The sequence below is a fragment of the Desulfurivibrio modestus genome (genome assembly GCF_044068625.1).
In the GTDB taxonomy this organism is placed as follows: domain Bacteria; phylum Desulfobacterota; class Desulfobulbia; order Desulfobulbales; family Desulfurivibrionaceae; genus Desulfurivibrio.
In genome coordinates this window covers 113,203-170,873 of record NZ_JBIPKH010000002.1, presented here as the reverse complement: position 1 = coordinate 170,873, position 57,671 = coordinate 113,203, and the positions used below count along the sequence as shown (strand labels likewise).

Annotated in this window: 43 protein-coding genes (2 of these 43 only partly in view); 13 read left to right on the top strand and 30 right to left on the bottom strand. The window is 60.4% G+C overall.

The genetic code is table 11. The features are described from left to right. Positions 1 to 640 carry the 3' portion of a pyruvate, water dikinase regulatory protein gene (locus ACHHRT_RS02380; protein ID WP_395497307.1) on the top strand. It extends 194 nt beyond the left edge of the window, so 640 of the gene's 834 nt are visible here — the last part of the coding sequence; its start codon lies off the left edge, out of view; it ends in the stop codon at positions 638 to 640. A gap of 8 nt (positions 641 to 648) precedes the next feature. On the opposite strand, the gene ACHHRT_RS02375 is transcribed toward ACHHRT_RS02380, so the two are convergent. Genes ACHHRT_RS02375 through ACHHRT_RS02365 form a run of 3 tightly spaced genes read right to left on the bottom strand, consistent with a single transcriptional unit; the run spans position 649 to position 4,437 of the window. Beyond that, entirely contained in the window at positions 649 to 1,482 is an 834-nt protein-coding gene (locus tag ACHHRT_RS02375) for a DUF362 domain-containing protein (protein WP_395497305.1), read from the bottom strand. Beyond that, positions 1,482 to 2,969, bottom strand: a complete 1,488-nt coding sequence (locus ACHHRT_RS02370) for a diguanylate cyclase (RefSeq protein WP_395497303.1) — start codon at positions 2,967 to 2,969, stop codon at positions 1,482 to 1,484. The genes ACHHRT_RS02375 and ACHHRT_RS02370 overlap by 1 nt, the downstream gene beginning before the upstream one ends. 25 nt (positions 2,970 to 2,994) lie before the next feature. Next, on the bottom strand, positions 2,995 to 4,437 hold the full coding sequence (locus ACHHRT_RS02365; RefSeq protein ID WP_395497301.1) for an HD-GYP domain-containing protein: 1,443 nt from the start codon (positions 4,435 to 4,437) through the stop codon (positions 2,995 to 2,997). A gap of 185 nt (positions 4,438 to 4,622) precedes the next feature. Between ACHHRT_RS02365 and ACHHRT_RS02360 the strand changes: the two genes are divergently transcribed. From ACHHRT_RS02360 to ACHHRT_RS02345, 4 genes are all read left to right on the top strand, one after another. Further along, the gene (locus ACHHRT_RS02360; protein WP_395497299.1) at positions 4,623 to 6,404 is read left to right on the top strand and encodes a sensor domain-containing diguanylate cyclase; all 1,782 of its coding nucleotides are present in this window, start codon (positions 4,623 to 4,625) and stop codon (positions 6,402 to 6,404) included. 77 nt (positions 6,405 to 6,481) lie between these two features. Next, entirely contained in the window at positions 6,482 to 8,485 is a 2,004-nt protein-coding gene (locus ACHHRT_RS02355; protein ID WP_395497297.1) for an ABC-F family ATP-binding cassette domain-containing protein, read from the top strand. 98 nt (positions 8,486 to 8,583) lie between these two features. Further along, on the top strand, positions 8,584 to 9,624 hold the full coding sequence (locus ACHHRT_RS02350; RefSeq protein WP_395497295.1) for a deoxyguanosinetriphosphate triphosphohydrolase: 1,041 nt from the start codon (positions 8,584 to 8,586) through the stop codon (positions 9,622 to 9,624). Between the two features lie 2 nt (positions 9,625 to 9,626). Then, a complete protein-coding gene (locus tag ACHHRT_RS02345; RefSeq protein ID WP_395497292.1) occupies positions 9,627 to 12,293 on the top strand; it encodes a valine--tRNA ligase in 2,667 nt (888 codons plus the stop codon). A gap of 6 nt (positions 12,294 to 12,299) precedes the next feature. Here the strand turns inward: ACHHRT_RS02345 and ACHHRT_RS02340 are convergent, their stop codons facing one another. Continuing rightward, positions 12,300 to 14,819 carry a pentapeptide repeat-containing protein gene (locus ACHHRT_RS02340; RefSeq protein ID WP_395497290.1) on the bottom strand — a complete coding sequence of 840 codons (2,520 nt, stop codon included), beginning with the start codon at positions 14,817 to 14,819 and terminating at the stop codon, positions 12,300 to 12,302. Between the two features lie 272 nt (positions 14,820 to 15,091). Between ACHHRT_RS02340 and ACHHRT_RS02335 the strand changes: the two genes are divergently transcribed. Further along, positions 15,092 to 17,899 (top strand): transglycosylase domain-containing protein, encoded by a 2,808-nt coding sequence (locus ACHHRT_RS02335; protein ID WP_395497288.1) that lies wholly within the window; start codon positions 15,092 to 15,094, stop codon positions 17,897 to 17,899. A 13-nt stretch (positions 17,900 to 17,912) separates the two neighbouring features. Further along, positions 17,913 to 18,425 (top strand): YecA family protein, encoded by a 513-nt coding sequence (locus tag ACHHRT_RS02330; RefSeq protein WP_395497286.1) that lies wholly within the window; start codon positions 17,913 to 17,915, stop codon positions 18,423 to 18,425. Here ACHHRT_RS02330 and ACHHRT_RS02325 read toward each other — a convergent pair. From ACHHRT_RS02325 to ACHHRT_RS02310, 4 genes are all read right to left on the bottom strand, one after another. Further along, positions 18,418 to 18,819, bottom strand: coding sequence for a DUF2914 domain-containing protein (locus tag ACHHRT_RS02325; protein WP_395497284.1), 402 nt, complete (start codon positions 18,817 to 18,819; stop codon positions 18,418 to 18,420). The two genes, ACHHRT_RS02330 and ACHHRT_RS02325, sit on opposite strands and share 8 nt — an antisense overlap. Before the next feature lie 85 nt (positions 18,820 to 18,904). Beyond that, positions 18,905 to 19,324: a ComEA family DNA-binding protein gene (locus tag ACHHRT_RS02320; protein WP_395497283.1), complete on the bottom strand. Its 420-nt coding sequence runs from the start codon at positions 19,322 to 19,324 to the stop codon at positions 18,905 to 18,907. Further along, on the bottom strand, positions 19,299 to 20,900 hold the full coding sequence (cimA, locus tag ACHHRT_RS02315; protein ID WP_395497282.1) for a citramalate synthase: 1,602 nt from the start codon (positions 20,898 to 20,900) through the stop codon (positions 19,299 to 19,301). Before cimA ends, ACHHRT_RS02320 begins: the two co-directional genes overlap by 26 nt. Before the next feature lie 20 nt (positions 20,901 to 20,920). Continuing rightward, on the bottom strand, positions 20,921 to 22,138 hold the full coding sequence (locus ACHHRT_RS02310; RefSeq protein WP_395497280.1) for an aspartate kinase: 1,218 nt from the start codon (positions 22,136 to 22,138) through the stop codon (positions 20,921 to 20,923). Between the two features lie 395 nt (positions 22,139 to 22,533). Between ACHHRT_RS02310 and ACHHRT_RS02305 the strand changes: the two genes are divergently transcribed. Then, complete coding sequence (locus tag ACHHRT_RS02305) at positions 22,534 to 23,958, top strand: M23 family metallopeptidase (protein WP_395497278.1); 1,425 nt, start codon at positions 22,534 to 22,536, stop codon at positions 23,956 to 23,958. A 12-nt stretch (positions 23,959 to 23,970) separates the two neighbouring features. Beyond that, a complete protein-coding gene (locus ACHHRT_RS02300; RefSeq protein ID WP_395497276.1) occupies positions 23,971 to 24,441 on the top strand; it encodes a tRNA (cytidine(34)-2'-O)-methyltransferase in 471 nt (156 codons plus the stop codon). An 8-nt stretch (positions 24,442 to 24,449) separates the two neighbouring features. Here ACHHRT_RS02300 and ACHHRT_RS02295 read toward each other — a convergent pair whose 3' ends face one another. From ACHHRT_RS02295 to ACHHRT_RS02265, 7 genes are all read right to left on the bottom strand, one after another. Continuing rightward, positions 24,450 to 25,619: an RtcB family protein gene (locus ACHHRT_RS02295; protein WP_395497274.1), complete on the bottom strand. Its 1,170-nt coding sequence runs from the start codon at positions 25,617 to 25,619 to the stop codon at positions 24,450 to 24,452. A 114-nt stretch (positions 25,620 to 25,733) separates the two neighbouring features. After that, positions 25,734 to 26,180: an acyl-CoA thioesterase gene (locus ACHHRT_RS02290; protein ID WP_395497272.1), complete on the bottom strand. Its 447-nt coding sequence runs from the start codon at positions 26,178 to 26,180 to the stop codon at positions 25,734 to 25,736. Continuing rightward, entirely contained in the window at positions 26,177 to 27,433 is a 1,257-nt protein-coding gene (locus tag ACHHRT_RS02285) for a cofactor-independent phosphoglycerate mutase (RefSeq protein WP_395497270.1), read from the bottom strand. The genes ACHHRT_RS02290 and ACHHRT_RS02285 overlap by 4 nt, the downstream gene beginning before the upstream one ends. A 22-nt stretch (positions 27,434 to 27,455) precedes the next feature. Further along, complete coding sequence (locus ACHHRT_RS02280) at positions 27,456 to 27,887, bottom strand: DUF2846 domain-containing protein (protein ID WP_395497268.1); 432 nt, start codon at positions 27,885 to 27,887, stop codon at positions 27,456 to 27,458. Positions 27,888 to 27,927: 40 nt separating this feature from the next. After that, positions 27,928 to 29,232 carry a homoserine dehydrogenase gene (locus tag ACHHRT_RS02275; protein ID WP_395497266.1) on the bottom strand — a complete coding sequence of 435 codons (1,305 nt, stop codon included), beginning with the start codon at positions 29,230 to 29,232 and terminating at the stop codon, positions 27,928 to 27,930. A gap of 228 nt (positions 29,233 to 29,460) precedes the next feature. Continuing rightward, on the bottom strand, positions 29,461 to 30,528 hold the full coding sequence (locus ACHHRT_RS02270; protein WP_395497264.1) for a polysaccharide deacetylase family protein: 1,068 nt from the start codon (positions 30,526 to 30,528) through the stop codon (positions 29,461 to 29,463). An 88-nt stretch (positions 30,529 to 30,616) separates the two neighbouring features. Beyond that, on the bottom strand, positions 30,617 to 31,597 hold the full coding sequence (locus tag ACHHRT_RS02265; protein WP_395497262.1) for a glucosaminidase domain-containing protein: 981 nt from the start codon (positions 31,595 to 31,597) through the stop codon (positions 30,617 to 30,619). A 152-nt stretch (positions 31,598 to 31,749) separates the two neighbouring features. On the opposite strand from ACHHRT_RS02265, the gene ACHHRT_RS02260 reads away from it, so the two are divergent. Then, positions 31,750 to 32,331 (top strand): peptidylprolyl isomerase, encoded by a 582-nt coding sequence (locus ACHHRT_RS02260; RefSeq protein ID WP_395497260.1) that lies wholly within the window; start codon positions 31,750 to 31,752, stop codon positions 32,329 to 32,331. A 261-nt stretch (positions 32,332 to 32,592) separates the two neighbouring features. Here ACHHRT_RS02260 and ACHHRT_RS02255 read toward each other — a convergent pair whose 3' ends face one another. The 3 genes from ACHHRT_RS02255 to ACHHRT_RS02245 all read right to left on the bottom strand — a co-directional run bounded on the left by ACHHRT_RS02255 (position 32,593) and on the right by ACHHRT_RS02245 (position 37,366). Continuing rightward, on the bottom strand, positions 32,593 to 33,267 hold the full coding sequence (locus tag ACHHRT_RS02255) for a PEP-CTERM sorting domain-containing protein (protein WP_395497258.1): 675 nt from the start codon (positions 33,265 to 33,267) through the stop codon (positions 32,593 to 32,595). Between the two features lie 233 nt (positions 33,268 to 33,500). Then, positions 33,501 to 35,507 carry a DNA topoisomerase IV subunit A gene (locus ACHHRT_RS02250; protein WP_395497257.1) on the bottom strand — a complete coding sequence of 669 codons (2,007 nt, stop codon included), beginning with the start codon at positions 35,505 to 35,507 and terminating at the stop codon, positions 33,501 to 33,503. Between the two features lie 20 nt (positions 35,508 to 35,527). After that, positions 35,528 to 37,366 carry a DNA topoisomerase IV subunit B gene (locus ACHHRT_RS02245; protein ID WP_395497255.1) on the bottom strand — a complete coding sequence of 613 codons (1,839 nt, stop codon included), beginning with the start codon at positions 37,364 to 37,366 and terminating at the stop codon, positions 35,528 to 35,530. 196 nt (positions 37,367 to 37,562) lie between these two features. On the opposite strand from ACHHRT_RS02245, the gene ACHHRT_RS02240 reads away from it, so the two are divergent. Next, positions 37,563 to 39,350, top strand: coding sequence for a M3 family oligoendopeptidase (locus ACHHRT_RS02240; protein WP_395497253.1), 1,788 nt, complete (start codon positions 37,563 to 37,565; stop codon positions 39,348 to 39,350). Positions 39,351 to 39,364: 14 nt separating this feature from the next. On the opposite strand, the gene ACHHRT_RS02235 is transcribed toward ACHHRT_RS02240, so the two are convergent. Genes ACHHRT_RS02235 through ACHHRT_RS02225 form a run of 3 tightly spaced genes read right to left on the bottom strand, consistent with a single transcriptional unit; the run spans position 39,365 to position 44,184 of the window. After that, positions 39,365 to 40,249, bottom strand: a complete 885-nt coding sequence (locus tag ACHHRT_RS02235; protein WP_395497251.1) for an HDOD domain-containing protein — start codon at positions 40,247 to 40,249, stop codon at positions 39,365 to 39,367. Positions 40,250 to 40,252: 3 nt separating this feature from the next. After that, positions 40,253 to 41,479 carry a MinD/ParA family protein gene (locus ACHHRT_RS02230; protein ID WP_395497249.1) on the bottom strand — a complete coding sequence of 409 codons (1,227 nt, stop codon included), beginning with the start codon at positions 41,477 to 41,479 and terminating at the stop codon, positions 40,253 to 40,255. Positions 41,480 to 41,529: 50 nt separating this feature from the next. Continuing rightward, positions 41,530 to 44,184 carry a type II/IV secretion system protein gene (locus tag ACHHRT_RS02225; protein ID WP_395497247.1) on the bottom strand — a complete coding sequence of 885 codons (2,655 nt, stop codon included), beginning with the start codon at positions 44,182 to 44,184 and terminating at the stop codon, positions 41,530 to 41,532. A 174-nt stretch (positions 44,185 to 44,358) separates the two neighbouring features. Between ACHHRT_RS02225 and ACHHRT_RS02220 the strand changes: the two genes are divergently transcribed. After that, positions 44,359 to 44,685: a hypothetical protein gene (locus tag ACHHRT_RS02220; RefSeq protein WP_395497245.1), complete on the top strand. Its 327-nt coding sequence runs from the start codon at positions 44,359 to 44,361 to the stop codon at positions 44,683 to 44,685. 13 nt (positions 44,686 to 44,698) lie between these two features. Next, entirely contained in the window at positions 44,699 to 46,657 is a 1,959-nt protein-coding gene (locus ACHHRT_RS02215; RefSeq protein WP_395497243.1) for an ATP-binding protein, read from the top strand. 13 nt (positions 46,658 to 46,670) lie between these two features. Here the strand turns inward: ACHHRT_RS02215 and ACHHRT_RS02210 are convergent, their stop codons facing one another. The 9 genes from ACHHRT_RS02210 to ACHHRT_RS02170 all read right to left on the bottom strand — a co-directional run. Further along, positions 46,671 to 47,123, bottom strand: coding sequence for a 4Fe-4S dicluster domain-containing protein (locus ACHHRT_RS02210; protein WP_395497241.1), 453 nt, complete (start codon positions 47,121 to 47,123; stop codon positions 46,671 to 46,673). Then, the gene (locus tag ACHHRT_RS02205; protein WP_395497239.1) at positions 47,120 to 49,243 is read right to left on the bottom strand and encodes a molybdopterin-containing oxidoreductase family protein; all 2,124 of its coding nucleotides are present in this window, start codon (positions 49,241 to 49,243) and stop codon (positions 47,120 to 47,122) included. Before ACHHRT_RS02205 ends, ACHHRT_RS02210 begins: the two co-directional genes overlap by 4 nt. 278 nt (positions 49,244 to 49,521) lie before the next feature. Then, the gene (locus tag ACHHRT_RS02200; protein WP_395497237.1) at positions 49,522 to 50,145 is read right to left on the bottom strand and encodes a hypothetical protein; all 624 of its coding nucleotides are present in this window, start codon (positions 50,143 to 50,145) and stop codon (positions 49,522 to 49,524) included. Positions 50,146 to 50,181: 36 nt separating this feature from the next. After that, positions 50,182 to 51,243 carry a protein-tyrosine phosphatase family protein gene (locus tag ACHHRT_RS02195; protein ID WP_395497235.1) on the bottom strand — a complete coding sequence of 354 codons (1,062 nt, stop codon included), beginning with the start codon at positions 51,241 to 51,243 and terminating at the stop codon, positions 50,182 to 50,184. Then, positions 51,240 to 53,714, bottom strand: a complete 2,475-nt coding sequence (locus ACHHRT_RS02190) for a PEP/pyruvate-binding domain-containing protein (protein WP_395497233.1) — start codon at positions 53,712 to 53,714, stop codon at positions 51,240 to 51,242. The genes ACHHRT_RS02195 and ACHHRT_RS02190 overlap by 4 nt, the downstream gene beginning before the upstream one ends. A 90-nt stretch (positions 53,715 to 53,804) precedes the next feature. Continuing rightward, complete coding sequence (locus ACHHRT_RS02185) at positions 53,805 to 54,176, bottom strand: response regulator (protein WP_395497231.1); 372 nt, start codon at positions 54,174 to 54,176, stop codon at positions 53,805 to 53,807. Between the two features lie 50 nt (positions 54,177 to 54,226). Then, entirely contained in the window at positions 54,227 to 56,317 is a 2,091-nt protein-coding gene (locus ACHHRT_RS02180; RefSeq protein ID WP_395497229.1) for an ATP-binding protein, read from the bottom strand. A gap of 16 nt (positions 56,318 to 56,333) precedes the next feature. Next, a complete protein-coding gene (locus ACHHRT_RS02175; RefSeq protein ID WP_395497228.1) occupies positions 56,334 to 57,170 on the bottom strand; it encodes a phosphate/phosphite/phosphonate ABC transporter substrate-binding protein in 837 nt (278 codons plus the stop codon). Between the two features lie 192 nt (positions 57,171 to 57,362). Beyond that, positions 57,363 to 57,671 carry the 3' portion of a sulfite exporter TauE/SafE family protein gene (locus tag ACHHRT_RS02170; protein WP_395497226.1) on the bottom strand. Its footprint extends 849 nt past the window's final position, so the window shows 309 of its 1,158 coding nt (coding positions 850-1,158); its start codon lies off the right edge, out of view — the gene reads right to left on this strand; it ends in the stop codon at positions 57,363 to 57,365.

Here is a 57,671-nt window from a genome sequence, read left to right as displayed (position 1 = left end):
TATTTTCAGCACCATCATGAATGAGGAGATCCGCCGGATCTTCGATCATCCGGAGGTGGAACTGTTCGACCCCTTCCGGGCCTTTCTCGAAGATCTGGAGGGCTGTCTGGAGGCCAAGGCCCTGCGGGTCCCCGGGTTTTCCCGCCATGTGGACAACATCACCATGGCCAAAAGGGTTGAGGCGATCCACTTCTGCCTGGAGCATGACGACGGGGTAAGAACCAACGAATTCGACGAGGCGGATGTCATCCTGTTGGGGGTTTCCCGCACCGGTAAAACCCCGGTCAGCGTCTACCTCGCCACCCAGATGGGGTTGAAGGCCGCCAACTTTCCCATGACCACGGAATACCTGCGCGAATACAAGCTGCCCGACGCTTTAAGGCGTAACGCCCGCCGGGCCGTGGGCCTGACCACCACTCCGGAGCTGCTCCATATCGTCAGGGAAAAACGCTATCAGGGGAGTAGCTACGCCAGATTGGCCACCTGCAGCGAAGAGATCAAGCAGGCTGAACAGATCTTAAACAATTATAAGATTCCGGTCATCTCCACCGCCGGTCGGTCCATTGAGGAGATCGCCACCCAGGTCACCCAGGAGCTGGGCATCAGCAAAAAGCCGGCGGAACTGAACAGTCAGTCCTGAGCCCCACCCTACTTGGGGAGTGGTTCCAGCTTGATCAGCTTGAGGGGATGGGCCCGGCCCAGTTCCCCGTCCAGGGAGCGGATATGACCGATGGTCTGCCAGTCATGACCCAGCAGGCCGGCCCCAAAGGCGTCGATGGCCACCGGATCGAATGAGGCGGCCAGCAAGCCGGGCGACGGCCGGCAGAGCGGGCCGCCCAGGTGGGACTTACTAAGGCCGATGGTGGCGTCAAGCAGAGTGAAGTCGGGGCAGCGATAACGGTTAAGGTCCGCCACCGCCGCCTGAATTTCCTGATGGAAGGCGGCCTTTTTCCAGTGCCCCCCCTGCTGGTAGCAGGCCGGGGGGGCGGCTCCCATCATGTTTTTCATGGTCAGGGTAACCTTGGCCAGGGTGTGGGCCTTGAGTACCGGCAGTGAGATCAGGAAGGCGTCCAGCAGCAGCGTGGGCAGGTGCATCTCCGGCCAGCGCCCGTATTGGGGGCGGGAGAGGCGGGTCAAGGGGGCCTGGTTGAGATCGATCAGCTTTACCCCCCGCTCCATCGCCATTTGGGCATAACCCAGGGTGGTAAAACAGTGGTCGGTGTCGTACTCCTTGGCTCCGCAGCCCTCGGCCACAATGATCTCCGCCCCCGGCCGGGCCCGCTGGAGATAATCCACCAGAGCCGCCACCAGGGCCACCGGGGTGGTGATGGGCGGCGGGGCGGCCTTGACCAGGTTGGGTTTGAGCACAATGGGTCGCCGGTCATCCAATACCGCCGCCAGGCCGGCCCGGTCCAGCAGGCGACCGGTTGCCCCAACCCAGTCGCCGGCAAACGGGCAGTGATATACCACCCCCTTCTCCATCAGGCTTTTCCGGTCAGCAAGGCGTAAACCCTCTGCCACTCGCCGGCGTCACCGGTGCCAATCCTGACTCCTATAAGGAACCGCGTTTCAGCCAGCAGTTCAACGTGGCGAACCTGGACCGTGAAGTCAAGGAAACGGGGCTTCTTGGCGCCCGATAAAGCCCGGCAACGATATTGGGCCCCCACCTCCGGGGCAAAATCGACCATCCCGCTAAAGCCGTGGCTGCTGGCATTAAGCAGAGAGCAGGACTTCCACTCCCGGCCCTGCTGGATATCAACGGCTCGTACCGCCGCCGGCAGCACTGATTCGGGGTAATCTACCAAGGCCCTCAGAGCCGTGGGCCGCCGCGGGGCTTGGCGCCGGTTGGCGGCGGGCTGGATCGCGGGTTGCTCCTGCTGCCGTCCCACCACCCGGTTACGCCCCGCCGCCTTGCCCAGATAAAGGCGACGATCGGCCGCCGCCAGCAACTGGTCGAAATCTTGGCCATCCTCGGGCGAGGAGGCGACCCCCACCGTCATGGTAACCGTCCGGCAATTATCGCCATCCTTAAGCACCAGTTCGCCGGCCACGGTCGCCCGCAACTTTTCGGCCAGGCCATGGGCCCCGGTCCCCATGGTATCGGGCAAGAGGACCACAAACTCTTCGCCACCATAACGGGCCGCCACGTCACTCTGGCGCAGATTTTTAGTCAGCAGGGCCGCCAGTCCGGTCAGCACCTCATCCCCCCGGGCATGACCCCAGAGGTCGTTGACCTCTTTAAAATTATCAAGATCGAGGAGCAGCAGCGCCATCGGCGCCTGGGCGCGCCGGGCCTTGAGCAGCTCCCGGGTGCCGCACTCCAGCAGGTAGCGGCGATTGTAAAGGCCGGTCAGTTCGTCACGCATCGCTTCCCGGCAGGCGTTTTCAAAGATCCGGGCCCGCTCCAGGGCCACCGCCAGATTATTGGCCACGGCACAGAAGAAATTTTTGTCATGCTCGCGAAAACTGTTGGGGCTGGCCTTGTGGATATTCAACACCCCGAAAACCCGGCCATTGTCATCAACCAGCGGCACCGAAAGGAATGAGCCGATATCGGGCAGCAGGCCATGGTAGTTGAGAAAGCGCGGTTCCTTAGTGACATCGGGCACCAGGATCGCCTCCCCGCTCTCCACCACCAAGCCGGAAATTCCTTCGCCGGGCCGGAAACTGCAATCACCGGCCCGGGCCATGACCCGGTCATCGGCGGTCCACATCTCGTACAGACCGCTGACCGGATCCCGCAACATCAGGCAGAACTCCTCCACCCGCAAGGTGTTTTTCAGCAGATCGACAATATTGACAAAAAGGGAGTTGGTCTGGACTGCGACACTGCAGGTCCGGCTGGTGGCGTAAAGCAGGTACAGTTCCAGCAGACGCTCCCTGAGGGCCTCGCTTTCCCGCTGGGCGGTGAGGAAGAAGTTGTCGTCAAGACCGGAAGATGAGTTTGGGAGCAAAATGTCTAACCTCATATTTTAGGATAAAAGAGTGATAGCATCAGGCCAGCACCGGTTTTTGCCGGCGGCCCGCCTCCAGGGCCCGGCGCAGATAATCGGGCAGGATCCGGTAGGCCTCCAAAGGGGAGATGGGCGGCTGTTGACGATCGATGGCCAGCGCGTTGCCGGTCTGCCCTCGGTCCATCACAATCACCTCGGGTTCTTTGGCCAGGGGAGTGCCCCCGGAATCGGTGAGCGGCAGCAGGAGGGGGCCGTCGCTGTCCAGGACATAGGCCAGTTGCCCGTTGGTGAGATAGACCACGCTGCCGGCCGGGTAGATCCCCACCGAACCGATGAACGAGTGGAGGACATACTGGAGGAAGGGATCTTTGCGGGCGTAGTGGTGGAAGATCTCAGAGACCACGCTCACCGGGTTGAGGGCGTTCTTGTAGCAGCGTATCGAGGTCATGGCATCGTAAATATCCGCCAGTTTGCAGACCTTGACGTAGGAGGGCACCAGGTGGTGATCCTGCTGGGGATAACAGCGCTCCTCGCCGGCATAGAGGGCGGCGTGGTGGTAGAGGCAGACATTGACGATATGCGGGTCGCTCAGCTTGTTTTTACGCAAAATCCGCTCCACCTTGTCGGTGACGTGGGACTTGACCACCTGGAACTCCTTTGCCGTCAATTTACCGGTTTTATTAAGGATCTCCGGGTCGATCATCACCTTGCCCAAGTCGTGCAGGAAGTAACCGATGGAGATGTTGCGCAGCTCGGAAGAGGTATAGTAAACAAAAGCCCCCGGATCCCGGGGGGCCGCGCCCGGCGGGCCCTGGGGATTATCGTTGAGAAAGGAATTGACTGCGGCACTGAACGCGTTGTTGAAGCGCTGCATGATCACCGTGCCGATGGTGCAGACATTGACGGAGTGGTTGTACAGGTAATCGTCGTAGGAGAAGATCTCCCGGGTCAGGTAGGCAAACGAGTTGTCGTTCAGGGTAACGAAATCGACCAGCTCGCCCACCGTTTTTGAAACCGGTTCCAGATCGAACTCGCCGCCGGCCTGGCGGATTGAATCCAGGGTTTTTTGGATGCACTCCTTGGCCAGTTCATACCTGCGGGCGGCAGCCAGCTTTATCTCGGTTATTTCGCTGATCTTAAGCTCCACATCCTTGGAAAGCTTTGGCCAGATCAAGGCTTTATCCGCGAAAAGAGCTTGAACCGGCTCTTCCTCGGGCAAGGGGATCTTGCGCCCCTCCTGATCCCAGAGTCCGCCCTCTCCCCCATCGGCTATGGGCACGGTCATGGTGCCCTGGGCTTTGACCTTGCGCAAAATTTTAGGGTCGGCCACCAGGACGCTTTTCTCCAGCAACAGCAACCCGCGCCCGTTAAAGACATCCACGCCGGTCCGCACCTTGCCTCCTTTTTCGACCACGGCGATCAGCCGGTCGATGGGCAGTTGCGGGCAGGCTTCGCTGTTGGTTGGATGCAGGCGGGCTCGCATGACTCTCTTCCCTCGAAATAACGACAAATAATCGCAATTGATTCCTGTTTGAATTGTTATGGATTCACTATTCATTGTCAACAAATAGTGTTGCTTTGCACTCATAGGGGTTGCCACCACCGACGAAGAACAGTAGGTTAATGGTTGTTTGCAGTCGCAAAATGAACCCAAGCGAGGAAGGCCCGATGGCGAGAGGTATCGGCGAGTTCACCCGCACCATCCGCTTCAGATTGCTGGCCACCCTGTTTCTGCTCCTGGGCCTTTCGATCCTGCTCTCCCTGGTCGGCATCCTCTCCCATGAGCGGGGACGTTACGTCGAGGCGGCCCAGGAGGAAGGGATGCGGGTGACCCTGACCGTGGAGCATCTTTTACGCCAGGCCATGCTGGAAAACGACTGGGAGGCGATCCGCCGCACCGTGGCCGGCGTCCACCAGATTGTCCAACCCTCCAATATCGGCATCCTCAGCAGTAACGGGACCCTGCTGGTTTCCGGCAACCCCCGCTCCGAAAGCCCCCGCTTTTCCGCCGACCACAACCCCGAGTGTGTTGCCTGCCACCAACTGACCGGGATGATGCCGACCCGCAAGAGTGTCCTGCTGGAGATCGGCGGTGAGCCGGTGCTGCGCAACGTGGTCAAGATCGCCAACGCCCCGGAATGCCACCCCTGCCATGATCCCGAAGAAAAAATTCTGGGGATCATGTTCTACGATGTCCCCTTCGCCAAGACCTTTGCCATGCTGCGCACCGTGATGTTCCGCACCCTGCTGGCCGGGCTGGTGACCTTCCTGCTGGTGGCCGCGGTGCTGTCGCTGATTATTCAGCGCTACCTCTACCGCCCCCTGCAGCAGCTGGAAACCGGCTTCATGCGGGCCGGGCGGGGTGATTTCTCCCACTGGGTCGAAGTGGAGGCCGAAGGCGAGATCCAGGACATGGCCGTGCAGTTCAATGTGATGAGCCAGGCGATCAAGCGGGCCATGGCCGAAATAAAAAGTAAAAACTGGGAAACCGAACACCTCTACTCCTTTGTCCGGGACCTGAACCGGGAGAACGAGTGGGGCAAGTTGTGCCGGGTAATCATCGATCTGCTGCAGCAAACCTTCAAAGCCGAGCGGGTGGCCCTGCTTTTAAGGCGGGAAAAGCAGGAAAGCGCCATCAGCGAAATCTGCTGGCGCGCAAACGGTGATCGCCGCTACCGGCATCATCAATATCAGGTGCCGCCGCCCGACGATCAATTGCCGGCCTGGCTGGCCCAGGCCCGGGAGTATTGGCACAACATCCCCGAGGGGGGAACCGCCTTCACCCAGGACAACACCACCGCCATGGCCAATCTGGCCACCCACCACGTCTCCCTGGGCTTGATCTATCTTCACCGCCGGGAAGGGGAGGCTTTCAACAAGATGGAGAAAAAACTGCTGGCGGCGGTCAGTGAGCAGATCGAGATCACCCTGGCCAACGCCAGACTTTACCGGATGGCGATCACCGACGGCCTGACCGGCCTTTACAGCAAACGCTACTGCGAAACCAAGATTCGGGAACTCCTCGATGTCCACACTTTTGAGCAGCGCCGCACCTTCAGCGTGCTGATGCTTGATCTGGACCACTTCAAGCTGGTTAACGACACCCATGGTCATCAGGTGGGCGATGAGGTGCTGACCCAACTGGCGGTCCTGATTCGTTCCCACATCCGGCGGGATGATGTCGCCTGCCGTTACGGCGGAGAGGAGTTTATCATTCTGGTGCCCGGTGAGCCGGGAGCTGCCGTGGAGGTCGCCGAACGCCTCTGCCGCTCGGTGGAAAAACATACCTTTGTTTGCCAAAATGGCCTGAAGCTGCAAAACACCATCAGCATCGGCATCGCCAGTTTCCCCCGCCATGGCCGGACCGCCGGGGAGGTGATAGGAGCCGCCGACGAGGCCCTCTACGGCGCCAAACACGCCGGCCGCAACCGCTGCATGGTCAACATCTGAGGGTTTTCCCCCTATTTCGCCTGGATTTATTGAGACTACTGTGCTAGGTTGTCTCTTTTTATTCAGGCGGCCCCACTATGCTCACCATTCAGAATCTTTCCATCCAGTTCGGCGAAAAACACCTCTTTAAAGATCTTTCAGCCAGGGTACATCCCCACGACCGCATCGGCCTGGTGGGGGTGAACGGAGCCGGGAAAAGCACCCTGATCAAAATCATGGCCGGCGTAAGGGCCATGGACGAAAAGGTGGTGGTCCGGGCCAAAAAGGCCACCGTGGGCTATCTGCCCCAGGAGATCGAGGCCTTTCCCCCCGGTCGCTCCCTGTACGAGGAGGCGGAGAGCGCCTTTGCCGAGGCCCTGGCCCTGCAGAAGGAACTGGAAGGTGTTAACCGGCAACTGGCGGCGGTTACCGAAGACAACGAGGAGTGCCGCGCCCTCCTGGCCCGCCAGGGTGAACTGCAAAACGCCCTGGAGAGCCACGATATTTTCCGAATCCGCTCGGAGGTGGAGAAGGTACTGACCGGCCTGGGTTTCAAGGAGGGCGAGTTCGGCAAGGATTGCCACGCCTTCTCCGGGGGCTGGCGAATGCGCTTGCTGCTGGCCAAACTGCTGCTGGCCCGGCCGGCCCTGTTGCTCCTCGATGAGCCCACCAACCATCTCGATCTGGAATCACTGACCTGGCTGGAGGATTTCCTCAAATCCTACGCCGGCGCCCTGGTGATGATCTCCCATGACCGGGTCTTCCTCGACAATATCTGCAGTTCGATCTGGGAATTGAGCCTGGGCAACCTCACGGTGTACAAGGGCAACTACAGCCGCTACCTGCTCCAGAAGGAGGAGCGGATGGAGATCCAGCGGGCCGCCTACGAGAACCAGCAGGCCAATATCCAGCAGACCATGCGTTTCGTGGAGCGCTTCCGGGCCAAATCCACCAAGGCCAGCCAGGTCCAGAGCCGACTCAAGCAACTGGAGAAGATCGATCGGATCGAGCTGGAGGAGAGCGAGGCCAGGGTGGATTTCCGTTTCCCTCCCGCCCCGCCCGGTGGCCGCCTGGCCGTGGAGGTGGAGGGCCTGGCCAAAAGTTACGGCAAACTCCAGGTTTTCAACGGCCTGAGCTTCCTCCTGCAACGGGGCGAGAAGATGGCGGTGGTGGGGGTCAATGGCGCCGGCAAATCAACCCTGGTGAAAATTCTCGCCGGGCTGATCAAGGCCGACGGCGGCAAAATCCGCTTCGGCCATAATGTCCGGGCCTCCTATTTCGGCCAGCATCAGGCCCAGGAACTGGACCAGCAACTGACGGTTTTCGATACCGTCTTCCAGGCCGCGGGCGAAATGACCGTTACCCAGGTCCGTTCCCTGCTGGGGGCCTTCCTCTTTCGCGGTGATGAGGTGGACAAAAAGGTGGCGGTGCTCTCGGGGGGGGAAAAAAGCCGGCTGGCCCTGGCCAAAATGATCGCCGTCCCCTCCAACCTGCTGATCCTGGACGAGCCCACCAACCATCTCGACATGACCTCCCAGGAGGTGCTCCAGGAGGCGATGCGTCGCTACGACGGTTCAATCATCGTGGTTTCCCACAATCGCCACTTCGTCAACACCTTTGCCGACAGGGTGCTGGAGATTCGCGATGGCCGGGGCACGGCCTACCAAGGGAATATCGACGACTATCTGGATAAGTTGCGCCGTGACCGGGAAACGGCGGTGGCGGCCTCGGCGGCGGCTGAGCAGCCCGCCAGGGTCGGCAAGGATCCCTCCCCGTCCTCCTCCGAAAAGGCGGGACAGGAGAAGAACCGGGGCAAGGACAAGGAGGTCCGGCGCGAACAGGCCCAGCAACGTCAGCGCCTCAATCAGGCCCTGGGACCGCTGCGCAAGAAGGCGGCCCAAGCGGAAGCCGAGGCGGAAAAGCTGGAGCGGCGCAAGGGAGAGCTGGAAAGGCTGCTGGCCGACCCGGAAACCTATAACCGGCAGGAGGAGTTCACCGAATTGAGCAAGGAGTACGCCGATCTTGAGCGCCGCCTGGAACGCCTTTACGAACAGTGGGACAAACTGCAGGCCGAAATCGAGCAGGCCGCCGCCGACAACTGAAAGCCCGGCCGGCGGTCCTCACCGGGGCCAGCCGTTGCCCAGCGGAGAGCGCACCTTATTCTTGACCAAGCGCCATTTTATCAGTATCTTCCCGCCCCATGACCCTGATACGTCAACAGATCGAAGAGCGTGAGGCCCTCAACCTGGCCCCGGTGGCGGCCCGCAGCCGGGACAGCCGGGGGCGCTTACGCCCCGAAGAGGAATGCTCCATCCGGGTGGCCTTTCAGCGCGATCGGGACCGGATCATCCACTGCAAAGCCTTCCGCCGCCTCAAACACAAAACCCAGGTCTTCCTGGCCCCGGCCGGCGACCACTATCGCACCCGGCTGACCCATGTCCTGGAGGTTTCCCAGATTGCCCGAACCATCTCGGTGGCCCTACGTCTGAACGGCCACCTCACCGAGGCGATCTCCCTGGGTCATGATCTGGGCCACACCCCGTTTGGCCATGCCGGGGAGGCGGTTCTCAACGAGCTTTATCCCGAGGGCTTCCATCACTACCAACAGAGTCTGCGGGTGGTTGACCTACTGGAGAACAAAGGCCAGGGGCTTAATCTGAGTTGGGAGGTCCGCGACGGCATCGCCCGCCACTCCAAGGGCCGTGGCCAGATTCTGCCGGCCAGTTCCCAAGGGCTGCCCGCCACCATGGAGGGGCAGGTGGTTCGGCTGGCCGATATCATCGCCTACGTCAACCACGACCTGGATGACGCGGTCCGGGCCGGGGTGCTGCAGGAGGGGCAGATCCCTCCCCGGTTGATCGCCCTGCTGGGGGCCACCTCTTCCAAGCGGATCGACACCATGGTCCGCGACCTGGTGGAACAGACCCTGGCCGGGGGTGGTGAACAGCTGGCCATGCGACCGGAAATCATCGCCGGGATCGAGGATTTACGCGCCTTTCTCTTTGACAACGTTTACGAGAACTACAAGGTGCACGCCGATTTCAGCAAGGCGATGAAGGTGGTCCGTGAACTGTATGAGTACTTCATGGCCAACGACCGCCATTGGGAAAAACCGTTCGCTTACCCCGAGGGCACCAGCCGGGCCCGGATGGTCTGTGACTATATCGCCGGAATGACCGACCGCTACGCCCTCTCTCTTTATGCCAATATCTTTCTGCCCAAACCCTGGAGTGTTTTCTGAAGATGAGTGATAACAAAGCCCTGCCCAAAGCCTATGAGTTCCGAGAGGTTGAAGAGCGCTGGTACCGGAACTGGCTGGCTCACAAAAATTTCCGGGCCACCCTGGACCAATCCCGCCCCAATTTTTCCATCGTCATTCCCCCGCCCAACGTCACCGGGGTTCTCCATGTGGGGCACGCCCTCAACAACACCATGCAGGATATCATGGTCCGCTACCGGCGGATGCAGGGTTACAACGTGCTCTGGCTGCCGGGCACCGATCACGCCGGGATCGCCACCCAGAACGTGGTGGAGCGCAAACTGGCCGCCGACGGGATCAGCCGCCATGATCTGGGCCGGGAAAAGTTCATCGAACGGGTCTGGCAGTGGAAGGAGGAATCGGGGGGGCAGATTATCAACCAGCTCAAGCGGCTGGGCTGCTCCTGCGACTGGGACCGGGAACGGTTCACCATGGATCAGGGGCTGTCGGCGGCGGTGCGCAAGGTTTTCGTCCAGCTTTACCAGGAAGGTTTGATCTACAAGGGCAACTACATCATTAACTGGTGCCCCCGCTGTCTCACCGCCCTGGCCGACATCGAAGTGGAGCACGAGGAGACCGCGGGCAAGCTTTACCATATCCGCTACCCCCTGGCCGACGGCAGCGGTCACCTGGTGGTGGCCACCACCAGGCCGGAGACCATGCTCGGGGATACGGCGGTGGCGGTTCATCCCGCCGATGAACGCTACCAGGGTCTGGGGAAGGCGGCAGTGATCCTCCCCCTCATCGGCCGCCGGATCCCTTTGGTTTTCGATACCCACGTGGAGAAAGATTTCGGCTCCGGGGCCTTGAAGGTGACCCCGGCCCACGATCTCAATGATTTTGAAATCGCCCGCCGCCACGATTTGCCCAGCCTCAAGGTGATGGACGAGCACGGCATCATGAATGCCGATGCCGGACCCTACGCCGGCCTTGATCGTTTCGAGTGCCGGAAAAGGGTTGTCGCCGATCTGGAGGCGGCGGGGCTGCTGGAGAAGATCGCCGAACACCAGCATGGCGTGGGCCACTGCTACCGCTGCCAGACCGTGGTGGAGCCGGCCCTCTCGCCCCAGTGGTTCGTGGCGGTCAAGCCCCTGGCCCAGCGGGCGGCGGCGGCGGTGCGCAACGAGGAGATCCGCCTGCTCCCCAAGATGTGGCACAACACCTTCTACGACTGGATGGACAATATCCGTGACTGGTGCATCTCCCGTCAGATCTGGTGGGGCCACCAGATCCCGGCCTGGACCTGCGAGGCCTGCGGCGAACTGATCGTCAGCGAGGAGGAGCCTGATCTCTGCCCCAAATGCGGTTCCACCGGTCTGCGGCGGGAAAGCGACGTCCTGGACACCTGGTTCTCGTCGGCCCTCTGGCCCTTCTCCACCCTGGGCTGGCCCGAAAAGACCAGAGAACTGCAAATGTTTTACCCCACAAGTGTGCTGATCACCAGTTTCGACATTCTCTTCTTCTGGGTGGCCCGGATGATGATGATGGGGCTTCACTTCATGAAGGAGGTCCCCTTCAAGGATGTCTACCTCCACGCCCTGATCCGGGACAAGTTCGGCAAGAAGATGAGCAAATCCACCGGCAACGTCCTGGATCCCCTCCAGTTGATGGACCAGTACGGCACCGACGCCCTCCGCTTTACCCTGGCCGCCTTTGCCGCCCAGGGTCGCGACATCAAGCTGGCCGAAGAGCGGATCGAGGGCTATCGCCACTTTATCAACAAGCTCTGGAACGCCGCCCGTTTCACCCTGATGCACGTGGGGGAAGAGCAAGGCCGGGAAAAAGAGCTACGGCTCGATCCCGCCGGGCTGCCTTTGCCCCACCAGTGGATCCTGAGCCGGTCCAACCGGGTGGCCGCCGAAGTTAGCCGGGCTCTCGACGACTATCGTTTCAACGATGCCGCCTCGGTGGCCTATCAGTTTGTCTGGAAGGAGTTTTGCGATTGGTACCTGGAGTGGATCAAACCGGAACTCTACGGCGAGGACCAGGCGGCCAAGGAGCAGGGCCGGCAGGTTTTGCTCACGGTGCTTGAGGAGATCCTCAAGATCCTCCACCCCATTATCCCCTTTGTCACCGAGGAGATCTGGCACGCCCTGCCGGGCGAGCGCGGCTCGATCATGGTGGAGCCTTTTCCCACCGCCGATCCGGCCCGGGAAAATCCGGCCGCGGAGGAGGCCGCCGAACTGCTGATGGAGGTGGTGGGGGGCATCCGCAATATCCGCAGTGAAAACATGCTCCACCCCTCAGCCACCATCAAGGTCAGCATCATCTGCCCCGACCCGGCCAAAGGGGCCGGTCTTAAACGGTTGAGCGAGGCGATCCGGGGTCTGACCAGGGCCGATGAGTTGACCATCCTGGCCAGCGGCGAACGCCCCAAGGGAGCCGCCTCCCAGATTATCCAGGAGCTGGAGATCTTCGTCCCCCTGGCCGGGCTGGTGGACGTGGAGGGGGAGAGCGCCAAGCTGGAAAAGGAGCGGGAAAAGCTGGGCAAGGAGCTGGCCAGAATCCAAGGCAAGCTCGGCAACGAAAAATTTCTGGCCAAGGCCCCGCCCGAGGTGGTGGCCAAGGAGCAGGGCAAGGAGGCGGAGCTCAACGCCACCCTGCGCGCCATCGAGGAAAATCTGGAGAAGCTGGCCGAACTCCGGGCTTGATTCGTCCTAAGCCTCGCGGCTGCGGCCGGGGATGACGGTGAGCTGCTGCTCGCCGATCAACCGCTCTTCATGGTAGAAGCGGATGGTCCAGATGCCGTTGAGGCTGGTGGCTTCGGGAGGGATGGTGAAGGTGGCCAACCGGCGGCGGGCGTTATGGGCGGTCTGCTGGGCCGTGGCCAATTGCCGGCCGTTGGGGCCGAACCACCTGATCTCCAAGGCCAGCGGCCGGTCCGCCGGGATAAAATTGACACTGTAAAGTACGCCGAAGGTGGCCCCGGGCCGGCCGGGGATATTCTCCAGCGAAGTTTCAAAAAGTTGGCGCCGCAAAAGGGCCGCCTCGATATTGGTCGATTCCTGCAGAACCCGATCAAGATCGCTCATCCCCAGATACTGTTCGGCGATCAGACCGCCCCCCTCCAGATCCACCCCCCAAATCTTCACCGGCCGCTGATCCTCCTGACCGGCCACGGTGCCGGCCACGGTGGCTTCCCCCCCCTCTCCGGCAACCAGAGCCCCTGCCCCGCCATCGGGATCATCTCCGGCGGCGGCATAACCGGTGGCCCGATCCAGCATCCTGGCCTTGCCCAGGTTCTTGATATTAAACAGGCTGGCCCGGGTCAAATTGGTTCCATCAAAGTTGGCCCGATTAAAGTCGGCATCATTGAGGCTGGCCCCGCTTAGAATTGCCCCGGTCAGATCGGCATCGGTGAGATTGGCCCAACGCAGATCGGAACGGCTCAGGTTGGCCCGCTGGAGGTTGGCATTGTTCAGATCGGCGTTGCTGAGATCGGCATCGGCCAGATCGGCATCCTGCAGGTTGGCGTTGCCCAGGTTGGCGTTACGCAGATCGTAGCGCACCAGGCGGCTCTCCCAGGAAACCGCCGAGCGCAGACTTTTGAGCACCGAGGCCCCCACCCCGAGATTGATTCCGCTTAAGTTGGCCTCCTTGAGGTCGGTGTTGCTCAGATCGGCATCGCTGATGTTGGCCCAGGAGAGATCGGCCCGGTTGAGGTAGGCGTGGCTTAAACGGCTGCGGGCCAGGGTGGCCTCCCGCAGATCGGCCCCGGTGAGGATGGCGTTGCTGAGGTCGGCCCCGGTGAGATCGGCCTGGCGCAGGGAGGCATTGGTCAGATTGGCCCGAATCAGGGAGGCGCTGGAACTCAAATCGGCCTGATCCAGGTTGGCCCCGGTGAGATTGGCCTCGGCCATCAAAGCGCCGGTGAGATTGGCCCCGGTGAGAATGGTGCCGGTGAGGTTGGCGCCGCTGAAATCCCCCCGGCTGAAATCTCCTCCCCGCGCCTCGGCCCGGGTCAGGGTCGCGGCCCGCAAGTCAACCTGGCGGGCGGAAACGGAGATCAAACGGGTTCCGTGCATGGTGCTGCCGGCCATGATGGTTTTGTGCAGTTTGGCCCCCGCCAGGTCGGCCCCGGAAAGATCGGCCTCAACCAGGCTGGCTTCGTTGAGGTCCGCTCCCCGCAGGTCGGCCCCGTAGAGGTTGGCCTTGCCCAGGTTGGCCTTCAGCAACCGGGCCCCCGGCAGGACCACCCGGCTTAAATCGCTACCCTGGAGGTCGGCCCCGGCCAAATTGGCCTCCTGCAGAATCGCTCCGGTGAGATCGGTGGCGGCCAGCTTGACCCGGGAGAGATCGGCCCCGGTGAAGTTGCCCCGCTGGAAGGTGGCCCCCCTAAAATCGGCCTGTTGGGCATCAACCTGACGGCAGTCGGTTTCATTGAACAGCACCCGCTGCATCACCGCCTTGCGCAACCGGGCTCCCCCTAGATTGGCTCGGGTGAGATCGGCCTCGGCGAGATCGGCCTCGGTAAGATCGGCCCCGGCCAGATTGACCCGAGCCAGATTGGCACCGATCAGCTTGGCCCCCCGCAGGTCGGCCCCGGCCAGATCGGCCCGCATCAGGTCGGCGCCGCTGAAGTTGGCCCCCCGCAGGTTGGCGTTCTGCAGACTGACCCCGTGCATCCTGCTGCCGCTGAAATCGACCTTTTGCAGGTCCATCTCCGCCAGGTTCAGGGTGCTGAGATCCTGGCCATGCAATTTACGATCACCGGCCAGGGCCTGATGCAGTCTGGCCAGGGCGGTCATCTCCCGGGCCTCCAGGTCGGCCAGGGCCTTGGGGGCGGGAGGCGGGGCGGGAATGGTCATGGCAGTGAAGGGGAGCCGGGAAGCCAATGGCTGTTGGCGCCCCTCCCCCAGCAGGTATCCGGCCAGGGTGGCACCGCCGGCCAACAGCACCACGGCCGCCACCATCAGGGCTTTGCCGGAGCGGGTCTGCAGCCACCCCCGTTGGGGGGGGACGGCCTGGCGGAGGTCAATGGTGGCCTTGACCCCACATTTGGGGCAGGGCACCAGCTTGCCGGCATGGCGGCCGGCCAGTTCCTTCTCAAAACCGCAGCCTGGGCAATGGAAAAAAGCCGGCGCGGGCGGAGGTGAGCCGGCAGCGACCGCTCCCGCCACCACCATTTTCTTGCACTTGGGACACGGGGCGGCTTTACCTTGATACTTGGCCGCCACCGTGGTGGTTAATCCGCAATTTTGACAATGATAAACGGTTGACGGTTTCTCTTCAGCAGACAAAGTCGTACCCCATTAACCTGGTTATCCGATCCAGCCGCCATGGGGAGCAGAGACCCCCGGCCAACCATCGAGACTCAACATTGTAACATATCGGCAGACCGGCCGCACACCTGAGCTTTTTTTCGCTCCTGACCCCGATGATTTACCACCCTCTTCTCCCCCTTGTTTCTCTTGTCATGCCGCTTGACGGTCGGTTATAAGGGTTGGTGATGTCCGATTCCACCAAACATAAAACCGCTCCTCCCCGGCCCCCCGGCGATTACCAGCCCCGTCAGGAAGACCTGCGGGAGAAGGCGATCCGTTACAAAGCCTTTCGCCACACCTTCTCCGAGCGAGAAATTAGGCGGGGCCTCAACGAAAAGACGGTGGAGAAGAAGCTGCGGCGCAGCAACAGCATGGTGGAGCGCTATCGCCAGTACCTGGCCCTGCGGGAAACCAGCGGCGGCCTGGCGGCGGCCTTCCCCTGGCGCAACCCCTTCAACCGCTTTCTCTTCGGGCTCTTTTTCTGGCTGCCCAAGGTGGTCCGCTGGGGATTGCTGGCAGCCGGGCTGTTACTGGTTCTCAACTATATCCCCGGCCCCACCCAACACATCGTCGAGATCGTGGTGGCCAGAACCGTTTACGACACCGCCCCCATCGCCCGCCTGCCCGGCACGCTGGAGAGTTATGCCCACTCGGCCAGAATCGTCGATCGCGGGGGCAGCGTCATCAAATCTTACGGCCGCCGTCAGGTAACCCTGGAGATGCCGGAGGCGGCCAAGAAGGCGGTGCTGGCCTGTGAGGACCGCTACTTTCTCCCCCACCCCAATCACCCCTGGTATGTCAATACCTTCATGGTCCATCCCGGGGTGAGCTGGTTCAACCTGGCCGGGGCGGTGCGCGATATTCTGGCCGGCCGTCCCCGGGGGGCCAGCACCGTGGTGATGCAGAACGCCAAAAAAATCATCGGCAACAGCGAGCGGACCATCACCAATAAACTGGAGGAGATCGTCCTGGCCTACATGATGGTCTCCCGCTTCGGCAAGGATAAAAACCTCGACTTCTACCTCAATACCGTGCCGGTGGGGGCCAACATCTACGGTTTTCCGGCGGCGGCGGAGAGTTATTTCCGCAAGGATCTGGCCGAACTCAACTATCAGCAGCTGGCGGCCATCGGTGCTTTTATCCCCAACCATTTCCGCCAGATCGCCATCTATCGTATCGTTCAGGGCCGCAGCCTGGCGGAGCTGGATCAATCCCTGGCCGCCCATGCCCGGGCCGCGATCAACAAGGTCAACTCGGCCCTCGGCCATCTTCACCGGCTGGGCGAGATCAGCGAGGATCAATACCGGGAGTGGTTGCTCCACGACGAGGAGTCGATCCGCCGGATCGGCTTCCGCGATTTTCGCTCTCCCCTGTACGGGGAGGAGGAGTGGACCTCCTGGAACGTTATCCGCGAGGTTACTTCCCGAAATTACCTGATCAACGGCCGGGAGGTCAGCGGCAGCCAACTGCTGTTGGATGAGCCCGGTGATGTGGTGATCGAAACCGCCATTGACCTGAGCCTGACTGAAATCAGCAAGAAGATCATCACCGATTTCCTGGCCTCCCCCTCCTACCGGGAGGTGTTGCGCCGCAGCAACCGCAATCTCTGGCAGCGGGAGCTGGCCCGTTACCAGGAGCTGCCCCGAGAGCCGCCCTTCCGTGACTTTGAGGGATTCATGCGCCTGCTGGAACAACACATCAACGCGGGGGTGATCGCGGTCAATCAGCGGGGAGAGATCGTCGCCTACGTGGGCGGAAAGGAGTTTTTAAGCAACAACGGGGCGTTAAACCTTATCGAGACCCAAAGGGGGGAAGCGGAAAACGGAAGCAGGCCGGTGGTTATCGACCTGATGAACCGCCAGGCCCAACTGGTGCCCTCTTCCACCATCAAGCCGGTGGTGGGATATTACGCCATGGTGGCGGCGGATGTTCGCCCGGAACACACCTTCGCCGATCAGCCGGTGGAGTTCAAATACCTGGAAGAGGAGGGGCGTCAGGTCTGGTTACCCCGCAACTGGTACAGCTACGATGAGCCGGGGCGGGGGCGCAACCGCCATCTGGGCCGCCACTACAGTCTGACCGAGGCCCAGGTCCTGTCGGTGAATACCATCTTTGCCCGCCTTTACACCAACCGCCTGGTCCAGAACGCGATGCTCAACGCCTTCGACCGGATCGGCCTGGAATATAACCGGGAGGATGCCCGTTACTGGCCCTTCGGGATCGGGGCCTCCAATCTCCAGGTCCAGCAGTGGCTGGCGGTCTATAATGCCTTTCTGGACGGTCAATATCGCGAACCCTCCTTTGTCCGCAGAATTACGGTCAATGATCGGGTGATCTATCAGCGCGACCAGGACCCCGCCCATCGCCCCCTGCCCCTTTTCGACGCCCGCCGGGAACGGGAAGCGACCATGAAAATTCTCTATGAGGTGAGCAACCGGGGCACGGGGGCGGCGATGAGGCCCAATTTCCCCTACCATTACAACCTGGTTTCCGGTAAAACCGGAACCGCCCCCCAAGCGCGCTCGGCGGTTTTTGTCAGCCATTTCAATCCCCACCGGGATCGACAGCGCCATGCCGAGGAGACCATCACCATGCTGGTACTGTTCACCACCAACACCGGGGGGTTTAAAAGCGTGGGTCTGGCCAGTGAAGGGCCGGTCAAGGTCGCCGGCGAGATTTACAACCACATCTTCCAGCAAAGCCTGCAGGAGATGATGGACAGCCGGATCGAAGCAACCAAACAGGAGAACACCCGGTTCCGCAACAACCACGTCTACTGGTCCAACGTCAACCGCTATATGGACACCCTGCTCAAGGGGAACTGCCCCGGCGGCCAGCCCATCCATGAGCATGTGCTCGGGGTGGACGGCCTGGCCGAGGCCTTGGCCCAGATACTAAGCAGTAACAATCAGATCTATACCGGCCGTGATAACATCTTCAACGAACTGGTCCGCTACTATTGCGATCAGGAAAAAGTAATCCGTATGGAATAAAGGAGAATTTAAGATGAGCAAAATAGGACGCAATGCCCTCTGCCCTTGCGGCAGTGGCCGCAAATTCAAAAAATGTTGCCTCAATCTCCAGCGGGAAACCGGGCGGGTTGCCAACCCGCCCGCCGTTCCCCCCTCCCTGACCCGGGAGATCCAGGCACTCCAGGAGATGGCCGCCCAGGGTCAGCCCCTCTTCAAGGTGATGGGAGTTTTTATCCTGTTTGCCACCGAGGAGGGTGATGCCTGGGTGCTGGAGGTAGGCGAGATGGACGCCCTGCAGGTGGCGGCGGCCGGGAAGGCCATGGAGGTGGAGATCGTCGAGGATCCTGAGACCCTGGAGATCAACTGGTCCCATCGGTTCCAGGTCAAAAATAAAAAGCTGCTCATGACCAGTTACGCCGAGCAGGCGGAAAGCTACCCCTCCGCCTGCCCGGTCCGGAAAATCCAGGCGGCAATCAGCGAGATTCGCCAGAAGATCTCACCGGAACTGCTGAAGTCGATCCATCTGCAGGAAGAAGCGGCTACCTGACCTGGAAGTCGAGGGCCTGCAAGGGTTGGCCCGCCTCGTCCAGTAGTTCCACCCGCCAGTCGCCGGTACGGTGATCCAGGAGTATCGAGGAAAAGGTGCGCCAGCGGGGCCCCTGGCGCAGCCCCAAAATTACCCGGGCAACCTCCTGGCCGTTACGGGACCAGACGAAGGTGACCTGGGTGTCCCGGCTGATCTGGCGGGCCTCGATAAAGGCATAGACCTTTTCCAGTTCGCCGGCAAAAAGATCGGCAACCCCCACCGGCTCCCGCTCCTCCACCGCGGCGGCCACCACCATCCTTTCCAGTCTGAAAAGCTGGCCCTCGGCCGCCTGGACCAGGCCGGGCCAGGTGGCAACCAAGGCCAGCACCACGTACGGCAATAACTTACGCGTCATAGAATCCTCCCGTCAGGTATGTCTTCTCCCCGTTTGAACAACAATGACATTGTGCCCCCACCGGCGGCGGGATGTCAAGGTGCTTTTACGGGGAAACCAGGGGGCGGAGGCGAGCCAGGGTTTTAGGGCCGATCCCGGGAACAGCCAACAGTTGCTCGCTGTTCAGGAAAGGGCCGTGGAGTTGGCGGTGTTCAATAATCCGCCCAGCCAGGGTGGGCCCGATGCCGGGCAGAAAAGTCAGGGTTTGCAGATCGGCCTGATTGAGGGAGATGGGGGCAAAGGTAAAGATGGCCAGGCGGGATGGCTCCACCTGGCCGGTCAAGCTTTGAAAATCGAGGGGGGAGTAACCGGAGGGGTTACTGGTGAAACCGGAAGCCAATCCGGGGCGCGGATTGCCCCAGGGAAGGGCGGTCAGCCAGAGGAGCAGCCCCAGACAAAGGAGCAGAACCAGCGGCAGCCGGTGACTTAACGGCCAGGGTTCAGGCTGTTTCCCGGTTTTGTTCATCCTTCATCAGTTTGTAGGTGATGCTGTCCACCAAGGCCTGCCAGCTGGCCTCGATGATGTCGTGGGAAACCCCCACCGTGCCCCAGGTGGAGGAATCATCCCGGGATTCGATCAGCACCCGTACCCGGGCGCCGGTGCCGTGTTCACTGGCCAGCACCCGCACCTTGTAGTCCTGCAGCTCCACGGCCCGCAACCGGGGATAAAAATCGTTTAAGGCCTTGCGCAGGGCGTTATCCAGGGCGTTGACCGGGCCGTTGCCCAGGGCGGCGGCATGTACGGTCTCCCCCCCCACCTCCAGCAGAATGGTGGCCTCTTCCATTTGGATTTCGCTCTTCTCGGCACCACCGGGCACCTTTTGACTCAAAACCCGGAAACCTTTCAGTTGAAAATACTCCTTGCGGGTGCCCAGGGCCTGGCGCATCAGGAGTTCAAAGGAGGCATCGGCCCCTTCATACTGATAGCCCTGGGTCTCCAGCTCCTTGAGTTTTTTGAGGATGGAGCTGACCAGGGGATCCTTGCTGTCCAGATCGATCCCGAACTTTTTCGCCTTGTGGAGGATATTGCTGCGACCGGCCTGGTCGGAGATCAGAATCCGGCGGATATTACCCACCCGCTCCGGGGCGATATGTTCGTAGGTCAGGGGGTTGCGTTTAACGGCGCTGACATGGATCCCCCCCTTATGGGCAAAGGCCGCCTGCCCGACATAAGGCTGATACTTATTGGGCGTCAAATTACCCAGTTCGGAGACAAACCTTGAAGTTTCCGTGAGCTTGGCCAGGTTCTCGGCGGCGGTGAAGTAGCCCTTCATTTTGAGGGCCAGACCGGGCATGATCGAAGTCAGGTTGGCGTTGCCGCACCTCTCGCCGATGCCGTTGATGGTGCCCTGGACCTGGGTCGCCCCCAGGGAGACGGCCACCAGGGAATTGGCCACCGCGCACTCGGCATCGTTATGGGCGTGGATCCCCAGCTCGGCCGAGGGCAGATGTTTGCGAACCTCGCTGACAATGGCGGCGATCTCGTTGGGCAGGGTCCCGCCGTTGGTGTCACAGAGAACCAGGCACTGAGCCCCCCCGGCCACCGCCTTCTCCAAAGTGGTCAGGGCGTACTCGGGGTTGGCCTTGTAGCCATCGAAGAAATGCTCGGCATCGTAGAAAAGAAACTCGACGTGGGGCCGAAGGTGGGCCAGGGAGTCCTCGATGATCTGCAGGTTATCGGCCAGTTCGATCCGCAGGGCGTCCCGAACATGGATATCCCAGCTTTTCCCGAAGATGGTGATCGCCCTGGTGCCGGCGGCCAGCAGGGCCGCCAGATTGGGGTCCTGCTCGGGCGGGTTGTTGAAATTACGGGTACTGCCAAAGGCAGCGACCACGGTGTGTTTCAGCTCATAGTTGCGAATCTCTTCAAAGTAGCGGGTGGAAGCCGGATTGGCCCCGGGCCAGCCGCCTTCGACGAAATCGATCCCCAGCTCATCAAGCTTGAGGGTGATCCGCAGCTTGTCCTCCACCGAAAGGTTGAAATTCTCGGCCTGGGTTCCATCCCGGAGGGTGGTATCGTAGATGACAAGTCTGGAAGTCATGGCCACCGCCTGAGCATCGCTCACTGTTGTTGCAGGTTGAAGGCGTCGTGCAGGGAACGCACCGCCAGTTCGGTGTATTTCTCGTCGATCACGCAGGAGATCTTGATCTCGGAGGTGCTGATCATCTGAATATTGATCCCCTCCCGGGAGAGTACGTCAAACATGGTGGTGGCGATCCCGGGATGGTTGCGCATCCCCATGCCGACGATGGAGACCTTGCAGATATTTTCCGATCCGCTGACCCCCTCGGCGCCGATCTCGGCCGCCACCTTTTCGATGATCCCCATCGCCTTCTTGTAGTCGGGCTTGGGCACCGTGAAGGTCAGGTCGGTGAGGTTGCCGTCGCGGGTGTTCTGGATGATCATATCCACCACGATCCCCTCCTTGGCGATGGGGGTGAAGATCCGGGAGGCGGTGCCGGGGGTGTCCGGCACCTTGCTCATGGTGATACGCGCTTCGTTACGGTTATAAGTGACCCCGGAGACCGGATTGGATTCCATGGCTTCTTCCTCCTCGACAACCCATGTACCTTCTGTATCGGTGAATGTGGAACGAACGTGAACCGGCACCTTGTGCCCCTTGGCAATGCTAACCGACCTGATATCCAGCACCTTGGCCCCCAGGCTGGCCAGCTCCAGCATCTCGTCGTAGGAGATGCGGTCGATCTTGCGGGCGGTGGTGCAGATATTGGGGTCGGTGGTATAAACCCCTTCAACGTCAGTAAAAATTTCACACTTATCGGCCTTGAGCGCCGCCGCCAGGGCCACCGCCGTGGTGTCGGAGCCGCCCCGGCCCAGGGTGGTGATATCACCCTGCTCGGTTATCCCCTGGAAACCGGCCACCACCACCACCTTGCCCTGGTCGAGCTGGGAGTTGATCAAGCCGTCGTCGATGGCGAGAATCCGGGCCCGGGTATGCATCCCATCGGTGTGAATCTTAACCTGACCCCCCAGCAGGGATACGGCATCTCCACCCAGGTCCTTGATCGCCATGGCCAGCAGGGAGATGGTTACCTGTTCGCCGGTGGCCAGGAGCATGTCCATCTCCCGGCGATCGGGCAGGTTCTGCATCTGCTGGGCCAGATCCACAAAACGGTTGGTTTCACCGGCCATGGCCGACAACACCACCACCATCCGATGGCCTGTCTGGTGCAGTTTGAACACCCGCTGGGCCACCGCCCTGATCTTGTCGGGGTTGGCCACCGAAGTGCCCCCGAATTTCTGAACTATTAATGCCATGGTCGTCAATCGCCTTTCTGGGGAGCTGCGCCGGCTTGCCCTTCACGATCCGCAGGCCGTCTGGGTTTAAGGGTGGTCACACAAAAGTTTAGCATCATACCCTTTAGTCCGGAAAAATCAAGTGGGTGCGGCTGGCAACCGATAAATTAAGATAGTGGGTCGCGACAATATTTATTTTGCCGGGCAGCTCTTTTTTGCCTTGTGTTAACTTGCGAATTTTGTTAGAAAATTGCAACCTGACTGTTCGCAAAGCCGCATCAGTAAAGGACACTAATAAAACCACCTTAATTCAAGCTGTAACGGTAAGCAAATTAAAGAATATTCTAAGATACTCCCCGTTTTGCCCCATTGGGTCGACCGGGCGGCTTCAGATAGCGTTGGAGGAAGAAAACAGGATGTCAACCCACATTAAAAATGCAATCCAACACTTTAAAAGAACGTGGAATTTTTTTGCCAACTCCAACCACTTCCCCACCCTCTTTGTTACCGTGGCGGTGGCTGGCGCCGCCCTCTTCTTTGCCAACATTACCCCGGCCTCCCTGCCCGAACCCATGACTCTCTCCACCCTGGAACAGGCAACCGATCGTTATCTGGAGCGCCTTGGCCCAACCAGCCAGGAGCTGGCAGCAGCCGACCTGGAGCAGCGCTCAATCAGTTCCTGGCCGGAGGATTACCAGATTGTCGAGGGGGTACTGCAAGCGGGAGACACTTTGAGCATCTCCTTGCGGCGGGGAGGAATCGAGGAGGGGGTTCGCACCGAGATCATCAGGGCCCTGACCGGTCTGCTGGATTTCCGAACCCTGCGCCCCAACGACCGCTTCACGGTGGTTCTTGACGGGAACGGGGAACTGGTGGAATATCGTTACGAGACCGGACCACTGGATATTTACCAGGTCAAACGCGCCGCCGACAACAGTCTGCAGGCCGAGAAGGTGAATGTCAGCCTGGAGATGCGAACCAAGAAGATCAGTGGCGAGGTGACCTCCTCCCTTTTCGCCGCCTTCCAGCCCCACGGCGAAAATCCCCGGCTGGTTTACACCTTCGCCGATATCTTCGCTTCCCACATCGACTTCAATGTGGAAACCCGGGCGGGGGACCGCTACAGCCTGGTTTTTGAAAAGTATTATAAAAACGGGGAGTTCGTCGGCTACGGCCGTCTGCTCAGCGCCAGCTACCAGCTGGCCGGCGGCGAGATTCTGGAAGCCTTCCGCTATGAATCGGCCGCCACCCCCTCCTCCTACTTTGACCGCGACGGCAATGAGCTGGGGGCTTCTTTCCTCCGTTCGCCGGTTCCCATGGCCCGAATCAGCTCGGGCTTCACCCACCGGCGCCTGCACCCCATCCTCAACGTGGTGCGCCCCCATCTGGCCGTCGATCTGGCCGCCCCTGAAGGGACGCCGGTAATGGCCACCGCCGACGGTCGGGTGGTCTTTCGGGCCATGAACGGGGGCAACGGCAACATGGTCACCATCGACCATGGCAACGGCTACCGCTCATCCTATGCCCATCTCTCCGGTTTTCGCCGGGGGCTGAAAGTGGGTGACCGGGTGCGCCAGAAGGATATCATCGGTTATGTCGGTTCCACCGGCCTGGCCACCGGCCCCCATGTCTGTTATCGAATCCAGCATAACGGCGAGTATGTGAATCCCCTGGCCCTGAAGTTCAAGCCCCGCTCGGTTCTGGAGGGTGCGGAACTGGCCGCCTTCCAAACCCAGGTCAAGGAGCTCACCAGGCTGGCAAAGAAAGGCGGGGAGTCCAGGGCCCTCCTCAAGGTAAAGGAGATCACCCTGGAGCCGGAAGAGCGGCTCACCTTACTTTAGGCCCCGGGCATCTTGACTGGCCAGCCCTTCAACATCGTTCTGGTGGAGCCGGAGATTCCGCCCAACACCGGCAGTATCGCCCGGCTCTGCGGGGCCACCGACACCATCCTTCATCTGGTCCACCCCCTGGGCTTCAGCATTGACGACAAACATCTGAAAAGGGCCGGGCTGGACTACTGGCAGCACGTGCGAATCGTCAACTGGCCGAATTTCGAGCAGTTTCTCGCCGCCCAGGAGGAAACCAGCCTCCATTTTTTCAGCAAGAAGGCCAGTCGCCCTTACACTGAGGCCGCCTTTAGTCCCGGTGATTTCCTGATCTTCGGCCGGGAGACCAAAGGGTTGCCGGCTGAAATCATCGAGCTTTACACCGATCGCTGCCTCGCCATTCCCATGAGCAACCCCCATATTCGCAGCCTTAATCTGGCCCAGGCGGCGGCCATCGTTCTCTACGAGGCCCTGCGCCAGAACCCTCCCGCCCGCTGAATTCCATATCAACCTTTGATCACCGCCAGGGGGCGCAGTTCCACCAGCACCTCCACCAGATCCAGTTGGCTGTCGATAACCTGATCGATATTTTTATAGGCCCCGGCCGCTTCATCCAGGTCGCCGACGGAACGAACGGCATGGATAATGCCCTGTTCATCCAGCCTTCTCTTTTCCGCTTGCAGATCAAGCTGCCGCTGGGCCTGCTTGCGGCCCATTTTCCTGCCGGCGCCGTGGGCGCAGGAGGCAAAACTTTCTCGATTACCCTTTCCCTTGACGATATAACTGGGCGTTCCCTGGGAGCCGGGGATAATGCCGATCTCGCCGGCTTGGGCCCGGGTTGCTCCCTTGCGGTGAACCATCACCCTTTTGCCATAATGCTCTTCCAGAGCCGCGTAGTTATGGGCGATATTGATCAACGGCCCAAAGGTTACCGGTCCGGCAACCTTGCGGATCGCCTCCTTGATTCGGGCCATCATCAGCTGCCGGTTGGCATAGGCAAACTCGACGCAATATTGCATCTCCTGGAGATAGATCCGGCCGGCCGGGGTGGAGAGGGGCAGGAAGGCGAGTTGCCAGCTGGCGGGAATTTTCGATCCCCACTGACGATTCAGCTTGGCCGCCAGTCGATTGTAGTAGTTGGCCACCTGAAAACCCAGGTTGCGGCTGCCGGAATGCACCATCAGCCAAATATGGCCGTCATTGCCCTGCTGGATTTCAATAAAATGGTTCCCCCCGCCCAGGGTCCCCAGCTGGGTAAGGGCACTTTGATACTGACCGGCCACGATGGGCAACTCGGCCAGGGGCACCTCGCTCTTGGGCATCAGGGCGGGGTCCTGGGCCCTTTGGTGGTGCTTGAAACCCAGGGGGATGGTTTTTCGGATCTCGCTGAGCGCCCCCTTCAACTGCTCACTGGACAGGGAGGTGAGGGAGGTCTGGACCGCGCACATGCCGCAGCCGATATCCACCCCCACCGCGTTGGGGATCACCACCTCTTCCGAGGCCATCACCCCACCGATGGGCATGCCGTAGCCGAGATGGGCATCGGGCATCACCGCCACATGGCTGAAGATAAAGGGTAGATTGGCCAGATTCCGAACCTGCTCGAAGGCCCCGGCCTCGATATCATCAAGCCACAGTTTGATCGGTTTTTTTTCGCTGGTGATTACCTGCTTCATGGCCCCGTCCCAATCCCTTTGTCCTTGCCAGCCGGCTGCAACTAGAGATTAGCACGGGAGAAGTGCCGATTGCCAGGAGTGATTGTGATGGCGGGGGGGAGAGGCGGCCCAGATCTATCGTTCGGGGATGCCGGCGGTTTGGCCCAGGCGGGCAAGAACCTCAGCGGGCAGGCGGGTCAGTTTACCCTGACGATTAACCACGGCATGAACCGTGTAAGCCAGGGCCAGCAACTTCCCCTCCTGATTGCTGATCCGATAGTTGAAACGGCAGGAAACCGATTTTAGGGCCGCCAGGGAGGTTTCCACGGTGAGGAGGTCGTCGTAACGGGCCGAGGCCTTGTAGCGCACCCGGCAATCCACCACCGGCAGGATCAGGCCCATCTCCTCCAGGCTACGATAGGAGTGCCGGACCTGATCGCGCATGTACTCGGAGCGCCCGGCCTCGCAAAAGCGCAGATAGTTGGCATAATAAACCACGCCGCCGGCATCGGTATCACCATACAGCACCCGGCAGAAGTGGCGGTTGATCGGGGGGGTAAGCTCGAACTCGCCGCCGTTCATTCCGCCTCCCCCCCCTCCCGATCCAGGACAAAACGCAAAAAGGCCCGACCATCGGGCAACAGGGGGCTGTTTTCAGCCCGCCGTTCACTGTAAGCCCCGGCCGGCGGATCTTGCCAGCAGGAACCCTGGCAATCCGCAGGGTTACGGCAATGGTGGCGGGAATCATAAAGCAGGAAAGGCACCGGCAGATCGGTATGGGTGCGAATACTGATGGGGGTGAAATGGTCCATGGTGACCACCAGGCGAAAATCCTCACCCCGTCGCTGCAAGCCCTCCAGAACCGGCCCCACCACCTGTTGATCGAAATCAGCGATCGCCTGGAGCTTTTTGCCAAGATCCCCCTGGTGGGAGACCTCATCGGGGGCCTCGATATGGACGAAGGCCAGATCATGGCGATCCAGGGCCGCCAGAGCCGCCGCCACCTTGCCCTGGTAGTTGGTGTCCAGATAGCCGGTGGCCCCGGCGACATTGATGATCTCCATCCCGGCGTAAACCCCGATCCCCTTGAGGAGATCCACCGCCGAGATCAGGGCTCCGCTTACCCCGAACTGTTGCCGCAGGGTCTCCATGGCCGGCGGCTTGCCCTCGCCCCAGAGCCAGATGGCATTGGCCGGGTTGATCCCTTCCCGTCGCCGTCGCTCGTTCTCCGGAGCCGCCGCCAGCAGTTGGGCCGCCCTCTGCACCACTTCACCCAAACCAGGCACTGCCTGATAGCGCCGCCAGAGTTCCGCCACATCCTGGCCGCTGTGGTCGTGGGGAGGGGCGGTGACCAGTCCGGCGCAAGCCCGCCGCCAGACCAGGAGATGGCGATAGCTCACCCCCGGATAAAAACGGCAGAATTCATTACCCAGCTCGGCATCGAGCATCCTGATCAGGCCGGCAGCGGAAGCGGTGTCGATATGGCCGGCGCTGTAATCCACCATTTTGACCCGCCCCTGGTCACTCTGTTCCAGGGTGACCAGATTACAGCGAAAGGCGATGGCGTCATCGGGCAACTCCACCCCCATGCTGGCCGCCTCCAGGGGGGCCCGGCCGCTGTAACACTCCGCCGGGCGGTAACCAAGCAGAGAGAGATTGGCCACGTCACTGCCCGGGGCGAACCCCTCCGGCACGGTGCGCAAACGCCGCAGGACACCCCGCCCGGCCAGGTAATCCATCACCGGGGTCTCGGCCGCCTCCAAGGGAGTTTTGCCGCCCAGCTCGGTCATGGGCAGATCGCCCATCCCGTCGCCCACCAAAATAACGTATTTCATGCCTCCCACACCCTGCCTGAGTTTAATAGCTGTACAATTTGGTCTTGCTGATCTCGGCCGCCCCCGTCGCTTCGTCAAGCTCCTCCAGACTGAAGGCGCCCAGTAACTTGGGAGTAGCTTTCACATAAAGCACCCGCCCGGCCGCGACATTTTCCAGCACCAGGGTGTCGTGGTGATTATGGGGCCAGGAATCCTTTTTAATGGTGATTTCAACTTTCCCCGGTTCCACCGCCAGCGGCAGATAGGAGCTGTTGATCAGTTTTCCTTCCTTGACCTCGTTGACCCAGACCCCCAGAATCCCATCGCGGGCAATGGGGCTTTCCGGCCGGAAAACATAAACCAACGCCTTGCTCTCCTGGGGCTCCAGTCGCTGAAACGGGGTGCTGGAAACGGAAACACAGCCGACAATTACCAGCAGCAGACAACCAATCAACAGCCAGTTCGTGGTTTTCATCAAACTCCTCCCAAAGTTAACATGTTGAAAATAAAAAAGTTTAATCCTCGTCCATGATGCGGATCTTGACCGTGGGCGCCGTGCAGATCTCCAGGGCGTCGATCTCGGCCAAAGCCGCCCGGACTGCCGACTCTTCCGCTTCGTAGGCCCGCATCATGACCGGCACCACCCCTCCCTCTTCCCGCCCCTGCTGCAGCATGGAGCGAATACTGATGCCATGTTTACCCAAAATCCCGGTGATGGCCGAGAGAACCCCGGGCCGGTCCTGAACCGTGACCCGGAAGTAGTAAGGACAACGCAGCCGCTCCAGGGGGGTTATTTCGATCTCCTTGAAGGTATCGGGCAAGAAGCCCAGGCTGGGCACCCGATTGATCGCCCCATTGAGAATATTGCGGGCGATATCAACGATATCGGCCGCCACCGCGCTGCCGGTGGGCATTTTGCCGGCACCCTGGCCGTAAAGCAGGACATCATCCACCATGTCGCCGGTGAACTGGATGGCGTTGAAGGCCCCGCCGATATTGGCCAGCAGCTCCCGGCTCGGCACCATGGTGGGATGAACCCGGGCCTCGTAGGAGTCGCCATGGTTGCGACTGATGGCCAGCAGCTTGATCCGGTAACCGAACTCGCGGGCAAACTCGATATCGATGGGCTCGATCCGGCTGATCCCCTCGGTGGTCACCTGGTCCAGGCGAACATGGGCCCCATAGGCCATTCCCATCAGGATCACCAGCTTATGGGCGGTGTCGATCCCCTCGATATCGTAGGTGGGATCGGCTTCGGCATAGCCATGGGCCTGGGCGTCCTGGAGGACCGAGGCGAAATCAAGGCCCTCGTCGGTCATCCGGTTGAGGATATAGTTGGCGGTACCGTTCATGATCCCGATGATCGATTCGATCCGATTGGCCACCAGACCCTCCTTGAGGGCCTTGATTACCGGGATGCCGCCCCCCACGCTGGCCTCGAAGCCGACCTCGACATTCTTGGCCGCGGCGGCGGCGAAGATCTCCCGGCCATGCTGGGAGATCAAGGCCTTGTTGGCGGTAACCACATGCTTGTTGCTGGCAATCGCCTTGAGGATAAAGCTTTTGGCCGGTTCGATACCGCCGATCAGCTCCACCACGATATCGATATCGGCGGCCGTAACCACCTGATCCGCGTCCCGGGTCAGCTCCACCCCGGCAAATTCCGGCGGCAACCGATCGATGGCGATATCCGCCACCCGCACCAGGCGAATATTCGCCCCGGTTTTCCGCTGTAAACGCTGGGCCTGCACCCGCAGCACCTCGGCGGTGCCGCTGCCCACGGTGCCGAACCCGATCAATCCCACCCTTATTTCACGCATCTATTTTTCCTCATACCAGCAAATGTGATGACCTCGCGAAAACCGGCCAAACGCATTGGTCGGTAACGCGAAAACAAGTAGTTAAAAAACGCTCCCCGGCGGCGGCGCGGCTTTTATTGCGACGCCGACAAATGTTATGTGTGGAAAACTCCCATCAGACCCCGGTATCGGCTGGAGTCCTGAACAAACGGGTCCAGAAATACCCTCTTTACCAAGTGATGTCAAAACCTATTCCCCGGGGGGCTGGGTCAGCATCCAGAATCTCAGGGCCGTGCGGCCGGTCCCTTGCTCCCGGGCGCTGATCATCACCCGGTTGATCCGGCGGGTCAGTGCGGTGTCATTGTCGATATAGACCAGATCACCCTCCAGGGTGGCCTGGCGCCAACCCAGCTCACTGACGAAGATCCCGAAACTCCCAGGCCGATAACGTTCCGGGTAGAGCAGGCGGGCCCCGATCCGGGGCGGCGGGTTTTCTCCCAGGGGGGTCAACCCCGGGGTCATTTCGGTAAAGGGCAGATCAACCCGCTCCAGCACCTGGATAAAATGTTCCAGGGTGGACCAGTTGGTGCCCAGGATCGGCTCCCGGGAGATCATCATCAGGTCGGTATCGTCACTGACCGAACCGGCGTCCTGGGTAAACACCGCCTCATAGCCCAGTTTTTGGGCCTCATCCAGCACGATATGGTTATATTCGCCATAGGGAATGGCAAAAAAGCGGGGCCGCTGCCCCAGGCGCCGCTCCAGAATCTCCGCCCCCTTGACCAGATCATCCCGGATCCAGGCCCGGTACCGATCCTCCGTCATCCCCCTGGGCCAATCGGCCAAGCGGTGGTGGGAGTAGCTGTGGTCCTGAAAATCGACCCCGGCGGCGGCCATCTCCGCCACCTGTTCCCAGGTCAGGTAATTGGAGTAACGCCTTTCCAGACCCTCCACGTAAAGAAAAACGGTGAACGGAAAACCGTACTCCCGCAACACCGGCCAAGCCTCGCTGTAGGTGGTGCGATAGCCGTCATCGATGGTGATCACCACGGTTTTGGCAGGCAATGGGGTGGGGGAGGCCAGCATCTCCACCAGTTCCGAGAGGGGAATTACCGCATAGTCATGGGCGGCCAGGTAGGCCATCTGTTCCTTGAATTCCGCCATCCCCACATTGGTGGTGGGATAACGATCATCTCCGAAGTGATGATAGATGAAAATGGTGGCATCACCCCGACCGCCGCCGGCGGTGGTCGGCAAAGGAGAAAGCAGGAGCAGAAACAGTAACCAGACAACGGACAAACAGATTCGCACAGCCATCGCTGATCCTCCGGATTGAGTGGACAGTTATTTCAGGGATTCAGAGTGGTCGGCAACCCCAGCATGACCGGTCATTTCGTTCCGACCATCACCGGGCTATGGGAGAAATCTTCAAATTATCATAACGCTGCAACTCATTGGCCAGGATCAGGATGCGCAGATCATCAACATAGGCGTCCCGTTTTTCGGAGTAGTAGCGCAGGCCGTTGATCAAGGCCAGGGAGTTCATGCTTTCCATCCGGATATCCCGCAGGGTTCGATAGGCCGTTACCCGGTTGAGCATCAGCAGGTAGGAGCGTACCGCGTCGAGCAGGGAATCATAAACCGCCACCCGGTGGGTCATGCCCGCGGGGCGGTTGGCGGGAACCATCCCATGCTCCCCCCAGGTCCAGATGCCGAAAATATTGTTGCCCTCAAGGGAAAAACGAGAGGCTCCCCAGGAGGATTCCAGGGCCGCCTGGGCCAGGATCAGGCTGATGGGCACCGGATTGACCCGCTTGAGCAAAACATCAAGTTGCTCGCTGCGATATTTGGAACTCAACTCCTCCAAAAAATCCGCCTCGGCGCGGCTGATCCCACACTGACGATGATCCACCGACCCATCAAGCAGCTGTTCCAGGGAGCACTCCCGCAGATCCATCCGGCCGATGATCTGGAGCAGCGTGGCCCGTTCCTGTTCCACCTCGGCCAAAGCCACCACGGCAATGGGGGCCAGGGAGTGCAAAAAAACCCGTTTGCGGGTCTCGACCCGCAGTCTGCCAATGTCGTTGGGGAAAGAGCTGAAAACCACCGCCGGTAAGCGCTCCCGGCCATCCAGTTCCCAGAGGCCCAAGTGTTGGAGGGTCCTCACCAGGGAAGCGGCATCGTCCACTTCGATCAAACGCACCTGGGTACCGTTGATGGCCGCCAGGGGAGCATCCGCCGCCAGGGGTTTCAGGTTAATAATCAGGGTCAGCACCAAAGCCAGCCCCAACCCGGTCACCAGGCGGGTCATGCCCGGGTCCACGGAACTCAAGCCGAAGTAATGGCGCTCGTGGTTGGTTTGTGTTAATTTTTCCAAATTCACCATCAATAGGCACTCCCCATGGATCTGTGGATCTGTGGATCTGTGGATCTGTGGATCTGTGGATCTGGGTAAATTTTCTAAAAACAAACCTTTTAAGCATACCATATAATCGAACCCCCCGCAAAAGGGTTCAGCCAACCCAAAAGGAGAAAAAAATGAAACTGCTGTTACTCGCCGCCCTCTTCTGCCTGACGCTCTCAATGACCGGAAAAAGTGTTGCCGCCCAGGAACATTCCCGGGCCAATGTGGTATTTGAAACCACTCTGGGCGAACTTGAAATCGAGCTGTTCGACGACAAGGCCCCACTCTCGGCGGCCAACTTCCGCCAGTATGTCCGGGATGGCTTCTATGACGGCCTGATCTTCCATCGGGTGATCCCCGGTTTTGTGATCCAGGGCGGGGGAATGGCCCCGGGGATGGAGCAACGTCCCACCCGGGGACCGATCAAGAACGAGGCGGACAACGGCCTCGACAATCTGCGCGGCACCCTCTCCATGGCCCGCACCGGCGTGGTGGACAGTGCCACCAGCCAGTTTTTCATCAACCTCACCGACAACAAGGCCCTGGATCACCGGGGCAAAAGCCCCAACATGTACGGCTACGCGGTCTTCGGCCGGGTGGTCAGGGGGATGGAGGTGGTGGACGCCATCGCCGCCCAGCCCACCACCAGCAAAGGGTTTTTCCAGGATGTTCCGGCTAAGGATATCGTGATTCAAAAGGCCTACGAGAAGGAGTAACACCTTTCCCCGGTGGGATAACCCCCAGGATCGCCATTCCGGTGGCCATTATACGGGCGCCGGAAATAGTTTAGTCCAACTGGCGGGATAAGCGGTTCTACAGCTTGCCGGTCTCTGCGAGGATTACCGGGACGTTTCCATGAACCTACTGACCCGCTTGTCCGGATCCGGACAAGCGGGTCAGTAGAAATGTGGAGGAGAAAAAGCCGCGCTGCTGCATTGTGGTGGAATAGCCGCTGTCGGCCCTGGTGGGGAGCCGGATCAGCTTGTGGGCAGCCGCCGCTGCCGCCGCCGGAAGCCGGCCAATCCGGCCAGGCCGGTGGCAAAAAGCAGCATGCTGGCCGGTTCGGGAACCGGGGCGGGGTTTCTCACCAGATAGTTCTGGAAATCGGGGTTTACCGCCAGCAGCCACAGCGAACTGCTGGGAATTGACGCCGGCAAGCCGGCAAGGATCGCCTGGGGGGCTTGGGTGTAGGTGTGGGAGCGGAAACTCCCGGTGGTAACGTCCAGGCCGGAGGCGGAGCCAAAATCAAAAATGACCTCCCAGATGGCGATCTGGGCCATGGCTTTCCAGTAATCCTGATTGTCGGGTTGGTCGTAATACTGTTCCGCGATCCAGGCGGCGGTCAGGTATTTCTCGGAATCGAGGCCGATATCGCCCAATGAATCCAGGGTATAGAGTTGATAGGGAACGTTTGCAGTGGTACCGGGGACATTCTCAACACAGAAGATCTCCAGGCTATGGGTCGTGCCGTCCCAGGTCAGTTCAGCGTCATAGTCGAGATAATAAGTCCCGGTAACCGGCCCGGGAAAGGTTACTTTGCCGGTGGGCGAAGAGTAGGACATCTTCAGGTCCACTTCCGCGACTGGCGCGGCCATGGACCAGGATGGAATTAAAAATATCGCCAGCAACAACCAACCAAAGATCCTTCTCATCGGTGCCCCCCTTTTTTCGGTTTCATCATAGCTTGTGCCGCGCAACGCAAAAGTCAGCAAATTGCATGCCAGCAACGAAACAAGAAGCAGGGACCAAAAAATAATTGCAATATCAAGCTGATACACGGACAAACCCTCGCCCTGTCACAGCTTGGCCGACAAGAAAAGTACAGAAAACGGAACCTTTTGGGTTCGGTTTTCCGGAAAGCGAGTTCCGGTTAAATGGGGTGGGGTTACTTCTTGTCGCCGAACAGCGGCACCTGGGGTGAGGGTTCTTCATCCTCCACCACCGCCGCCCCCAGGGCCTTGACCGCCACCGCCTCGCTCACCTCCTCCACCCGACGCACCGGCCGGACCGAGAGACGCTTGCCGATGGCACCCACCCCCTTGAGCAGGAAGTCGTCCAGCCGGTAGATCTCCCGGTTTTTACGGGTTCGGGGGGAGGGGGAAAGATAGGCCCGGATATTGACCCCTTCGCCGGTTTTCAAGAACAGGATCTCCGAGCGGCGATGCTCTTCAAAGAGGCGATACTCCTTCTCCAGGATGAATTTGGGGGTGGTGAAACGCTTGACGTAACAGAGGTTCTGGCCGCCGTCGCGGTAAACCAGATTGAAGATGATTCCTTCGGTGACCTTGCCCCACCAGAGCAGATCATGGCCGATGAAGATCTTCTCCGGCACATTGATCACCTTGTACCAGCCTTTGCGATCGATCAGCAGCAGCTTGTCATACTCGGAACAGGCCAGGGTGTTTTCGGCCCCGGCCTTGACCTGGGCACCCAGAAAGCCGTTTTCCCGATCATAACCGACACTGAGGTTGCTCAGCGCCACCTGCCGGGCCTGGACCTCGGAGAAGGTGGCCAGTTCGGTGCGGCGGGGGTAGTCCTGGCCGTAACGGCCCAGCAGATCGTCCAGGTAACGGATGGTGAAACCGGTGAGATCGGTAAGGCTGACCTCCACCTCGCCGATCTCCCGGCGCACCGCCTTGATCTCCTTCTTCTTGCGCTCGATGTCATATCGGGAGATCCGCTTGATCCTGATCTCCAGCAAGCGTTCGATATCTTCCCGGGTCACCGGCCGGACCAGATCCTGGCAAAAGGGTTGCAGCGCCTGGTCAACGGCGGCGATCACCAGTTCATAGGTGGGACACTCCTCGATCTGCTTATAAAGACGCTCCTCAATAAAGATCCGCTCCAGCAGGTGGGCCTGCAACCGCTCCTTGAGGCGATCCAGTTCGATCCGCAGCTCCCGCTCCAGCAGCTCGCGCAGGCGTCGGGTATTTTCCCGCAGCACCTCACTTACCGAAATAACGGCCGGGGTGGTCTCGCGAATCACCGTCAGGTTGGGGCTCAGGGGAATCTCGCAATCGGTGAAGGCGTAAAGGGCCTTGATGGTATCCTCGGCCCGAGCCCCCCGGGCCAGCTTGATCTCGATCTCCACCTCCTCGGCGGTGTAGTCATCGATGGAGAGGATCTTGAACTTGCCGGCCCGCACCGCCTTTTCGATACTCTCGATCAAGCTCTGGGTGGTGGTGCCGTAGGGGATATCCCGAATGATGATGGTTTTGTCATCCTTGGACTCGATCCGGGCCCGGCAGCGCAGCCGCCCGTTGCCATCCTCGTAGCCGCTCACGTCCAGCAGGCCGCCCTGGGGAAAATCGGGATAAACCGCAAAGGGCTCCTCCCGCAGGATCTTCTTCTGGGCCTCCAGCAACTCGACAAAGTTGTGGGGCATGATTTTGGTGGCCATCCCCACCGCGATCCCCTCCGCCCCCTGGAGCAGCAGCAGCGGCAGCTTGGCCGGCAGGCTGACCGGCTCCTTCAGCCGACCATCGTAGGAATCGACAAACTCGGTCAAGTCCTTGTTGAACATGGCCTCCCGGGCCAGGGGAGAGAGCCGGCATTCGATATAACGGGCGGCGGAGGCGGAATCCCCGGTGAAGATATTGCCGAAGTTACCCTGGCGCTCGATGAGAAAGCCCTTGTTGGCCAAATTGACCAGGGCGGCGAAGATGGAGGCGTCGCCGTGGGGGTGGAGCTTCATGGTCTCCCCCACCACCCCGGCCACCTTGTGAAAGCGACCGTCATCCATGTTGTGCAGGGTCTGGAGGATCCGGCGCTGGACCGGCTTCAGGCCGTCGGCCAGATCGGGAATCGCCCGCTCCCGGATCACATAGGAGGTGTAATCGAGAAAATTTTCATCAAAGAGCCGGTGCAGACCGCCGTATTTTGCTGTTTCCATATCCATCTCCCCGGCGCCTGTCAGGCCGGAGTTACCACCAGGTGCGACATGATGTAATCGCGCCGGGCGGGGGTGTTTTTGCCCATGTAGAACTCCAGCACCTTGGGCACTTCGCTCAAAGTATCGATATCCACCTGCTTCAGGCGCATTTCCGGGCCAATAAACTGTTTGAACTCTTTGGGTGAGATCTCCCCCAGCCCCTTGAAGCGGGTAACCTCCACCGGGCGCCGCACCTTGCCCCGGCCGGCCAGTTTCTTCTCCGCCTCGCTCCGCTCCCGATCGCTGTAGCAGTAGATGGTCTCCTCTTTATTGCGTACCCGGTAGATGGGAGTTTCCAGGATATGGATATGACCCCGCTTGACCATGGACTCGAAATAGTGGAGGAAGAAGGTCAACAACAGGTTGCGGATATGGAGCCCGTCAACATCGGCGTCGGTGGCGATGATGATCTTGTCGAAGCGCAGCCGGCCGATGGATTCTTCCACGTCCAGGGCCCGCATGATGCTGTACATCTCGTCGTTTTTATAGAGCAGGGCCATGGGCTGGCCGTAAACGTTGAGCGGCTTGCCCTTCAGGGAAAAAACCGCCTGGGTCATGGGATCGCGGGAGCTGACGATGGAACCGGAGGCGGATTGGCCTTCGGTCAGGAAGATCATATTGCCCCGGCCTTCGGGGGAGGGCTTGCCGGGGGCGGGATGATATTTGCAATCCTTGAGCTGGGGAATCTTGAGCGCCACCTTGCGGGCCTTGGCCTTGGCCTCCTTGCGGACATGCTGCAACTCCTTCCTGATCCGGGCGCTCTGCTGGATCTTATCGATGACAATTTCGGCCAGGTCGGTGTGCTTATAGAGAAAAGCACTCACCGCCTCCCGCACCGCGTTGACGATCTCGCCGCGGATATCGGCATTGCCCAGTTTGTTCTTGGTCTGGGACTCGAAGATCGGCTCCCGCACCTTGACCGCCACCGCTCCCACCACCCCTTCGCGGACATCCTCGCCGTCGAACTTCTTACCGGCAAATTCGTTGACCCCCTTGAGCAGACCTTCACGGAAAGCGGAGAGGTGGGTGCCCCCCTCATTGGTGTACGTTCCGTTAACAAAGGAGAAGTAGCTCTCACCATAGCCTTCGGTATGGCAGAAGGCGAACTCGATGGTCTTGTCCCGGTGGTGGATCGGCTCGTAAAGCTGGGTGCCGCTGGTTTCCACCTCCAGCAGATCCAGCAGGCCGTTTTCGGAATGAAAGGTTTCGCCGTCGAAATGAAGTTTAAGACCGGCGTTGAGGTAGGAATAGCGTTTGAGCCGCTTACGGATAAACTCGCGGTTGAAGCTGTAATCGGGAAACATCTCGGGGGCGGGGTGAAAGGTCACCAGGGTACCGTTGCGCTCTCCACTCCGCCCTTTCTCCTCCCGGGCCAGGACCCCATTCTCAAACTCCGCCCGGGCAAACTCGCCATCCCGAAACGAGGTCACCATAAAGTAGCGCGACAGGGCGTTGACCGCCTTGGTCCCCACCCCGTTCAAACCCACCGAAAACTGGAAGGCGTCGGTGTTGTACTTGGCCCCGGTGTTAATCACCGACACGCACTCCACCAGCTTGCCCAGGGGAATCCCCCGCCCGTAATCCCTTACGGTCACCGTACCATCGGCGGCCAGGTTGATCTCGATCTCCCGGCCGGCCCCCATGATAAACTCATCCACCCCGTTGTCGATCACCTCCTTGAGCAGGATGTAGATCCCGTCATCGGGGTGACTGCCGTTACCCAGGCGGCCGATATACATCCCCGGCCGCATCCGGATATGCTCCAGCGAACTTAAGGTTTTGATTTTACTTTCATCGTAAACGATGGAAGAAGAGGTCATGGCAAGCAACCAAACGGCACAGAGTTATCGGCAAAACGCCGACCAAGGACGGATTTCGACTGCCCTGTATATCTCGCTTGGCCAAACGGCGCAACGACAATTTGGTCCAAAGCCGATTGACAGGGCCACCGGCGGCAGACTACACTTCGGCTCCCTTTGGCCCCAGCGGCCCATCATCAACCAGCGGAGAACCATCGTGACCGAATCACTGAACAGCACCCTTGGTACCGAAAATGTCATCTGGAATCTGGCCGACCTGTACCCCGCCCTCGACGACCCCGCCCTGGCCGCCGATCTGAAGAACCACGAGGCCGAGGCCCAAGAGATCCGGGCCGGGTTTGCCGGACGCCTGGCCGAGCTTGACGCCGCCACCCTCCTCGAGCTGGTAAGCCGTCTGGAAAAGCTGGAAGCCGGAGCGGGCCGGATCTCAACCTTTGCCTTTCTCAATTTCGCCGCCAACACCAAGAACGCCGAGGCCTCCGCCTTTATGCAGAAGGTTCGGGAGGCGGGCAGCCGGATCGGCAAGGAAACGGTTTTCTTCGAACTGGAATGGAACCGGGTGCCCCAGGAACGGGCGGAGCGGCTGCTCGACGAGCCGCTGCTGGCTCCCTATCGCCACTACCTGGCCGGCCTGCGCCGCTACGCCCCCCACCTGCTCAGCGACGCCGAAGAGACCCTGCTGATCGAAAAGGCCCCGGCGGGGCGGGGCAGTTGGACCACCCTTTTCGACAAGGTAATGGGCCACCTCAAGTTCGGGCCCACCGGGCGCAGTGAAGAGGAGGTATTAAGCGACCTCTATCTGCCGGATCGGGAGCAGCGCCGTCAGGCCGCCGCCGAACTGACCGCCGGCCTTAACAGCCAGCTCCACGTGTTGACCCACACCTTCAACACCCTGCTGGCCGACAAGATGATCGACGACCGCCTGCGCCGCTATCCCGACTGGCTCAGTTCGATGAATCTCCACAACGAACTTCAGGATCGGACCGTGGTCACCCTGGTCGAGGCGGTTACCAGTCGTTACGATATTCCCCAGCGCTACTACCGGCTCAAGCGCCGTCTGCTGGGGCTGGAGCAACTGACCGATTACGACCGCTACGCCCCTCTGCCCCACCTGCCCACCACCACCGTGCCCTGGGAGCAGTGCCGCCAGATGGTACTCGATTCCTTTGCGCAATTTTCCCCCGAGATGGCCGCCATCGGGGAAAAATTCTTCAGCCGGGGCTGGATCCACGCCCCCCTGCTGGAGGGTAAACGGGGCGGAGCTTTTGCCCACCCGGCGGTGCCGGAGGTCCACCCCTACATCATGGTCAACTACACCGGCAACCTCCGCGATATCTCCACGGTGGCCCACGAACTGGGCCATGGGGTTCACCAGTATCTAGCCGCCTCCCAGGGCTACTACAACTCCTCCACCCCCCTGGTCCTGGCGGAAACCGCCTCAGTGTTCGCCGAACTGCTGCTGTTCAACAGCCAGCTGGAGCTGCTGCGGGGGGCCGAAGCCCGGCGCGCCTTTATCTGCCAGAAACTGGAATCGATCTTCGCCACCGTTTTTCGCCAGGTGGCGATGAATCGCTTCGAGGATCGCGTCCACCGGGCTCGGCGAGAGCAAGGGGAGCTGAGCGCCGAGGAGATCGCCAGCCACTGGCGCGCCACCCAGCAGGCGATGTTTGCCGACAGCGTCGCCTTAAGCGATGACTACATGACCTGGTGGTCCTATATCCCCCACTTCCTCAGCACCCCCGGCTATGTTTACTCCTACGCCTTCGGAGAGCTGCTGGTTTTGGCCCTCTACCGGCTCTATCAGCAGGACCGGGAGGTTTTTGTGCCCAAATATCTGGAACTGCTGCGGGCCGGGGGAGGAGCTTCGCCCTACCGGCTGGTCGAACCCTTCGGGGTGGATCTGGATGACCCTCGGTTCTGGGAAGGTGGCCTGGAGGTGATCGACGAAATGCTGGCGGGGGTGGAGCGGGATTTTGCGGCCTGATCTTCAGCCGGAACTTATTCGGCAAAAAGCAACAGGACGTTATCCTTTTCCCGCTCGATGAACTGGCGGATATTGGCCATAATGATGTTCAGTTTTTTCTCATCGAGATCAAAGCCGTTGGCCGCCAGAAACCGGAGCAACTTGGCATCGGTCAGGAGACTCAAATCGGTGGGCCGCTCCTCTTTGAGACTGGAGTAACCAGCGATTTTAGCTAAAAGATTGGCCAAATAGATGACAATCGATCCTTCGGTGTAGGTCTGATCGTGCCACGGGGCGTGGTGATAGAAGACGTGGCGGATCACCCGGTCGGGGAATTTCCAGCGCTGTAACAGTTTGGCCGCCACCTGATAGTGGGTCACGCCGATGATCTCTTTTTCGGCCACGCTGAAGGGCACTTGGTGCTTGATGACGTAGGCCAGAATCTCGGCAAATTCGTCGTGAAAATAGTAATCCAGGACGATTTTACCCACATCGTGGATCAGGCCGGAGAGAAAGATGCTCTCATCTGGCAGCTTGCTGTACGCAGCCAGATATTTGGCCACCTGACTGGTGACAATGGCATGCTGCCAGAAGTAGCGCCGGTCAAAGTTCGCGCTCTCCTTGTCCCGGAAGAAATTATAGACCGAAAAGGAGGTCAGAATGTTGCAGACCTCATCGCCCCCCAGAATGGCCATGGCATGCTCGATGGTGCTGACCCCGCTTATGGTGGCGTAGAATGAGGAGTTGGCCACTTTCAGAATCTTGACCGCCAGGGCGGGATCCTGTTCGATCAGCCTGGCCACCTTGCCGTAGTCGGCCATCTCCGAGTTGAGAAGATCCATGATCCGTTGAGCGACCACCGGCAGGGTGGGAATTTCCATGATCCGCTCATTGATCAGGTCCAGCTTGCGCATTGGCATGGGTTATGACGCCTTGTTTTGAGATTTGTTGCGTTGGAGAAAACCCCGCAGATCAAGCTGGTACTCCTGGCCCAATCTGCCCTCCCCTCCCTCCTGCCCCCGGTTACCGCCCGGCCCCAAAGGATTGGCGTCGGGGGCCATGGTTCCCCGGACCCGGCTCAGTTCCTGGGAGAAAGCGAGAATACTGTCAGTCAGCCGCTCCACAATGGGCAGCAGCGCCTGCACCGTGTCAAGGGAGGTGGTGGAGCTGCCGTTTTTGGGTACGGTGGCACTGGCCCCCACCGCCACCGGCTTGACCGTGGCCCCCACTGGCACCACGGAATCCTCCCGGCCGGCCGGCTCTTGCGACCGAGCCTCGGGAGCGGCAACGCCGACGGTCGGAGCCTGGGCCGGCGCGCTCCCCTTCTTGCTTCCCGGCAGATCGAGCAGGGTATGGAAGTACTGAAAACAGCGGTTCCAGAAGGTGGTCATATCGACAACATCTTCCGGCACGCCATCCTCTTCGGTCAACCGACGGGCCAGCGAGCGAATGCAGTTGGCCGCGTTTGACCGGGGGTAGAGGGTCATAAACGGCTTCTGCTCGCGCAGGGCCTTGTTGATCACCTCATCCTGGTAAAGCAGGCCCAAGGGCTCCAGCTTGATACCAAGGTATTTATCAGCCGTCATCCGGAATTTTTTAAAAACCTCCTTGGCCGAGGCCAGATCGGGGCAACGGTTTACCACCACCCTGATCCGGCCCTGATAACCGTTTTTCACCAGAACCTTGAGCAGAGAGTAGGCATCGGTGAGTGAGGTCGGCTCACTGGTCACCACCAGCAGCAGCTCGGAGGCGGCCAGGCAGAAAGCCGCCACGTTGCGGGAGATTCCGGCGGAGGTATCGAAAATATAGAAGTCATATTTGCCGGCGTTGGCAAAGGTTTTGACCAGGGTATCGAGGTTCTTGCCGTCCAGGTTGGCAATCTCCTCCACCCCGCTGCTGCCGGGAATGATATCGATGCCCGATGACTCCCGAATAATGATGTCGTGGAGGGAGCGGTCGCCCCTGATCACATCGCCGATGTCATATTCGGGGTGGATGCCCAGGAGAATATTGATGTTGGCGGTGCCCAGATCGGCGTCAAACAGGCAGGTACGGTGGCCCAGTTCAGCCAGGTGGATGGCCAGATTGACCGCCAGGTTGGTCTTGCCGACGCCCCCTTTGCCACTGGTTATCGCGATGGTCCTGCTCATCATCTTTCCCCTGACGGACTGCCTGTCATCTCGATTTAAAGAAGTCGGTTTTATTGATGGAGCGGAGCGGCGGAAATCTGCACATCGTCATCTCCGCCCCGGATATGGAAGAGGATCCGGCGGCACTGGCTGGAGCTCCTGATCTCGGCGTAATTTTCGGCAATGAACCGGCCGAAAAGGTCGCGATCCAAGTCGAGCTCCAGATTGGCCATGGCGGCCAGGGCCTGATACTCCTCAAACATCTGGTCGATGAGGACCCCCTCCCCCGCCGGGTCGGTGATGGTGAACCCCCGGGGAGCTTTTGCTCCTTGCTCAACCCCGCTCGTCAGCCCCTCCCCCGCCATGATCTGTTTCCGGCGGCGATACATCTGAATCATCTCATGGGGGACTACCCGCAAGATTTCGGAAAGGGTGGTGTCGCCGAGCTTGAGCAGGCCGTCGTCGATCAGGGTCTTGGCCCCGTTCTTCACCGCCTCCAGTTTCAGCTCATCCACACTTGCCCCTTTGGCCAAGGTTTTAAAATCACCGGGGACAAACAGTTCGGAGATCAGGGTCCGGCCGCCAAAACCGGTAAAACCGCAATCATCACAACCCGCCCCCTTGAAAAAACTGAGATGGGCTGGGTACTCCTCAAACAGCATCCCCCACTCATCCTTTTCCGGCACGTGGGGGGTGATACAGGTGGGGCAGATCCGGCGCACCAACCGCTGGGCCAGCACGCAGCTGAGGCTGGCTGAAATCTGGGCCCGATCGATCCCCAGATCCTCCAGCCGCCCCACCGTGCTGATGGCATCGTTGGTGTGGAGGGTGCTGAGTACCAGATGCCCGGTCTGGGCGGCGTCGAATCCGATATGGGCGGTCTCGTTGTCGCGGATCTCGCCCACCAGGATCACATCGGGATCAAGGCGGAGAAAAGAGCGCAACAGCTTGACAAAGGTAAGCCCGATCTTCTGGTTGACCTGGGTTTGCATAATGCCGGGAAAGCTGTACTCAATGGGGTCTTCGGCGGTGATGATTTTGAGGGTGGGCTCGTAAATATACTGGAGAGCGCCATAGAGGGTGGAGGATTTGCCACTGCCGGTGGGGCCGGTCACCAGGACCATGCCGGCGGCGCTTTTCAGGAAGACCCGAAAGAGCTCGAGAACATGGGGGGAGTGGTTCAGTTTTTCCAGGCCCACATTGGCCTTGCGGGAGTCAAGAATCCGGATGGTGATATTCTCCCCCGAGATGGCCGGACAGGTGGCGACCCGGAAATCGAGATCGCACTTCTGCCCCTTGGGACGATCGTAATAGTTGATCCGAAAAACCCCATCCTGGGGTACCCTTTTTTCGGAAATATCCAGGTTGGACATCACCTTGATCCGGGAGACGATGGAGGCGGGCTTTTCGTTGATCTTCTTGCGCAGCCAGCTGGTCGGCACCTCCCGCAGCACCCCGTCGATCCGGTAGCGCAGCTTCGCCCCTCGGCGATCCTGCTCGAAATGGATATCGCTGGCCCCGTGGCTGATGCCATATTTGATGATATAGTTGACCAGCTCTTCGGTCTCGATATCCTGAACCCCGTAATCGACGGCATTGCCGGGGCCTTCTTCGATTCCCTCCGAGAGTTCGATCTGCATGAAGTCGGTCTGGTCACCCGCCTCCTCCGCCGCCGCCACCTCGCCGCTGGCCTCCTCCTCATGGGTCTTGAGGCCGCTTAACTTCCGGCTGTAAAGAATCTCAAACAGTTCACCATACTTGGCTTCACTGATGAAGATGCAGGCGATGTCGAATTGGCCGTAAAGCCTTTTCAGCTCCCGCACCATGCTGATCTTGTCGGGGCTGAGGATGGCGACGGTCAGCTTTTTCCCGATCAATGAAATCGGCAGGATCAGGTTCTTCTCGGCGTATTTCTGGCCGATGATCCCCACCAGGGTGCGCTTATCCTTCTCGCTGTAGACAAACCCGTCGAGGGATTTGAAGGGGACGCTGACCTGTTTGGACATCGCCTCCTGGATCTGAGAGCGGGTGACATGCTTGTTGCGGACCAGCAGGTCTCCCAGCAGATCGGTGCCATACTGCTGCTCCTGCAAGGCTTTGGTCAGCTTGTCGTTGTCAAGATAGCCCAGATTGACCAGGATCTCCCCGAGTTTGGACTGCTTGCCGTACTTATTGAGTACCCGGTCCAGCTCAAGGGGGTTGATCAAACCGAGATCACAGCAGATCTCCCCCACACTCCGGTAGGCCTTCTGGGTTCTCAGGGCGAGCTCGACATCGTGGTGGGGGACCAGGTTCAGCCTGACAGTCAGATCGCCCAGTTTTTCGGCGCAGGCGTGATCGCGGAACAGCTCGATCAGGGCCTCGGCATCGAGAAAACCCTCCTCCAGCATGGTCTGGCCGATATGTTTGTCGGGGGTTTTTTTCTGCAGGCAGTGGTTGAGCTGCTCCTGGGTGAGATACCTTCTTTCAACCGCCAGGGCGCCAAGATGTTTACGCAGATTGGGGTGATCGAGAATCCGGTCAAGATCCTGCTGATTGAGCTTGCCCTGCCTGACTAGAATTTGACCCAAAGGGAGGCCGGAGAGATTTTTCTCCTCCTCCTGGATGGCGAGAACCTTCCTGATATCATCCCGACCGACCAGGCGCTCCCGGACCAAAAGTTCGCCCAAGGGGATTTCCCTTGGGGATTGGCCCGGCTCAACCGGATCGCTGGCTGCCTTTTCCACCTGCAACACCCTGGTTACCTCTCCTCGATTGGATTTTACTTACAAGAAATATTGGCAATATTACCTGGAATAGTCAAGGGATATGTGAGGGATCAGCTTCCACCTTGCCAAGGTTAACCGTTCTGTGCTAGAAGATAGCTGTCATCTTTGTCAAACCGCCAGCAGGGAGAGAGCATGGCCCCGGAAATCGGTTCCCACCAAGCACCGGCTTCTCCTCAACTGACCCAGGCCCTGGTGGGCCGCGGCTCGACCCGGACCAACGGCGAACTGAGCCGCAGTGGCCGCCAGGTCCGTCAGGCCGAGAGCCAGCGCCAGGATGCCGAGGAGCAGGTTCGCCAGGCCCAACGCAACAAGCAGCAGGCCATCGAGCGCCTGCGCCAGGCCAGGGCCGACGAGCAGAAGGCCGAGCAGCAGTTGCGCGAGGCCAGGTCCCGACGGCTGCAGGCGGTGGGCGGCAACCTCACCTCCCTACGAGGAACCGTGGTCAATATCCTGATCTGATCACCAAGATCCAATGAAACAAATGCTGGCCCGCGGGCGCCGGGCCCTGAACCGTCTGCCCCTGGCCACCAAAATCCATCTGGCCATGGGCAGCCTGCTGCTGGCCACCGGTATCGCGACCACTTTACTGGCCACAGCCATCGCCGGTAACGCCCTGACGGAAGAGACCAGGGGTCGGGCCGAGTCCCTGACCGTAAGTCTGGCCGCCCGGGCCATCGAGCCGCTCCTGACCTTTAACCTGCCGGGCCTCAACCAGCTGATCGACGAAACCGTCAATTCCGGACCCGACATTATTTACGCCTTCGTCCTCGATTCCCGGGGCCAGGTCTTGGCCCACTCCTTCCCGGGTAATGGTTTTCCCCGGGCCCTGCTGACCGTCCACCCGCAACCGGCCGCCCCCTCCCTCCCCAACCACGGCCCGGCCAGCAAACTGCTGGATACCGGTTCGGGGCTGATCCACGACTTTGCCGTGCCGGTGGTCCTGGGCAACAATTGGCTGGGCACGGCCCGGGTGGGACTGACCCGGGCCTCAATCCAGGCCGCCCGCCGGGAGCTGGCCCTGGCCATCATCATGGCCGTGGGTCTGGTGGCCCTGCTGGCGGTGGGGCTGGGTTCCCTCTTCGCCCGGACCATCACCCGACGGCTCGCCCGATTACGGGCGGCGGCGGCGGAGATCATGGAGGGCAATCTTGAACCGCCGTTGCCCACCCCCCGGCAAGGGGGAGACGAGATCGAGGATCTGGCCACCGCCTTCGATTTCATGACCCTGGCCCTGCGCGACCGCCTCCGGCAACTGCATAACACCCAACATGACCTGACCCACCAGCAGCAACTGCTGCAGACCATCTTCGACGTAACCCCGGACCTGGTCGCTCTTCAGGATCTAAACGGCAACTACCAAGCGATCAACCAGGCCTTCCGCCGCTACATGGATGACAGGCCCAACCCGGACCAAACATTGGTGACCGCTGCGGCGGCTACCACCCCAAAGGGCGTCATCGACCCGGTCGAAGACCGCAAGGTGTTGAGCCTCGGCACCACGATCTCCAGGGAGGTGATGGAGGCGCATCCGACGAACCGCCGCTGGTTCCATGTGATCAAGGTTCCGGTCCGGGACCAGGAAGGCGGCATCGTCGGTCTGCTGATGACCGCCCGTGACATCTCAGAGCTGAAAAATTACCAGGACCAGCTCATTCAGTCGCAAAAGATGGAGGATTTGGGACGACTGGCCGGAGGGGTGGCCCACGAGATCAACACTCCCCTGGGGATTATCCTGGGTTACACCCAAATGCTGCTGGAGGACCTGCCCGCCGACTCCCAGTCGCGGGAGGATATGCTGGTCATCGAGAAACAGACCCGGATCTGCCAGCAGATCGTCACCGGGCTGTTAGGTTTCTCCCGCCAGGGAGCCAACATCACGCAAAGCATGGACCTCAATGAGTCCGTCGATGAGGTGGTCTCCCTGACCAGAACCATTTTCAGCAAGGAGGGGGTAGTCATCGAAACCGAGTTCGACCCTACCCTCCCCCCCATTCCGGGCGATCGGGAGAAGCTTAAATCGGTGTGGCTTAACCTGCTCAACAACGCCTTGGCCGCCATCGGCCAAAACGGCGGCATCCTGATCAGCTCCCGGCTCTGCGCCAAGGATAAGCGGGTGGTTATGGCCATGGTCGACACCGGCTCCGGGATCAGCCGGGAAAATCTCGCAAAGGTCTTCACCCCCTTCTTTACCACCAAGGCGGCGGGGAAAGGTACCGGCCTGGGGCTCTCCATCGCCTTCGGGGTGATCCGGGATCATCGGGGGCGGATCACGGCCCACTCTCCACCCCCGGCAGAGTACCTGGAGTGGGTGCGGAAGCATGGCCACCCGGGCCCCGGCACGGCGATCATCGTCGAGCTGCCCCTGGCCGGCGACGATTCCTCCTTGGAAGGGGCTGGGGCCGTCCCGGAGCGGATCGTCGCCGGTGGCTGAAAGCCCGGCCGAGCTACAGCTCAACCAGACTGACAAACTTCAGGGCATGGCTGGTGCATTTGGTCACGCAGGCCGGCTTGAACCCCGCGTCCACCCGATCCAGACAGTAGTCGCACTTCACCACCTTGCCGGTTTCGGGATTAGCCTGGGGAATCGCCCAGGGACAGGCCCCGATACAGGCCATACAGCCAATACATTTTTCCTGTTCGACGAAAACGATGCCGTCGTCCCGCTTCTGCATGGCGCCGGTGGGGCAAACCGGCACGCAATAGGGGTCTTCGCAGTGGTAACAGGAGCGGAAGCGATACTCGGTTTTGGGAATCCCCCCCACCATCTTCAGCGGTTCATGGCTGATCTCGCAGAGGATGGGACCCACCGGCAGCCGTTTGTTGGTTTTACAGTGAATTTCGCAGCCGTGGCAACCGATACAGCGTTTGGAGTTGAGATAGAGCATGTATTTGTTCATAGTTCCACCATTCGCTTCGGGTTTTTGGCACTGCGGGTGACGGTGACGAAACATTCGCAGAGGTTAAGACCACCACCGGCCGGATCCATGTCCTGGAGCAGTCCCTTCATCAGCTTCTGATCAGCCAGTCCGGCATGATAGGCCCGGGTCTGCAACGGTACCTGGCGGCCGAAGCCGTGGACGGTATAAACCGCTTCCGGATGGATGAAATCGGTGACATGGGCCTTGATGGTGCCGGTCACCCCCGCCGATTCGTTGGTCACCTCCACCAGATCCCCATCGGCAATACCCAGCTTGTTGGCCTTGCGCCGGTTGATCCACATGGTGTTCTCCGGCATCAGTTCATGGAGCAGGGGGTTGTTGATGGTGTGGCTGTGGGCGTGGATCGGGGAGCGGCCGAAAACCAAACGGAACTGGCCCTTGGGGGGCTTGTGGGGACTCTCATAGGGTTTGAGTGACTCCAGGCCGGCCTCGGAGAGCTTGGCGCAAACCATCTCGATCTTACCCGAGGGGGTTTTGAATTTGCCTTCCAACTGGTCACGGTCGTACATCACCGGTTTGTCGGCCAGGGAAACAAACCCCTTGGCCTGGAAATCGGCCGGGGTAAAGCCGGTGGGCGCCAGCTGCCACTTCCAGACCTCCTCCATGCTGTTGCCGGGAAAATGGTGACCGAACCCCAGCCGATCGGCCAACTGTTTGAGGATGGTATAGAGGTCCTTGGTGTCGTGGCGAGGATCCAGGGCTTTCCGCCGCATGATAAAGCGGGGCTTGGGACCCTTCTGGGTGGCGATGATGCTGTCCCGCTCCAGATAGGTTGACTCGGGCAGGATCACGTCGGAATACCACCCGAACTCGCTGTAGTGGGTATCCAGGGAAACCAGCAGGTCCAGATTGTCCAGGGCCTCCTTCTGGGCCTGGGGATCGGGGAAGCAGGTGAAGGGGTCGTGGCGCACGCAGATCAGCCCCTTGATCGGATAAGGTTTGCCGCTGCGCATGGTTTCGTAGAAAAGATGGAAAAGCCCCGGCCCTTTGTCGAAATGGGGATATTTCCACCCCACCCCGTCGGCCCGCTGGGCCGTGGGCTTCACCACCTCGTCCCCGATGGCCCGCAACCCCTTGACCCCGCAGTCGGAGGGACCCTTGGCAAAAATCTGCCCCCCCTCCACCTCGATATTGCCCATCAGCACATTGAGAATTTGGAGGGCCCGGCTGGCGTGGAAGGAATCGCGATAACGGGAGAGCATCCAGCCGGGATGGAAAACCACCCGCGGCCTTTGCGACCCGATCTCGGTGACAAACTCCTTGATCCACGCGACCTTGACCCCGCACTCGTTGGCGGCCCATTCGGCGCTGTAGGGGGTGATGAATTCGACAAGGCGGTCAAAATCGGCCACGTACCGGTCGATAAACTCCTGATCCTGGACCCCCTGGCGCAGAACTTCATGGATCATTCCCAGGGCCAGGGCATAATCGGTGCCCGGCCGCACCTGGAAAAACCGGCTGGCTTTAAGTCCGGTCTGGGTCTGACGAACATCGACATAGGTCAATTTGCCGCCGGCATCAAGCATGTCCAGCACCTGGTTGACCTCCGCCACCCGCAACGAGGCCAGAATGTTACGGCCAAACAGGACCAGATGTTTGCTTTTTTTAATGTCATAGACAAAACCTTTGCGCCCCAGCCCGTAGAGCGAGAGGCTGGCATGGTGGACATTCCGGCCGCAGGCACTGTCATGATTACTGAAGTTGGGTGAGCCAAAAGCGTGGCAGAAGGTCTTGATAATCTCGACAAAGGGACCGCCCCGACAGCTCATCAGCAGGCTTTCCGGCCCATATTGCTGGGAAATTTTCTGCAGCTTTTCGGCCACGTAATCCAGGGCCGCGTACCAGCTTACCTGCTCCCAGCGCCCGGCCCCCCGCCCGCTTTTGCGGATCATCGGCTGCAGCGGTCGCTCCTCATCCTTAAGCAGTGCGGTGCCGGCCGAACCTTTGGCACACAACGCCCCTTCCAGTAGATGGGGGTTGCCCTCGATCCAGCTCACCTCGTCTCCCTCGGTCTCCACCCGGATGGGACAGCGAACGGTGCACATCCCGCACATGGTCCATACCGATCTGTTTGCCATCTGTCTGGTTCCTCCTTTTGAGTAAAAAACCAGGCCGCGGGGAAAAAACCCCGGGCCGCGCCCTTGCCTTCAGCCGTGCCGCTTCCCCACCCCTCAAGCAAGAACGGTGCCACCGACCACTCCAGAAGTGCCCTTGAAGTTCAATTTCTGCTGTCGTAATTTCAGTTAGTTAAACCAAAAGGAGCGGTCTGCCCCCGGTGGGGCCCCAACCGCCGAGCCATGGCCGCAACTTTTTTGTTGCACTGCAACCAAAAGTGGGCGTAACCGGCAGCCCAGCCTCAAGAATGATCGGCGGGCGGGCTTTTCTCGGGTGGAGCGGCCGCTTTGCCAAGGCTCTCCCAGGGGATCATCTCCTCCTCTCCCTGCTCCAGGCCGATCCGGGGATCCCGATTGAAGAAATAGATATGGGGCTTGAGCCGGCCCCAGATAACCCGGCTCAAGATATAGATGTTGACCGGCACGGCGGCAAAACCCAGGGTATCACCCACAATCGGCAGGGGGAAAAGCAGCTCAAACTCCACCTGGGAAAACCTGAGCGACATCCAGGCCAGGGCAAAGGGCACCGGCCAGAGATAGGCCGCGCCATGGGTGATCATATTGAAAAAGTATTTACCAAAGGCCTCATTGGCCTGCTTGTTACAGGTGCGATAGTTCTCCTTGTCCTTGAGCGCTATCGCCCTGATTGAAAGATTGTGCATCTTCACCGCTTCCGCCCTGATCCGGTTCATGTGGGAACGATTGGCCAGGGCCGCCAGCCGGAAGGTGAGTTCACCGAGCAGGATGCACCACACGCAGAGAATAAAGGTGCCGAAGTAGAAGCCCACGATGGGGGTTTCAAAAAACCGGAACGGGGCGATCAGCAGAGCGTCGAGGTAAGCGTAGAGCTGCCTGAAAAGATTCATGGGTCCGACCTATCCCCTTTGCTGGCTGTTCACGGTTTAATCCGCCGGGCGGGAGAGCAGGTAAAAAAAAGTTTGGACAAATTTACCGGAGACTACATCCAGCAGCGGAAAGGTCACCGGCTCACGGCTGGATAATTCACCGACCAGAGCCAGGAACAATCCGGCGGAGAGCTCGGCGGCCCGCAGGCGACAGGCCGCCTCCAAGCTCTGCCCCTCTTCCCCGTCGGCCAGATCAAAAAAGCGGCAGGTCAGGGGGCGGGATGGGGCCACCAGGCAACGGCCGGCCTGGCTCAGGGGACAAAGGGGCGGCCTATCGGCGTAGAGCCGGGCAAACCCGGCGGCCTGGTTGGCCGAGCCGCCGCCCAGCTCACGCCCGCGGCGATAAATCTCGCCGCAGCGGGTGATGGCCGCCCGACGTTCTTCACGGTGCAGCTTACGGTTGAGGTGGTGGGTCAGATAGGCGGCCTCGATCAGGGAAACCTCCACGTAGCTGCTGCAACAAGCGGCATGTTCGGTGCCGCAGCGCTCCGTTACCCCCTGGCGGTCAAGGAAGATATCAATCCGGCTCAACAGCGCTTCATGATCGGCGAAGAAGGGGGCCAGGTCCACCAGGCTCTTCCACTCCAGGGCCGGCTCCCGGATGGTCAACCGCCCCTCTTTCTTGCCGATCTTGCGCACCAGCCACCACTGGTAGAAATTGGCCGGTCGTGAGCGCATCTTCTTTATTTTTTGCTTTACCAACTTGCTGCCCAACCCCCGCCGCAACAGATAGGCGGAGATCACCGTGCCGGTACGGCCAATGCCGTAACGACAGTGTACATAAACCCTTTTGCCCAGGTAGATAGCCTCGTCCAGCCAGTCCAGGGCCTCCTCCAGGGCCTGCAACTGGGGGGTCTCCTCATCCTCGATGGGCAGGTAATAGACCTCGAACCCCTGGCCGGCCTGGATATCGTGCAGGTCGCAATATTCGGCGCAAAGGTTCATGATGGCGTCGATTCCCCCCGCCTTTAAACCATCCAGGTGATCGTAGGACATGGGCGCCGGCCCGGTGGCCAGATGGTCGGTGATCCAGTAAATGGGATAAGGGTTACCGCTCATGGAGTGGTCCATTTTTTTACCAGTTGGTCGGCCATCCGAAGGGCGTCATCCTGGTTTTGCAAAGCCATGTCCAGCAGGGGGGTCCGCCCCAGGAGGTAGCCCAGAATCCGCAGGCGGAGCTGGGTGGCCTGCTGGTCCCGGCGCATGCATTTGGCTTCCAGCATATCACCCCGCACCTGCACCTGAAAACCAAAATGGAGCAGCACCCTGGCGATCATGGCCAGCCGCCAGCCTTTTTTTTCCGGACTGCCTCCCCCACCCTTGAAGCGAAACTGAATATGATTTTCCTCGGGCCGCCGGCCGGAGAGGGCGTCAACCACGGCTAAATGGTAGCCGAACCGCAGCAGGAGGTGGGCATAATTTCTGGCCACCAGGGCGTAACTGGCCAGCTGGGAAGATTTAAGGCTGAAAATGCCGCCACTGAGCTGATCGAAACGCTCCCAATCCAGATGGAGCAGCCCCTTGGCCCAATTGATCTCCCCATCGGTCAGCCCGGCCCACACCGCCCGCATGGGGGCGCTTTGCAGTTGCTCGGGGGTTACACTCCGGGCGGCCTTAGCGGCGGCGGCCAGGCCATCACCCAGATCCAGAACCTGCATCACGATGGGAATATCGGTCTCCAGAGTTTTGGCCCGGCGCCACCGGTTTCCCCCCTCCTCCGCCAGGGCAAACATCTCCCGGGTTCCCATTTCATGGACAAAACGAACCAGATCATGGAAGCTCCGGCAGTTAGCCGGGACGAAATCCGCCCCCTGGGGATCGGTCAAATTAAGGGGGCTAATCAATTCCATTATGGGCGCCAGGCGGCGCTGGAAGGGGCTGGGGGGTCTGGTCTGTTGCCGCTCCTGCCAGCGCAGCAACTCCTCCACCTCCCCCTCGTAAACCACGCCCCGATAGGCATCCACGGTGACCGTCCGGCCCGGCGTGAGAGTATTGACCAGTCCCCCCAGGCCCACCACCACCGGCAACCCGAACTCCCTTGCCACCGAAGCAAAATGGCTGGCTTTGCTGCCGTGCTCGGCCAGCACGGCCTGGACCTTTTGGGCCAGTTGCACCAGGGCGGGGGGAATACCGGGAGTCACCAGCACCGCGCCGACGGGAACCTGATCCAACTCCGCCTCGCCGCTGATCCGATAGACGGGACCGGCGGCAATCCCCACGCTGGCCGGGGTGCCCACCTCCAGCAGGACACCGATATGCTTGGCCGGCGGCGGCGTGGCCGGATGCTCCTCCCCGGGCAAAGTTTGTCCCGCCGCCGACCGGCTCCCGCCGATGGCCCGGGACTGGAGAACAATCAGCCCGCCGGCCTGGTCCTGGGCCCACTCCACATCCTGGGGCGTGCCGAGCAGGGCCTCCAGCTCCAAACCCCACTTGGCCAGGGTGGTGGCGGAATCATCGGCCAGGCAAAGCCTGTCGCTCTCCGCCCCCCGGGCAGCCGTGTTCCCGCCACCATTGCTCCCCGGAGCCGGCTGCCGGGCCAGGAACTGTTGGGGGTCCTGTCGGGAAACCAGCAGGATATCCGGCACGGTGCTGCCGTCCACCAGCCGGCTCCCCAGGCCGGGTACGGCGGTGATCACCAGGCAAGCCCCCCGGCAGAGATCCAGGGGGTCCAGGGTATACATCACCCCGCTGACCCTGGGGTCGAGCATGGGCAGAAGCAGCACCGCCATGGCGGTCTGCCCATCCTCCAGGCCGCTGTGCAGCCGGTAGGTCAAGGCCCGGGGAGAGTATTTGCTGGCCAGCACGGTTTTGTAAGCGGTGAAGATATCCCGCGGCGCGACCTTGAGAACGCTGGCATATTGACCGGCAAAGGAGATCTCACCATCCTCGGCCATGGCGCTGCTGCGTACCGCCCAGGTCGCCACCGGGCTCTGCCTGGTTATCCGGTCGATGGCCTCGCCGATGGCCACCCTGATCTGCTCCGGCACCCGACCGGCCATGATCATCTCCCGCAAAACGGCGGCCACCCTGGTGAGGTGTTGGGGCCGCCCCAGGCTGAGGCTCCGTAATTGACGGGCAATGGCCGGCCGCAAGCCGTTCTCTTCCAGGAAGGCGTGGAAAGCACTGGTGGTCACCACCAGGCCCGGCTGGACGGGGATTCGGGTTTCATGAGCAATCCGGGCCAGGGTGGCGGCCTTGCCCCCCAACAGCTCGGGATGAGCCCAGGCCTCTTCCAACAACAGGGTAAAGGGAGGAGCCGCGTCCCCCTCCGGAGACGGCAACAGGTGGCGGAGTTGCGCCAGGATCCGGGCATGGCTGCCGGTCAGCTGGTCATATACCTCGGGCCGCATCTTTTGCAGGCAGTCAACCAGTCGGGCCAGGGCGGTGGCCAGGGCCTCCACCAGCAGCGTGACCCGCGACCAGTCGGCGGGAATCGGGCGCTGCTCCATCTCCTCCAGCATGGTGATCAGCTTCAGGCAGCTGCGATCCGCCCGCAGCAGGCGCTGAAACAGTTCAAACCGCCGCCGCACCACCTTGTCCGGGGTAAATGTCCGTTGGGCCCAAGAGTTGATTCTAGCCCAAAATGTGGCGGAACTGGCCCTATCGGTCATTGGTCACCGTCACGCTTGACCATCCTTGGCCAGGATCTGGCCGGTCTTCTCCTCCAGCTCGTCGATATCGATGGGCTTGATGCAGTATTCATCGGCCCCGAGCTCAAGGGAGAGTTTGGCGGTTTCCAGGGTGGGATAACCGGTGAGCATCATCACCCGGACTCCGGGATTGATCTTCTTGATCTCCTCCAGCACCTCCACTCCGCTCATCTTCTTGAGCTTGATATCCAGAATGGCCAACTGGGGAGGAGTTGCCCGCACGTGGGCCAGGGCCGGCTCCTCGTCGCTGTAGACATGCACCTGATGTCCTTTGCGGCTCAGGATCCGCCGAATCATCACGCCCACGTCCGGGACATCGTCCAGAACCAGAATTTCCGCCATCTTGCCTCCTTGCGCCGCCCCGGAATCCCGAAGCCCGGGACCAAGGCACGTTACCCTTTCTTGGGAATTTCGATACATTCATCATCGGGCAGGGTTTCACCCTCCAGGGGCAACTCCACAAAAAATACTGTGCCCGGCCCGGGTTCATGCTCACAATCTCCGGTAAAATCCAGGTATTCACTGGGAACTGGGCTGAGTACGGTGATCCGGCCCCCATGATCCTTGATGATCCCGAAGGTCACCGAAAGTCCCAGCCCGGTACCCTTATCCACCGCCTTGGTGGTAAAAAAAGGTTCGAAAATTTTATCGAGATCTTCCTCGGCAACGCCGGTCCCGGTATCCGCCACCGAAACCACCAGCCGGCGGCGATGGGGGCAGAGCTTGGTCTTCACCGCGATACAGCCGTCGGTGCCGATGGCGTCGGCCGCGTTGTTGAGCAGATTCATCCAGACCTGGCGCAGCCGCTCCCGGTCCCCGAAGATGGGGGGAATCTGTTCATCCAGGTTGGCCAGGATAACAATCCGGTTCTGGCGGAAAATCTGCTCCACCAGATCCACCACCTCCCGGATGGAGCGGTTGATATCCAGCTTTTCCCGGGCCTGATCGGTCCCCCGGGAAAAACTGAGCAGATCGGCAACAATTTTCCGACAGGCCTGGGTCTGTTTTTCAATGATCGCCACATCCTGGGCCACCGGCTCATCGGGCGGAATATCCTTGAGCAGCAGTTGGGCATAGCCCAGAATAATACTCAGCGGGGTGTTGATCTCATGGGCCACCCCGCCGGCCAGCCGGCCCAGATCCTCCATCTTCTGCGAATGGATCAGCTTTTCCTGGTACTGCTTAACCACGGTGATATCCCGGGCGGTGGAGAGCAGGCCGATGATTCGCTGATTCTCGATCACCGGCACCTTGACCACGTGGTGCCACTTCTTGCCTTCCCCCCCCCTGGTCATGATCTCCTTGGAGAGGGGGGTTTTGGTCAGGAGAATCTGACGGTCCTCATGGAAATTGCGGTCGGCCTGTTCCGGGCCCAGAATATCAAAGTCGGTAAGACCCACGATCTCATCCTCCTCCCGGCCCAGGTGACGGCAAAAAGCCTTGTTGACCGCCAGATAGACCAGCTTCTCATCCTGGAGGGCGACCAGATCGGGGGTGACATCGAGGATGGTTTTCAACAGTTGCTTCTGCCTGCTCAATCTTTTTTCAGAGCGGGAAAGTTCGTCGATATGGTTCTTCAGGCTCCAGGCCATGTAGTCGAACGACTCGGCCAGACTTTGGATCTCATCCCCAACGTTACGCCGATACACCAGACAATTCAGGCAGTTGACGACCTTGTCGGGAAATTCGCCGGTTCCACAGCCTGGACAGAGGGTGCCGGCCACGTACCAACAGCGCCGTTGCCGGTCGCCGTAAGCCGGGCAGTTCTCCTGGCGGCAATCCATGATCTCCCAGCAGTTGCGGTCCAGGGAACTGCTGACCCGCACATCCAGGTCGCCCTTGACCACGTTGCCCACCGAGGTTCGCAGGGCATTAATTCGCTTGGTCACGGTGCGGGCAAACAGACCGCCGCCGATCAGGGCCAGCAAAGTTGCCCCCAGGGTCATGGTGACGCTGATCTTCATCAGCCGATCCAGGGAGGCCTTTACCGAGCTGTAGGAGAGCGCTACCCGCACTGTGCCCAGGCGGGTTTCCCCCAGCATAACCGGGGCGGCAAAATCATAGAGCCGCTCATCGCCGGTATCGAGAAACCGGACCGCGTAGGGTTGATCATCCGCCACCGGGTTGACCTTGAGCAGGGCCACCGGGAATCCCGCCCGGAAACTGTGGGCCAGGACCTGGCCATCCCGGTCCAGAAAAAAAGCATAGGAGATATCCGCCTCTTCGCCGAGCTGGGTGATCTCGGTGGCCAGCACCGTGAGGCGCAAAAAGTTCATCGCCAGAATCGATTCCGTCGACCGGGCGGAAAGATTGATCGCCAGAATCTGGCCCCGTTTGATGGTTTCATCCAGAACGGTACGGGAACTGATGGCATAACTCATGGCGCCCAGCAACAGCCCGAAACAGATAATGATCAGGGCCAGCCCCAGGCTGATTTTAGCCTGGAAGGAGAGATGGGTGAGAAAACGCCATATGATCCGCATCAATTAGCCATCAACCTCACTGGAGTCCGGTCCGGTGCACCAGGTCGCGCACCGGTTGAAAATCCTCGGGGGAGGCGGAGACTATCCTGTCCATGGCCGCCTGTTCCAGGATCAGCCGATGGTCGGGGTTCCCGCGATCCAGGGCCAGCATGGCCTGCTTGATCTGCTCCACCACCTCTTCCGCCAACCCCGGGCGGGCGGCATAACTCCAGCCGGGATAACGCGGGGTGCGGGCCAGCACCCTGATCTGGGCAAGATCGATCTTGTCCGCCAGCAGCTCCAAAGCCCCCTCACGTACCGTGCCCACGTCGTAGTGGCCGAAATAGACCCCCAGGATCACGCTCTCCTGTTTGCCGCCTGGCCCCGGAGCGAAGGCGATTTCGGCGAAATCTCCAGGGGTGAGGCCGTGATCGATGAAGTGCACCAACCCGAACAGGTAGCCGCCGGCGGAAAACTGATCCACCGCAATCCAGCGCTTGCCCCGGCAATCTTCCAGGCTGGCGATTTCGGTATTATCCCGCCGGCTGATGATCAGCCCGCCGAAGGTGGCCTCCCCGGTCAATTCGATGATCTTGGCAAACACTCCGGCCCCGTGACGCTCGACGGCCAGGGCGTGCACAAAGGGGTTGGCGTAGGAGATATCGATCTTGCCCTGGGCGAGCATCTGCATATGTTCTTGAAAATTTTCCGGAAAAACCTGCCGGACATTCAGGCCGGTGGTGGCGGCCAGATACTTTGTCAGCGCCTGATGCCGCTCAAATGATGCCGTGTGCGAATACTGGGGTAGATAGGCATAAGTGATCACCGGTTGTCGCGCTTCCGGGCTGATCTCCTCCCGCACGCTGAGATCCACCTTCAAAGGCGCGGGGCGATCCTCGCAACCGGGTAAAGCCAGCAGCAGGACAAGGCATATCAGTGACAGGATCCGGCGAACGGCCACGGTTATCCCCATTAATCAGTTAATTACCAGACCTGAACGTTCGGCGGCACGATCACTGCCGAACGTTCAGGATAGATGTTGTCCCGTGGACGAATCAGCCTGCCTCTAGCCGAAGAGAAGACCGATCAGGTCTTTCCCCAGGAAACCCCGGGCCATGAAGTTGAGGCCAACGTAGAAGGCAATAACGATAAAGATCCGGGTCAGGATTTTATCCGGAATATACTGGGAGGTCCGGGGACCGACCATCGAGCCCACAAAAATTCCCACCAGTTGGGTTCCGATCAGGGGCCAGTGCACCAAGGCTCCGGCCGCCAGATAGCTCAGGATACTGGTGATCATCCCGATCACGACCGCCATGGCCGAAGTGCCGGCGGCCAGGTACATGGGCAGGCCGGTAACGCTGGTCAGAAAAGG

Excerpts from the sequence above, each read along its gene's own strand:
- ACHHRT_RS02215 (WP_395497243.1), top strand. The coding sequence starts at position 44,699 with ATGAAACAAATGCTGGCCCGCGGGCGCCGGGCCCTGAACCGTCTGCCC.
- ACHHRT_RS02265 (WP_395497262.1), bottom strand. The coding sequence starts at position 31,597 with ATGGTGAATTTGGAAAAATTAACACAAACCAACCACGAGCGCCATTAC.
- ACHHRT_RS02230 (WP_395497249.1), bottom strand. The coding sequence starts at position 41,479 with ATGAGCAGGACCATCGCGATAACCAGTGGCAAAGGGGGCGTCGGCAAG.
- ACHHRT_RS02345 (WP_395497292.1), top strand. The coding sequence starts at position 9,627 with ATGAGTGATAACAAAGCCCTGCCCAAAGCCTATGAGTTCCGAGAGGTT.
- ACHHRT_RS02200 (WP_395497237.1), bottom strand. The coding sequence starts at position 50,145 with ATGAATCTTTTCAGGCAGCTCTACGCTTACCTCGACGCTCTGCTGATC.
- cimA (WP_395497282.1), bottom strand. The coding sequence starts at position 20,900 with ATGACTTCCAGACTTGTCATCTACGATACCACCCTCCGGGATGGAACC.
- ACHHRT_RS02305 (WP_395497278.1), top strand. The coding sequence starts at position 22,534 with ATGTCAACCCACATTAAAAATGCAATCCAACACTTTAAAAGAACGTGG.
- ACHHRT_RS02330 (WP_395497286.1), top strand. The coding sequence starts at position 17,913 with ATGAGCAAAATAGGACGCAATGCCCTCTGCCCTTGCGGCAGTGGCCGC.
- ACHHRT_RS02285 (WP_395497270.1), bottom strand. The coding sequence starts at position 27,433 with ATGAAATACGTTATTTTGGTGGGCGACGGGATGGGCGATCTGCCCATG.
- ACHHRT_RS02235 (WP_395497251.1), bottom strand. The coding sequence starts at position 40,249 with ATGCCAATGCGCAAGCTGGACCTGATCAATGAGCGGATCATGGAAATT.
- ACHHRT_RS02220 (WP_395497245.1), top strand. The coding sequence starts at position 44,359 with ATGGCCCCGGAAATCGGTTCCCACCAAGCACCGGCTTCTCCTCAACTG.
- ACHHRT_RS02210 (WP_395497241.1), bottom strand. The coding sequence starts at position 47,123 with ATGAACAAATACATGCTCTATCTCAACTCCAAACGCTGTATCGGTTGC.
- ACHHRT_RS02275 (WP_395497266.1), bottom strand. The coding sequence starts at position 29,232 with ATGCGTGAAATAAGGGTGGGATTGATCGGGTTCGGCACCGTGGGCAGC.
- ACHHRT_RS02260 (WP_395497260.1), top strand. The coding sequence starts at position 31,750 with ATGAAACTGCTGTTACTCGCCGCCCTCTTCTGCCTGACGCTCTCAATG.
- ACHHRT_RS02245 (WP_395497255.1), bottom strand. The coding sequence starts at position 37,366 with ATGACCTCTTCTTCCATCGTTTACGATGAAAGTAAAATCAAAACCTTA.
- ACHHRT_RS02335 (WP_395497288.1), top strand. The coding sequence starts at position 15,092 with ATGTCCGATTCCACCAAACATAAAACCGCTCCTCCCCGGCCCCCCGGC.
- ACHHRT_RS02375 (WP_395497305.1), bottom strand. The coding sequence starts at position 1,482 with ATGGAGAAGGGGGTGGTATATCACTGCCCGTTTGCCGGCGACTGGGTT.
- ACHHRT_RS02370 (WP_395497303.1), bottom strand. The coding sequence starts at position 2,969 with ATGAGGTTAGACATTTTGCTCCCAAACTCATCTTCCGGTCTTGACGAC.
- ACHHRT_RS02355 (WP_395497297.1), top strand. The coding sequence starts at position 6,482 with ATGCTCACCATTCAGAATCTTTCCATCCAGTTCGGCGAAAAACACCTC.
- ACHHRT_RS02360 (WP_395497299.1), top strand. The coding sequence starts at position 4,623 with ATGGCGAGAGGTATCGGCGAGTTCACCCGCACCATCCGCTTCAGATTG.
- ACHHRT_RS02195 (WP_395497235.1), bottom strand. The coding sequence starts at position 51,243 with ATGAGCGGTAACCCTTATCCCATTTACTGGATCACCGACCATCTGGCC.
- ACHHRT_RS02270 (WP_395497264.1), bottom strand. The coding sequence starts at position 30,528 with ATGGCTGTGCGAATCTGTTTGTCCGTTGTCTGGTTACTGTTTCTGCTC.
- ACHHRT_RS02180 (WP_395497229.1), bottom strand. The coding sequence starts at position 56,317 with ATGCGGATCATATGGCGTTTTCTCACCCATCTCTCCTTCCAGGCTAAA.
- ACHHRT_RS02250 (WP_395497257.1), bottom strand. The coding sequence starts at position 35,507 with ATGGAAACAGCAAAATACGGCGGTCTGCACCGGCTCTTTGATGAAAAT.
- ACHHRT_RS02280 (WP_395497268.1), bottom strand. The coding sequence starts at position 27,887 with ATGAAAACCACGAACTGGCTGTTGATTGGTTGTCTGCTGCTGGTAATT.
- ACHHRT_RS02320 (WP_395497283.1), bottom strand. The coding sequence starts at position 19,324 with ATGAACAAAACCGGGAAACAGCCTGAACCCTGGCCGTTAAGTCACCGG.
- ACHHRT_RS02350 (WP_395497295.1), top strand. The coding sequence starts at position 8,584 with ATGACCCTGATACGTCAACAGATCGAAGAGCGTGAGGCCCTCAACCTG.
- ACHHRT_RS02185 (WP_395497231.1), bottom strand. The coding sequence starts at position 54,176 with ATGGCGGAAATTCTGGTTCTGGACGATGTCCCGGACGTGGGCGTGATG.
- ACHHRT_RS02310 (WP_395497280.1), bottom strand. The coding sequence starts at position 22,138 with ATGGCATTAATAGTTCAGAAATTCGGGGGCACTTCGGTGGCCAACCCC.
- ACHHRT_RS02255 (WP_395497258.1), bottom strand. The coding sequence starts at position 33,267 with ATGAGAAGGATCTTTGGTTGGTTGTTGCTGGCGATATTTTTAATTCCA.
- ACHHRT_RS02295 (WP_395497274.1), bottom strand. The coding sequence starts at position 25,619 with ATGAAGCAGGTAATCACCAGCGAAAAAAAACCGATCAAACTGTGGCTT.
- ACHHRT_RS02325 (WP_395497284.1), bottom strand. The coding sequence starts at position 18,819 with ATGACGCGTAAGTTATTGCCGTACGTGGTGCTGGCCTTGGTTGCCACC.
- ACHHRT_RS02290 (WP_395497272.1), bottom strand. The coding sequence starts at position 26,180 with ATGAACGGCGGCGAGTTCGAGCTTACCCCCCCGATCAACCGCCACTTC.
- ACHHRT_RS02205 (WP_395497239.1), bottom strand. The coding sequence starts at position 49,243 with ATGGCAAACAGATCGGTATGGACCATGTGCGGGATGTGCACCGTTCGC.
- ACHHRT_RS02365 (WP_395497301.1), bottom strand. The coding sequence starts at position 4,437 with ATGCGAGCCCGCCTGCATCCAACCAACAGCGAAGCCTGCCCGCAACTG.